The organism is Pseudoalteromonas sp. C8, assembly GCF_011378685.1.
GTDB lineage: Bacteria > Pseudomonadota > Gammaproteobacteria > Enterobacterales > Alteromonadaceae > Pseudoalteromonas > Pseudoalteromonas arctica.
In genome coordinates, this window is the sequence record NZ_WTKT01000009.1 from 115343 (window position 1) to 173013 (window position 57671).

A 57671-nucleotide genomic window follows, 5' to 3' on the forward strand; every position below is an offset into this window, starting at 1 on the left:
GGAATATTTTTTACGTCAAAAAGTAGGAAAGGACTTAACAATTAAAAGGTTAGTGACAGGTATATTTATAGTATTTAAAGAGTATTTTGTTTATACCAATCTACATAAAAGTAATTTTAAGTGGATTGGTATTGTATGAGATAAAATATGCTTGTTTTTACTTGTTTTTAAAAGGCATTGAAAGTAATCCCCAAAGCGAGGCATTTTGCTTTTGGCTTGGGTATTCTTTTAAGCCAATATTTATATCTGCGTCGGCTTTTTTTGCTTTATCTTTGTAGCTACCAAATAATTTATCCCACCAAATTACACTAAAACCATAGTTTGAGTTAGTTTCGCTAACCACTTGGCTATGGTGAATTCGATGCAATATTTGCGTCATTAATATTAAACGCAGTGGTTTTTCAATGGCATTAGGTAGGCGTATATTTGCATGATTAAATAATGCTAAACCATTAAGTGCTATTTCAAATATAAGTACCGCAATGGCAGGTACGCCAAGAGCAGTTACTGCAATGAGTTTTATAAGTATGCTCAGCACAATTTCGATAGGGTGAAAGCGCAAGCCAGTACTTGTATCTACATGTGCATCGGCGTGGTGTACACGGTGCAAACGCCATAAAATAGGCACTTGATGAAATAATCTATGCTGCCAATAAATTAATATATCGAGTAAAAGTATGCTCAATATAATAATTAAACTGCTTGGTAGGGCTATTTGATTAAATAAGCCAATGCCGTGCTCTTGAGTGTAAAGTGCAACAGCGGTTAACCCAATAGGGACCACTAAGCGCGCAATAACTGATGAAGCAAACACTAACCCAAAATTAGCAAACCAACGTGTACTGCTTTTAATAGGTGCTTGGCGAGCAGGCTTTTGCCATTCAAGCAGCATCATTATAATTAAAATGCTAAAAAAGCAGCCGAGTCGCCACCATACTTCATTAGTCATTTATTACCTCTGAATTTGCACTGCTAAGCGAGTCTTCAGCTGCTTTGTTAGCATCGGCTTCTTGTTGCTTAAGCGTGTGATAACCGCCATGTATACGGGTAAAAATAGTTATGCCACACGCAATAGCAAAAATGCTCGCCATAACTGCAAAGTGCTGCGGCCAAATACAAAATGCAATAAATAGCGCTATTGTTTCAGTGCCTTCGGTTAAGCCGTTTAAGTAGTAAAAACTTTTGTATTTAAATTGCGGTTTTTCGAGTTTAAATTTTTCGGCGGCAATCGCAAAAGCTAAAAAGCTTGAGCCCGTACCAATAAAAGTGGCAAGTAATAACGATCCCGCTATCGCGTTTTGCTCAGGGTTTGCCAAAATAAAGCCAAGCGGAATAGCCGCGTAAAATAAAAAGTCGAGTGTGATATCTAAAAAGCCACCCGCGCTTGAACTTTGGTTTGCATAGCGTGCTAATGCGCCATCAAGTCCATCTAAAATTCGATTTAAAGCAATGGCAACTAATGCGCCGTACCACATTTCAAACGCCAGTAATGGCACGGCTAATAAGCCAACTAAAAAGCCTACAACAGTGAGCTGATCGGCGGTTATGCCGCGTTTATGCATAAGCATAACCACAGGTGTTAAAAGTGGCTTAATTACAGGGGTGATAAATTTGTCTAGCATGTTTGTTACCTTATGCGTATTAAAGCCACGAATTAAAGTGCGCTATTTAAAGTAATGAGTTTGCCATTTGCAGCGTCGGCGTCGCTATGGTCATGAGTTACCATAATTGCAGGTAGCTTATGATCGCGTATTTGGCTAAACACGAGTTCGCGTGTATCAACACGCAATTGGGTGTCGAGTTTGCTAAAGGGTTCGTCGAGTAAAATGGCTTTAGGTTCGCTCAGCAGCATACGTAATAATGCAACACGGGCTTGTTGCCCGCCCGATAAGTTATCGGGGTGACGATTGCCCATATCTTTAAGACCTACTTGCTCAAGTGCATGTTCTATTTTTTCAAGACGTTGTTTTTTATTACCTTTGGGCATTGCAAAGGCAATGTTACCAGCAACAGTTAAATGCGAAAACAATAAAGCGTCTTGATAAAGCACTCCAATATGGCGCAAGTGTGGAGGGGTGTTATCGATATTTTGACCATTAAGCCACACCTCACCATTGGCCTTAAAGCTACTTGGTAAAGTACCCGTAAGCCAATTTAATAAGCTTGATTTCCCACTGCCTGATGGGCCCATAATAGTCAGAATTTCACCGCCATTAACTTGCTCGTTTAAGCTAAGTAACAGCTCATTTTGGCGATAAAGCTGACAATTTTTAATTTGTAACGATGACTGCATTAAAAACCTTAACCCTGATAGTGTTAAACATGGGTGCTTTAAATATGTGCACTTTTAAACTTGCGTACTTTTAAACACGTGCACTTTTGAAATAATATTTAGGTAAACCCCATGCCAGTATAAATCCAATAAGTGGCAACGCCATTTGCATAATAGCGTACACGGCACTGGTGCGTCTGCTTGCGCCATTGGCAAGCGTAACAGCTTCGGTTGTTATTGTGGCTATGCGCCCGCCGCCAGCTAAAAGCGTGGGGAGGTATTGTCCAAAACTAATTGCTAAGCCCAGTGCGGCTGCAATTAAAATAGGGGCAAACAACTGAGGTAGTTTTACTTTAAAAAACACCTTGCATGGCGCTGCGCCTAGGCTTGCTGCAACATGAGCAAAACGAGGATCTAAGCGCCTATAACTGCTCGCAAGTGACAAAAACACGTAAGGCAACACAAACAGTAAATGCGTAAGTACCACATTAAAAAATGCGGCTTGGTTATTTACCAATTGTTGTATCCATACTAGCCCAAACAAAAAGGCAATACTGGGTACTAATAACGGTAAGTAAATAATTAAACTGGTAAAGCGAGAAATAGGTTTGTCATTCAACTGCTCTGATTCTAAACACAGTAAAGTAAGAATAATGGCAAATAGTGTGGTTACTAAACCGATTGCTAGCGTATTAAAAAGCGGGCTGCCCATTTGCATTAGCGCACTTTTAAAATGCAGTAGTGTAAATTGCTCAGGCATTGCATCTGGAAAACGCCAAAAACCTGCAACCGACCACATAACTAAACCAATAAGCGACAATAGTATAAAGCTAATTACTAATGCGGTGAGTACGACCGTTATTTTTTGCCAATAAAATCCGCCGTATTCGCGCACTCCATTAGTGAGGGAGTCGCTAAATAGCACTTTTACGGCCTTTTCTGCGCCAAGCCAAAGGGCTAATAACCCACCTGTAACAGCCAGTTGTAATAAAGCGCCCGCTGAGGCTTTAATGCGCAGGTTTAAATCAACATCGTTAAACCAATGCATTATTGCAACGGCTAACGTGGGTGGTGTATTTGGGCCTAAAATGAGTGGCATTTCTACACTTGCGCTTGCATAGGCAAGCACTGCTAAAAGGGGTAAGCGCAGCAGCGGATAAAGACTTGGCAGTATTACTTTAAAAAAGGCGGTCATTGGGCAATAACCCAAGTTAAGCGCAACCTTATGTTGCTGGCGTAATTTTTTGCCAAGCTCAGGTTGAGCAAGTACGCCCAGTGCCATTAATAATAAAAAGGGAAGCTCTTTTAGTGTTAAGCCTAAAATAATACTAATACCGAACGAATCATGCGGAAACATGCCGTTTGGCGCAAGTTCCCAGCCGCTTAACCAAGGCGACGCTAAGCGTGAAATCATACCTGAAGGGGCAATTAAAAACCCTACTGCAATAGCCGCGGCGGCATGAGGTATCACTAATATAGGGCTCAATAAACGCTGAATTCGGTTAAGCCACGGGCTATTAAAAAACGCAGCTAAAATCATTAAGGTAATGATAAATGCAAGCAGAGTACTTATTAAGCCCGTTGCAACGCTTAAGGTAACCATTTGAGTAAGGCCAGGTGTTTGCCAAAGGGCATTAAAACCTTGCAAGCTAAACGTTGTTTGCTCAAGTACGGGCGCATAACCAAAGGCAGGCAGCAATACGCTAATTAAGCCACCAAGTACGGGTAGTATAAGTAAAGTGAGTAAAAATCGCGGGCTAAATTTTACAATGCGCGTAAACATATCGGTGCTGCACTGCGTTGTTGCTTTGGTATTTACTGGTACACTTTTTGAAATAACGCTCATTGGCTTACTCCATAACGGGTTTGCCAACCTTGCATAATGGCGTTTACCCAGCTTGGATGAGGTTCGCTCAATGTGCGTTTAATACTGTTTAAAGGCAGTGCACTTGGATGCGGTTTAGCTGTTTTAAATAAGGCTTGTTGTTCAGGCGTTAACGTTGATTGAATAAGTACGCTTTTATCGCCCCATATATGCGCTTTTTGCTTTTCAGCTTGCGCTTCAGGGCTGAGTAAAAAATTAGCCACTAATTGCGCACTTTGCTGGTGGCTTGCATTGTAAGGGATTGCCACAAAATGGGTATTACTTAAACTGCCATCACTCATTGCATAGCTGCGAATGCTGTTTGGTAAATCATAGCGTTTTACAGCTGCGGGTACTTCAGGTGCTGAAAAAGTAAAGGCTAAACTCAGCTCTGTATCGTCCACAAGGCGGCGCATTTGAGCACCACTTTGCATAAAATGAGTGCCACCACGCCAAAGCGTTGGGTGTAGTTTATCTAAAAAGTCCCACAGTGGGTTTAACACTTGTGTTGTATTTTTAGTTGTAGCTGGTTGGTTTAGCTGCGCTTTAATATTTTCGCTGCTTTGCTGATGCAGTACAACTAAGGCGTATTTTAAAAAGCTCATACCTAAAAAGTCAGGCGGCTTTGGGTAACTAAAGCGACCAGGGTTTTGCGCGCTCCAGTTTAATAATTTGTTTAATGTCGTCGGCAATTTATTGTTTGCCTTACCATTTATTGCAATGCTGTCGTAATAAAATGTAAGTGACGCTTGCCCCCATGGAGCCTCCATACCATTGGTAGGTAAACCAAAGTCAAAGGTTACAGCAGGGTTGTTAGCCGGATCGGTTAATGCAAAGTAGGGGAGTTTATTAGCCCATTGCTTTAAAAGCAAAGAGTGCTCACTCATGGTGGCAAAGTTAGCCCCGTTGATCCACATTAAATCTACGCTGCCTTGGTTGTTATTGTTTGCTGATTTTTCGGCAAGTACACGGCTTACTGCTTCGCTGGTATCGCTTAATTTTACATGCACTAGGTTAATGTTGTACTTAGTTTTAACTTGCTGCGCTGCCCATTGAATATAAGCATTTATTTGCGCGTCGCCGCCCCATGCATAAAAGTATACATCTTGATTGCGACCAAGTGTTTGAACTTGTTGCCAGCGAGATCCCTGTTGTGTGTTAATTACTAAATTACTTTTACTATTTGAGTTAATAACGGGATTAGCAAATGCAGTGCTCGAAAAAACAGCTAAATTTGCAATTGCACAAACGCAAAACGCGACACAGCAAAAGCTGTATCGCGCCTGTGTTTGCCAAAACTTAATGGCGAACATTTAAATCCCAGTTGTAGTCTAAAAATTTAACTTTCATGTCATCATTTTTAAGTGCTTTTTGCTGAGCGGGTATCAGTTTAAGTGCATCGCTGTATTGCAAGAAAAACTGCTGTAGCGTGTTTGCACCTCTAAAGCCTTTTTCAAAGTCATCGCCGTACCACTTAAATATTGAAGACACGCTTAGCGTATTTTCTTGAGCCATATTACGTGTCATATCTGATAAAAAGCGCACCGTTTGCTCTTGCAATTGGCTTTCTAAATCAGTGGCTGTATACGCTTCTTCTCGAAGCGCTGGGCAACCAATACTTGCGCAATTTACCGCAAAGTGAATGCGTGGGTCGTTGTATTTACCACTGCCACGTATTAAACCATGCTCTATATCATCAAGGCTGCGAGTTTTGCCAAGTAATGGCACAAACTCTTTACTCCATGGTGAGCTAAAAAAGCTCCCTAAGTCTTTAATTGACTTAATATCAGGGTACTTAGTTAAAATAAGTTCAACAGTCCACGCATTATAAGCATTGATTAAAAAAGCGAGTTGCTTAGGCTTTTCCCATGCGTCAAATTCGCTTTGCGTTACAGCCGTTAACGAATCTAGATACGTTTTTAGCTGTGCATGCTCACGTTTTATGGCAGCGTAATCAACCTCAGTACTGTGATTATGGTTAATAGCGACAACATGCTTATTTAACAATGCATTCCAGCTATCGTGTATGTTTTGGGCTTGGGCCGAAAATGACGTTGTAAACGATGTTACAACTAAAGCCGAACCAAGTAGTAATGCTTTTAGAGGTGTTTTAAACATAATTAACCTCTACGCCAAGTATGGTATTTTTCAAGCAAGTTAAGCACTTTTTCAGGTGCATGAGCGCGTTTCCACTCGCCTGCTGCGTACTTATTACCTTCAGCCCAAGTAGGGTAGCTGTGTATAGTACCGAGTATTTTATTAAGGCCTAAGCCGTGTTTCATTGCCAGTACAAACTCAGCAATCAAATCGCCAGCGTGTTCAGATACCACGGTAACACCGAGTATTTTGTCTTTGCCTTTGGGTGTAATCACTTTAATAAAGCCTTTTGTAGCGCTGTCGGTAATTGCACGGTCTAGCTCTTCAAATTCAAAGCGAGTAATTTCGTAATCTATGCCTTTGTCTTTTGCGTCTTGCTCGTTTAAGCCAACACGTGCAACTTCTGGGTCAATAAACGTAGTCCACGGAATAACACGGTAATCTACTTTAAACTTTTTAAGGTTACCAAATAAGCCATTTACCGCTGCGTACCAACCTTGATGGGCTGCAACATGTGTAAACTGGTATGGACCTACAATATCGCCTGCTGCAAAAATATTTGGGTATAGCGTTTCCAAGTATTCGTTAGTTACAACAGTACGGTTTGTTTCTATGCCTAGCTCTTCAAGGCCATAACCTTTAAGGCGCGCACTTCTACCAACGGCACATAATAGCTCGTCATATTCAATATCTATTTCTTTGTCGTCATGCTTAACAACAATATATTTTTTACCATCGCGCGTTTCACAGCGAAGTGCTTGGTGCGATGTTAAAATATTAACGCCACTTTCGGTTAACGCTTCGTGAGCAAAAGTAGACACTTCAAGGTCTTCTTTGATCATGATGCGTTCGCTCATTTCAATTTGTGTAACACTTGAACCTAAACGTGCAAAGCTTTGTGCTAATTCGCTACCAATTGGACCGCCACCTAGTACTACAAGTTTTTTAGGTGCCTCATCCAGCTCTGCAAATTTATTCCACAATGTATCGCTTGTTACATAGCCTGTTTCTTCAATACCAGGTAGTGGCGGTACAAATGGGCGTGCGCCAGTGGCAATCACAATAGTACGAGCGGTGAGTGTTTGCGTGCCACCGTCGTTAAGTTTAATTTCTACAGTCCACGGGTCTATTAATTTACCGTAACCTTTTACTACATCTACGCCTAGGTCGGTGTAGCGCTCAACACTGTCGTGTGGTGCTACATCGGCAATAACTTTATGTACACGTGCCATTACTTTTTTGAACGAAAACTGCGGTGTTGCGTTTTCTAGGCCGTAGTTTTCACCGTGGCGAATTTGCTCTGCAATTTTAGCGCTTTTAATAACTGCTTTACTTGGAACACAACCATAGTTTAAACAGTCGCCGCCCATTTCGCCCGCTTCAATAAGGGTTACTTTTGCTTTAACAGCAGCAGCAATATAACTTGTTACCAAACCACCTGCGCCTGCACCAATAACAATCATGTTACGGTCGAATTTTTTAGGCTTAGTGTAGTTTTTGTATACGCGACGTTTTTTAAACACGTTTAAGATTCCTTTAGCAATGAATGGGAAAATGCCCAATAAAGCGAATGATAAGATTAAGTTGAATGATAAAATTCCAGATAAGCTATCTATTTGAGCCAGTTGCGTACCTGCGTTAACAAATACAAATGTACCGGCTAGCATACCTGCTTGGCTGACCCAGTAATAAGTCCATGACTTTATTGAGGTAACACCCATTAGTAAATTGATTAAAAAGAACGGAAACACCGGCACTAAACGAAGAGTAAATAAGTAAAATCCACCTTCTTTTTCAACGCCTGCATCAATTGCGGCTAAGCGTTCAGGAAAACGTTGTTTAATAGTGTCGCGTAGTAAGTAACGCGATACTAAAAAGGCAAGTGTTGCGCCAATAGTTGAGGCAAAAGATGCAACTAATAAACCCTCTACCAAGCCAAATAATGCACCTGCGGCAAGTGTTAAAATAGCGGCGCCTGGTAAAGAGAGAGCAGTTACAACTACGTATAGTAAAAAGAACCCACCAATAACCAACAACGGTGACTGCTCTTTGTAATCGCTAAACTGATCCATTGACCCTTTTAAACCATCAAGCGTAAGTAGTTGGTGTAAGTCAAAATGAAAGAACAGGCCGACGGCGGCCGCTGCAATCAATAATAAAAATATTTTTTTAATCATGTTCTCTCTCTTAAAAACTATGCGTAAGGGTTAACTTGGCGTTAATTGGCAACTCAGGAAAAGCTAAAGTTGCACCAAAGTAACCGCCTTCAAATACTGGGCGCCAGTTTTTTTGATTCGTTACGTTGTTCACATCTAATCGTAACTTGGTACTAGGCGTAAAAGCATAGCTAGTATTTACGTTTAGTGTGTACTGATCACGAATTTTTACTGTCGCCAAAAAGTCTAATGGGTAACTCTTTGTATATAGACCTGAAAAACCCGTTTGCCATTTCGAATTAATTGAATAATTTCCGTTAAAGCTGAACGATTGCTCAGGGATACCCTGTACACGGGTGTTTGAAGGTGCAAAAGCGGTAAAGCTAGGTGCGCCAACACTGGTACCTTCAATAATATCTGGACGTGAGTTGTCAAATGCATCGGCTACTTGAGCTGAATCTTGGCTACTTGCAGAATTATCGTAGCGAGCATCAATATAGCTGTAGCCAGCACTTAGCCAATAAGGGTAAGCATCATAAAATACTTGGCTTTCAAAGCCGGTAGTACGAATGCCGGTATTACTACCATCGCGATTACGTAAACTACGACGTTGGCTGAATACTGCTCCATCGGCGTACCAATCACTGTCGGTTGGTGCGTATTTTAAACCAAATTCAACTAAAGTATTTTCGGTTGAAAAGTTTTGCGCGCTAATCGTGTTGTCGCCACCAAGAGACGTGCCACCAGCCATGCTATTTGATGTGGCTTCGTTGTAACTTGCTGCACCATAAGTGGTGTAATCACCGTTTAATCGGTAGTTAAAGCTTATTTGCCCAGAATGTAGCTTATCGTTAATGCTATCGCGAGCTGCAATTTCACCCTCTGGTGCTATTGGGTCGTGCGCGTCTACATCATAAAAATCAATGCGGTAGCCAACACTTGTATGAAACTTATCTGTCCAATCAGAATCTTGCTGAATAGCAAAACCTGTTTGCCATGAACGCGAATCAGTAGTGTCTGATAAGTTAAAGTCGCCACTGCCGTCATTATTAATATCATATTGACCACCAGGGGATACAAATACACCTGGGCTAATTTCAATTAAACGCGCTTGTTGTACATCAGTTAAAGGAATGCGGCGGTTTGAAAGTGGGCCAGTTAAATCAATAGGTAAATCGGCTTCTGTTGTAAATTGGCTGTAGCCTAATACGCGGTTATAACGCACATCAAATGCAAAAATTGTTTGCTGGTCGCTATTCCAAAGATAGGTAAGCTCGGTACGGTTTTGCGCGGTATCGGCACCATCTATAATTTCAACAAAGCTATTTTGTGCAATTTCTTCGCGTTGTAAGTGCTGAAAATACGTAATGTTTTTTATTGATGCATTGTTTGAAAGTTCACGCTTATAAATGCTGTGTAGTAAATAAGTAGTGGCTTCGTTTTGATTATCAGGATCGGTAAGTACTGTACTGCGATCTATTTTTACTTGCCCAGTTGGTGAGATTATTGAACCTGCTGCCGGTACTGTACTGCCATTTGCTTGCACGCCTTGGCCGGTAATATAAAGGCCATTATCTATTAGCGCTTGAGTAGGGCGGTTAATACCTGCGTTATCGGTAAATTCAACTTGGTATAACTCAAAGTTAATATCCCAGCTGCTCTTGTCATCGGGTAATACGCGTAATGATGCAAATAAGCTGTCGCTTTTAGTTCCCGAAAAATCGTAGTAACTGCCGTTATCAATATGTTCAGCGCTTACTCTAAAACCTACTTTGTCTTTTACAATGGGTGCACTGTAATCCACTAAAACACTGTACTGATCCCATCGACCTGCAGATACAGTTGCTTTGCCTTTACTTTCGTCAGTTGATGCTTTTTTAGAATGTAAGTTTACAAAACCACCGTTGCGTTGGCTTGAGCCAAATAATACCGGCGGCGCGCCTTTTACTACATCTATTTGTTCTATAGAGTTGAACGATAATGGCACACCAAAGCCATTATTACCTGCTTGACGACGTGTACCATCTTGAAAAAGCTCACCCAGCTGCCCGCGAATAGTAGGTAAACTTGGTGCGCCAAAACCACTGGCTGAATAGGTATTAGGGCTTACTGCGAGTACGTCTTGTAGGCTCGTAATATTAAGTTGTTCTATTAATTCGCTTGAAATAGGCGTTACAGAGCGGGCTATATCTTGTAGTGCTAAATTATCACCAAAAGGCCCATCAACTGTTGCATCCTTAACCGAAAGCCCTTGAGATTTAATAACTTGGCCTGCCACTTCAATACGCTCTATTGTGCCACCTTTTGTTATTTTTGATTCTTCGGCTGCAAAAGCATTAAGTGGTGTATTTAATATTGTGGCTAGGGAAAGTGCTAAATATGCGTGTTTCAAACGTTTTCTCTCTACGGTTAAAATGTTGTTGGCGATAAAGACCGAAGGCTATAAAAATAACTTTCAGTTAAATTGTGTTTCTTTTTGTTTTTTAGAACATAAGCCTAAGCAAGTATTTTAAAGTAGTACTTAAGTGCTTTAATTTAATGTTTTATGTAAATAACTGCTTTTTAACATATTTTTAAGCATAGTACACTTTTATAAAGCGTGTGCGGCACTGTTTAAGTTTTATCAAAAAAACTTAAAATAGGTCATCAACAAAAATAATTACTATTTTTTGAAATAAAAAATAACTTATACGGTCTAGGTTACTTCAACGTTTATTAATATTCATTTAAGGAAATTTTATGACAGGTTCAATGAGTTCTGATGTGCAAAACCGTTTGCAATGGTCACTTTTATCTTTGCGTTTAGGCGTATTTATTGTAATGGTTATGTGGACGTTCGATAAATTCGTAAACCCTGGTCATAGCGCACGTATTTTTGAACATTTTTACGGTATTAGTGGCTCATCTGACATAGTTGCTTATGTTATCGGTGCTCTACAACTTGTATTAGTATTGGCATTTTTAGCGGGTATTAAAAAGCGCATAACTTACGGAATCATTTTTGTAATGCATGGCTTATCAACGCTTTCTTCTTATAACCAGTATATAGATGGCTTTAACAACTTATTATTCTTCACTGCATGGCCAATGTGGGCTGCGTGTTTTGCACTTTACTTATTACGCGACCAAGACGTAAAATTTACTGTAAAGTAATAAAACAATAGTTATACCCTTAAGGTTGTAGCTAAAAATACATTGGGCTGAGTTGCTTACTATTTCAGCCCAATGTATAGCCTTTGAGCACTTCTTCTAACAATCCAACCTCTTTGTCATCTTCTAAAAATAATCCTTTTTATATTATTTCATCCTAAATATTGCGTTAGATCAAAGTTAATATATTTGTAAGAACAATATCGACAGCTTTAGTTTATGTTAGCTATACGGTTAGTAGGTTTTAATTACCTCAAGTTATTCAACTCAATGTTGTATAGAAGGCTCGTATGGAAAAGGTTAAAATTTCGTCGGCGCATCAGTCATCAAATCGTTCAGAGAACAAGTCTTCACACAATCAAAATTGCGATGAATGGAGCAAGCTTGATTTAGTACAATTACAAGCAAAGCTAAAAACATCATCCGACGGGTTAAGCCAAGCTGATGCCACACAAAGATTGGCACAATATGGACCTAACGAACTAGTTGAAGAAAAACCAAATTTATTACTCAAGTTTTTATCTTACTTTTGGGGGCCAATACCGTGGATGATCGAGGCCGCTATTATTTTATCGGCACTTGCTAAACACTGGGCCGATTTTTTTATTATTCTTGTATTATTGCTGTCTAACGTATTGGTTGGCTTTTGGGAAGAGCATCAAGCGGGTAATGCAATTGCTGCATTAAAAGCAAAATTAGCCAACAAAGCACGCGTTCGCCGCGATACTCAATGGCAAAACTTAAGTGCCAGCGAACTTGTACCGGGTGATGTTATTAGAATGCGGATGGGCGATATAGTGCCTGCAGATGCGCGTTTGCTAAATGGTGATCCAGTAGAAGTAGATCAATCATCACTTACGGGTGAGTCGTTACCGGTTGTAAAGTCGGCGGGTGAAACTGTTTATTCGGGCTCTATTATTCGCCAAGGTGAAATAGAAGCAATAGTTTACGCAACCGGCGCGAACCGCAAGTCATTTTCAGCGTGCGGTGCTTAAAATTGGTAATTATTTAATAATGCTTGCTGCGGCTTTAGTGCTGCTTATAGTTATTGTTGCTTTGTTTCGCGATGATCCAATGATCACCACATTGCAGTTTGCACTGGTATTAACCGTTGCGGCAATACCAGTCGCAATGCCAACAGTGCTATCAGTTACTATGGCTGTAGGCGCTCGTTTATTGGCTAAAAAGCAAGTGGTTGTAACGCGTTTAGCTGCAATTGAAGAGCTAGCAGGTGTTGATATTCTGTGCTCTGATAAAACAGGCACATTGACACAAAACCTATTAACGTTAGGTGACCCGTTTTATATCGAAAACTCAATAAATAAAGGCTCTGCTGATCAAGTTATATTGTACGCGGCATTAGCATCTCGCTCAGAAAATAACGATCCGATTGACTTAGCAGTATTACAAAGTGTAAAAGCTGAGCAGCATCTAGATTCTTATCATATAGAGCATTTTCATCCATTTGATCCTGTGAGCAAACGTACTGAAGCAATCGTTAAAAATGATGATGGCAAAACATTTAAAGTGACCAAAGGTGCACCGCAGGTTATTTTAGCTTTGTCGGCTAATATTGAGGCAGTTAAAACTCAAGTTGAGGCATCAATAGATGAATTTGCAGCACGTGGGTTTCGCTCTTTAGCGGTTGCTAAAACAGACGAGCAAGGTAAATGGCAATTTATAGGTGTATTGCCGCTTTTTGATCCACCGCGTGAAGAAGCAATACAAACCATTGCCGATGCAAAAGAAATGGGTATGAGTGTTAAAATGGTCACGGGCGACCAAGTGGCCATTGCGCGCGAAACTGCAAGTAAACTGGGTTTAGGGACAAACATTCTTGATGCTAGTGGATTTGGTGCAACTGAGCATCATCAAGCCACACAGTTAGATGACTCAATCGAGAGTGCTGACGGATTCGCACAAGTATTCCCTGAGCATAAATACCATATTATTGATGTGCTTCAGCATAGAGGGCACATTGTTGGCATGACAGGAGATGGCGTAAATGATGCGCCAGCACTTAAAAAAGCTGACTGTGGCATTGCTGTATCGGGTGCTACAGATGCAGCGCGTTCAGCAGCATCAATTGTGTTAATGACCGATGGCTTGTCGGTTATTATTGATGCAGTTAAAGAAAGCCGAAAAATATTTCAACGCATGAACAGTTACGCTATTTACAGGGTTGCTGAAACACTGCGCGTACTACTCTTTATGACAATGGCGATATTAATTTTTAACTTTTATCCGTTAACAGCAGTCATGATTGTAATGCTTGCTTTACTTAACGATGCCGCCATTTTGTCTATTGCATACGACAATGTGCATTATCAAAATAAGCCCGAAACATGGAATATGCGGCTCGTTTTAGGTATTGCATCTGTGCTGGGAATTGTAGGGCCAATTGCAGCCTTTGGTTTATTTTACTTAGGGGATAAAGTATTTGAACTCGACCGTCCTCATCTTCAAACATTAATGTACTTATTACTTTCTGTAGCAGGGCATTTGACTATATTTTTAGCGCGTACCCGAGGTCCATTTTGGTCTATTAAACCGTCTGCTATATTAATGGTCGCCGTATTTGGCACGCAAGTTATAGCAACACTTATTGCTGTTTATGGTGTGTTTATGACCCCACTAGGATGGGGATGGGCACTTGCTGTGTGGGCATATGCTTTGGTGTGGTTTTTTATTAACGATGGTTTAAAGCTAGTGGCGTATCGAATTTTTGATCCGACAGAAGCACCCTTACTAGAGAAGAGTTAGCATATAGGCTTAAAAAAATGGTTATAAGCCAAGTGGCTTATAACCAATAGTACACAAGGGAGTGTATATAAGGTGGTTCAATTATTTGTGAGTAAAGTTACTCACAAATAAAAAGTATTAGTGCATTGCATCATTATACTGCTTTGCCAAGCTTTGTTTTTGCCCTTCGGTTAGTGCTTTACCCGCTAATTGAAATACTTCGTGTTCTTCTTCACTTAAATGATGATGTACTAAATGATGCAGTTTTTTAGCTGCAACTAACCATGCAGACGAGCTCATTTCGGTATCTTCAAGTTGTTCAATTAATTCATCAATTTCGTGATGTTCAGCTACGCTGTGGCGCGCTTTTTCATGAGTTAAGTCATCAAACATAAGTGGATTGTAAAAGTAACGTTCTTCAAATTTTGCGTGTTGTTCTAATTCTGTTTTTAGCTCGTCCATTAGCGTGTGGCGCTGCTCTGTGTCGCCGTGCGTTTGAATGAGCGCATCTACTAATTCTCGTTGTTTGTCATGGTCATGACGTAGTGCTTCAAAAATATTCATAACTAATCCTTTTACAATTTATTTGCTTATATCACTAATGTGCAAACTAAATGCCAAATATTAAGTTGATGTATTTTATTGCTTTTATTTTGATTTTTTATTTTTAGGCTGCTACCACTGTAAATTTTACAGTGATATGAATGCAATAATTTCAGGCTTTCACGTAGTTCAATTATAAAAGGGAGTATAAATCCCTACAGAACCTTACAGATATTTACTGGTTGTTTATTTTATTGCAGTGATAAAGTAGCAACATTATTTAGGTACAACCTATATGTATTACTCCCACATATAATACATATAGGTATAAATGCAGGTAGCACGTTAACTGAATAGGATAGTTTAAGGATGAACATAAAAAGCCCCATCGCCGCATTATTGCTGTGCGCTTTACTAAGTGCGTGTAGTACAACTTCGCGTTCTGACCCTAACTTATGCATTGAAGAGGCTGAAATGGTTGATCGAAATGGCGCTCAAACAAGCTCAGAAGTTTATAATCAATGCATTAGCGCACAAATTAAAAAGGATGAAAAAAATGACACTTTTTTTGATGCTATCGGTACGTTCTTTTTTGAATTTTTTGTAATGGTGGTAGAAAGTAAATAGGCTAACTTGCAGCTGTAATTTAAATTAAATAAGTTGCGTAAAAATAGGATTAGTTATGAAGCAATTATTGATAGCAATTCCACTTTTTTTATTACTAAGCGCTTGTGCGGCACAGCCTTACGCAGGCTCGGCAAAATGTATGGAACAAGCAGATATTGCATACGAAACCGATACACGTAAAAATGAGACATTAGATAATGAATGCAAAGCTGCAAAAGTAAATACGCCTAATAAAGAGCTTGAGAATCATGGCTTGGTTGATAGAAGCCTTTTGCAGCTAATCGTTAGCGTTTTAAATAGCGTGTTTCAGTAATACAGCATTAATATGATTAAAGGTATGTATGAGGGAAGAACTAAGAGCAAAAATAATTACCGTATGCGATAAAAAAATAGCAGTTAAAGGCGAAAATGTAGGGCTTTCTTTTTATGCATTTTTTGCTAATAAAAACGACGACCCAGAGCTACTTATGGAAGCTGCTACTTGGTGGATACACACCCATAAATTAGATCATTTTGTAAAAGCACATAAAATTAAACAAATGGTTTTAGACGGACTTTAGTCAAGTAAATGAGCCAATACTTTTAGCTGTGCTTATTTAATCAACAACGACTTGGTTTCTTCCGTTTTCTTTTGCTTTATAAAGTAATTTATCTGCATGCTTAATAAGAACATCTAGTGTGCTTTTTAAAGAGCCACTTACAGAGGCCCCTGCACTAAAGGTGATTTTTGTATCACTAGGAAAGTCTTCTATATTACTGCAATGCTTGGCGAAGCTAATGGCGAGTCGGTTAAATATATCGCGAATTATTCGTTCATCAACCGTATTTAGTGCAAATAACCATTCTTCGCCGCCGTAACGACCAAACTGATGATCATTACATAGTGTTTCTTTTGCAGCTTTTGCAAAGGCAATAAGAACTAAATCTCCAACATCGTGACCAAAATGGTCGTTAACTTTTTTAAAGTAGTCTAAGTCAACAATTGCTATCGTCATTTTACCTTCACCAAGCTTTGCTTCTGCTGCGCGCATTATTCCTCTGCGATTAGGGCAATTTGTTAGATAATCTGTTAATGAAATATCGTGATATTTTTGACGTTGTCGAGCTTGCCGATAAAATAAAAATAATGAAGCAATCACTAAAATAAATGCAATAGCAGCGCTGAGTCGCCAAATTATTTTTTGTTGATATTCTTCTTTAGCTTGTAGCTCACTAATGTCTTTTGCGTACTCTAGTTGCTGTATTTTGTCTTCTTTTTCTTTTACTTCAAACTGTATCTGTAGTGTTTTTATATTATTTTCACTGGTTGCTTCGTAGTGCTTTTTTGTATAAAGGATCTTTTGTTCAATTGCTTCAAAAGCCTCGTCAGTGTGGTTAAGGCGTCGCTTTAGCTCATAGCGTTTACTTAAAAAATCGGCTTTATAAATACTGCGGCTGAATTTATCTAATTTTAAAAACACCTCATCGTTTGCTTCATTTGCTCTCTCGAGTAAATCTTGTTTTATATATATGTCAGCTAACAAAATGAGCGATGCGAGTTGCATGTCGTAAACACCTGCAGAACGAGCAAGCTCAATGTTTTCTTTAGTTAAAGTTAAAGCTTTATCGTAGTTTGCTTGTAAGTACTCAATATTTGCAATTGAGTACTGAGCAAAGGTTAAGCCTTTTTGCATATTAACTTTTTTAAAATAGAGCAATGCTTTATCTAGGTATATTAAGGCATCTTTAGGTTTTTCTACTTCAAGCAATACATTGCCTAAGCTCCAATATGCTTTTGCAGTAAAAAGCCCATCTTGTGTTTGCTCATATGCCGCAACCGCTTTTTTTGCATAATATACGGCTTTGTCTTTTTCGTTTAGATAATTATATGCATCGGCTATTTTTCTAAAAAAGTATCCTTGAGATGCTGAATCGTCATCTTTTAATGCTAATTCTAGCCCCTCTAGTGCAACATTTAGGGTCTTTTTCAATGAATCTGTATCGGTGTAATAGTAAGCAAGTGCTCGCAAAATAATGATTTTTTCTTTAGTTGAATGCTGTTGCAAGCTCTCTTCTAATTTTGTGGCTAGCGTTTGTGCTGGAGCTGGGTTTGGCTCCCTCGCTAGAGACTTGAGTTGTGATTCGAGAAATAATAAATATACACTTTTTTGATTTGGTAACTCTTTGTTCTTTAAGTAATAGGATAAGTGTGTGTTTAACGCTTCGTATTTTTCTTGTCTAAAAAGTAACTCCGCATACAAAGCGGCCGCTTCTAGATGAAGGTTTTCCCAATTTTGCTCTTTGCTTATTTTAAACGCTTGAGTGAGTTTGTCTTCATTTTGAAGATAGTCTAATTCATTCAGTTTTATGTTGTTGATCAGGACTTGAGTCGTGTCAAAGTCTAGCGCATGTAAAGTTGCACTTAATGAGTCGCCGTTAGCTGAGGCAAGCTTACTTAAAAGTAAAAATAAAAGGAGAACAATATACTTTGCCCATAAAGTATTACCTAAAACCTTTATTTGTGTATTGTTAGTCATGTTAATCCTTTGCTGACTTATTTTTATTAGGAAATACTTTTCTACATTGCTTAATAAACTTGGGATTGAACAGTTTTTTATACTCATTATTGAAAAAATAAGACCATAAACGATATCAATTTAATTAATAAAAACCAACACATTGTATAATATAGTCGTTGTAGCTATGTGTTTTTATTAAAAATCTGCGGCTACTTCAAACTCTAATCGCTTAAGCGTAATTGGGTGAGTAAATGCTAAGTATTCTGCATGTAAATGTAATCTATCGGCTTTTTGCCCGTAATGTGTGTCGCCTATAATTGGCATGTTTAAACCTAAACTGTGCGCACAATGGACTCTTAATTGATGAGTTCGCCCTGTTTTAGGGTATAACTGTAATCGGGTAATATTGTTGTTACGCTCTAAAACCTGCCAGGTAGTAAGTGATGGCTTACCATGTTTGTAACACACCATTTGGCGCGGTTTATCATCAAAGTCGAGCACTAAGGGTAAATCAATTACTCCGCTATCCTTAGCTACGTTACCATTAACTAATGCGACATAACGTTTATCTATGGTGCGTTCAATAAACTGCTTTTGCAGTGCTTTGTGCACGCGTTTATTAAGCGCAATCATCAATAACCCAGAAGTCGACATATCTAATCTGTGTACAATTAGCGGGCCTGATGCCTCTGGAAACTGCGTTTTGATTCGCATATAAACTGAGTCATCAATATTAACGCCAGGCACAGATAAAAACTCAGCGGGCTTATTTACCACAAGTAAGTCGTCATCTTTATAAACAATATTTAAATCTTTACCCTGAGCTGGGTTGATAAGTAGCGGGTTATCTTCAACATCTAAACCCTTTAGCATGTGCCCAAGTATTGGTTGGCATTTACTGTAACAAGAAGGGTAGTAGTTTTTATGCTGCCTGATTGCTGACTTAGGTGCTGCTCCCCACCAAAACTCAGCCATAGCAAGTGGTTTTAAGCCATGCTTATAGGCGTATTGTAATAATTTAGGCGCTGCACAATCGCCAGCACCCGAAGGAGGAGTGTGTTCAGGTAATGCTGCAAATATGGCATTTAAGTCTGTAGTTTCTCCATTTGCATTTAAAAATTGGTACTGCGCAAATAATTTTTTTTGTAAGTTTTTAGAAAGTGTTTTACGGCGCTTTTTTAAATGAGCAATTTCATCAGAAATATTGATGTGTGTTTGCTGCAGTGACTCGATTATATTTTGCCAATAGGATTTAAGTGCCAGCAGTTGCTTTTTTTCTACGATGCTTTGCCCTGCAAGCTTGTTTTTTAACTGCTCAAAATCACTTTCGCTAAGCTCTAATTCGCCTTCGGTACGTTGTATTTTTCGTTGCTGACGACCGGCTTGCATTACTCCCTGTTGAGCTAATAGTGCTTGCTGGTAGCTCTGTGTTGCATCATCAAGTTTGCTATTAACTTCATGCAGTTGTTCGCTATTTTCTAATTGCTCAATTTGAGCATTAATATCGTTAATTATTTTACTTTGAGCCAAATAGCTATCGTCTTGCAGTTGCATGCTAGAAACTGGCGGCACAAAGCTAATATTACCTTTATCACCTTCAATTTGCCCCGAATAAGCACTTAAAAAGCCTAATTGTTGCTTAGCATTTTGCACCACTAAAACCCCAAACATTTTACCTGCATTTTCTGCTTTTAAATGCGTTAACGTTTCAAGTTGTTGCTGTAATTGTTTTGTGGCTGCTACAGCTAAAGGTTGCGGCTCGTAATAAAAAGGGAAAGTAAACTTTTCAGGAAGCGCGAGAGAATCAATATTTTGAGAAAATAATGTAAAGCACGAAGCAGAATTTGACATAGAAGTAAGAGAAAAGCATTCAGTAAAATAATTGAGCGCATAATAACATATTCATAGTTAAGCCACTAAAAATCTCGCACTCGCATATTCATAAACACTTTAAAGCGGACATTCATGTTTTATGTATCAGAATGGGGGCGCAGCAAACCTAGGAGTATCGTTTGTTAGTAAAGTCTCAGTAGCAATATATCTATCATTATCAAAATATTTAAGCTAATCGATTCTCAATAATTGAGCGCATTTCGAAACGATGACTTACTTGATAGATCAGAGGCGAAAAATCAATTTACAGAATAACTGAATATTTAGGAGTTCTATATTATGAGTCAAAATATCGCAAGTTTTATTACTAAAACCCTTGAACAAGCTGGCGTAAAACGTATTTGGGGAGTAACTGGCGATTCACTTAACGGCATTAGTGAAAGTCTGCGAAAAATGGGAACAATTGAATGGCTAGGTACGCGACATGAAGAAGTTGCCGCATTTGCAGCCGGTGGCGAAGCGCATTTATCAGGCGAGCTTGCAGTGTGCGCGGGTTCTTGCGGCCCAGGTAATCTTCATTTAATTAACGGCTTATTTGATTGTCAGCGCAATAATGTACCGGTATTAGCTATTGCCGCACACATTCCTTCATCTGAAATTGGCAGTAGTTATTTTCAAGAAACCCATCCGCAAGAATTATTTAAAGAATGCAGTGTATATTGTGAAATGGTTTCGAGCCCTGAGCAAATGCCGTACCTGTTAGAAACCGCAATGCGACAAGCAATATTAAATAAAGGCGTGAGTGTACTTGTGCTACCTGGCGACATTGCATTAAAAGATATGCCTAAAGCTATCAAACCAAAATGGAACGTTCCAAAGCCAGCAACGTATACCCCCGCTTTATCTGATATTGAAGCAATGGCGACTCATCTTAATAAAAGTAAAAAAGTAACCTTATTGTGTGGTGCTGGTTGTAAGGATGCCCACGACGAAATTGTTGCGCTAGCCGAAAAATTACAAGCACCGATAGTGCATGCCATGCGCGGTAAAGAATTTATTGAGTACGATAACCCTTACGATGTTGGTATGACTGGGTTTATTGGCTTTGCGTCGGGCTATCATGCAATGCAAGAAGCCGATACGTTATTAATGATTGGGACTAGTTTTCCTTATCGTGCTTTTTACCCTGAAAATACCACCATATTGCAAATTGATAATCAGGCTGCGTCACTCGGGCGACACGTGCAAATTGATTGTGGCGTGTTAGGGGACACAAAAAATTCAGTGACCACACTGCTTGATTATATTAAAGGTGAACGGAGCAGTTCACACTTAGAAAAAAGTGTTAAAAACTACAAAGAGTCTCGACAAGATCTCGATGAACTAGCCAGTGGAAAAACCTCGCAAAATTTAATTCACCCGCAATACCTAACGCGTTTACTCAACGAGCAAGCGGCTGACGATGCTGTTTTTACTTGTGATGTAGGTACGCCAACAGTGTGGGCTGCGCGTTATTTATCAATGAATGGTAAGCGTCGCTTAATTGGCTCGTTTAATCATGGCTCTATGGCAAATGCGATGTCGCAGGCAATGGGGGTTCAATCTGTTGATAGAGACCGCCAAGTCATTGCAATGTGTGGTGATGGTGGCTTTTCGATGTTAATGGGTGATTTAATCTCACTTAAGCAGCTTAATTTACCAATAAAGATTGTTGTTTATAATAATCGCTCACTCAGTTTTGTGGCTATGGAAATGAAAGCCAGTGGATTTTTATCAAGCGATACTGATTTAGAAAACCCAAGTTTTGCTAAAATTGCAGAGGCCTGTGGATTAAAAGGGATTCATGTAAGCGACCCTGAAAAATTACCATCGGCAATGAACGAGATGATGAATCACTCAGGACCTGTTGTTTTAGAAGTCGATACAGCAAAACAAGAGCTTTCAATGCCGCCGCAAATCAAATTAGAGCAAGCAAAAGGCTTTAGTGTTTACATGATGAAAGCGCTGATAAATGGCAAAGGTAACGAGATTGTAGAGCTTGCCAAAACTAACTGGTCACGCTAGTTAAGTTACTTCCCTATTGAGTATTTTTGCTCAATAGGGAAGTGTAAATTAGAAGTAGGATATGATTAAAATGGAAGGTTTTTTAGTATAGTGTTGGAATCACTACGATGCTTTTGAGCTCACTCAAGTGCGATGTAAAGAGCTAAAACACTTAGCATTGGCATCAATTGCTACTTGGCAGTTGTTTTAGTTTAACGTTTCACTCGCTTTACTCAATCAAAGTAAAGCGAGCGCTCAGTATCACTTACAAACTCTTTTTAGGCGGTAGGGCGACGTTTGCAAATATTAGTCCTGCAACAAGCGACATAAATATTAAAAACGTTTGTTGGCCTATGTGTTCTGCGTATATAAAGTCTTGGCCTTCAATTAGTGAGTTTAAGCCAATATAGGTTTTGCTACCTGGTACTAATACAATTAAGCCTTGCATGGCCACAATAGAGGCTGGCGCATTAGCAACGCGGTTAAACAAGTTACTAAATATACCCACCGATAAAGCACCCACAAACGTCCCTAACGTGTAATCAAGATACATAGCCGAGCCAATACTGGTGCCATACGCTATAAAGCCTGATGCAATAGACCAAACCGCATGCTTAAGTTTGGTTCTAAAAATCACGATTAAGCTGCTACAAAGTAAAAATATAGCCAGCCATGCGGTCCATTTTGGTAATGGCTCAGGTTGTACAAAGTCGGCTTGCCCAAAGAGTGCAAAGCCAATACCTATACCAATGAAACCACCAAAATACAGTTTAAACAACAGCATAAACGAGTCCATTACCCTTGCTGTGCCCGACACTAAATGCCGCGCTGCAAGCTCTGCTAAACCAAGCGCAAGTGCTAAACCGGGTATAAATACAATAATGGCCGAAAGTACCACCAAGCGTATATTTATTTCAGGCGTTATATAAACGCTTACTGCACATGCAAGTACTGCTGATATTATGGCAACTAATGGCTCAAGCATGTGAGCTACGCGTTTTGAGCGACCAGACCAAAGCACAAACACATAAACGACTAAAGTAAGCAGCGATGACCAAATAACATCAGTCCAGCTAGTACCCATTAACATAGCAAACGCACCACCAGAAGTTGCAAAGGCAACGCCCGTTGTTAATTTATTATATGGGTTTGGCATCACAAAAATTGCGTCTAGCTGCGCATCAACTTCTTGTAAACTTAGCTTGTCGTCAAGCATTTGGTTTACAAGGTCGTCGGTGTCGGCAAGTGAGCCTAAATCGTGATCGCCAGGGTCTACACGTGCAACGTGGGTGTACTCATCTTCGTGGCCATCGGTCCAAATAACAAACGTTACAGAGGTTGGCGACATAACAAATGACGATTTAAGTCCTAAGTAAGTAGCCACTTCCATTAGGTGGGCTTCTAGGCGGTAGGCTGGGGTGCCATACTTGTGAAGCATTTTACCCAATTTAACGATAAATTTGCGTTTTTCTGTAAAGGTTGCAGTTTTCAAATCTTTTTGGACCAAATATTGCGATAACTAAGCTAAAAATATAGACAATACAGCTAAAACTGCCCACGTTTGATGGGCGCGATTTTAAACACTAATTGGTGTGTGTCTAGTCATTTTTAATCTAATTTTTTATTTTTTTCAGCTATCCATTGCGACATGTATTGAGTGCTGCGCATTGTATGATGTTTGAGCATTTTGCCTGTGAAGTTTTTTTCGCGATGAGCGCTTAAATCGCAACTTATTGAATCAATTTTTTTAATTAACGCTGCGCTTAATTGGGCTTTATCGTACAGCGTATTAAGGAGTGTATTACCATCTTGCTGCGCTTGTTTAAAGTCACTTTGATTGTTGTGCATTTCAATGGCAGCGTTGGCAAAGTCATCGGCTGTGTTGGCTATTTTACCAGGCCAAGGTAAATCGTTATGCATGCCCTCTGCGCCAATGTTAGTGGTAACGCTGGGTGTTTGCATAATCATGGCTTCAAGCAATTTACCTTTAATGCCTGCACCAAAGCGCAGTGGAGCTAGACATACACGCGCACTTTGCATTACATCAAACGCATTATCGGCCCAGCCTTTTATTAAAAAACCGGTTTTAGGGTTATTTAATGCCGTGGCTTTTGGTGGTGGGTAAGAGCCATAAATATGTAGTTCTGCTTTTGGGAGTTGCTTGCGAATAAGTGGCCATATTTTTTGTAAGTAAAGTACAGCATCCCAATTCGGCGCGTGTCTAAAGTTACCTATTGTCATAAAGTGCTGGCGCTGCTCAAACGTTTTTGTACTTGTAGGCAGTGAGCTTAAATCAACCATAAACGGTAAATGGTGTAATAAGCTTGGCTCTATTTTAAATACGCTATTTAGCAGGCTCATTTCATAACTTGAAATAATTAAGCTCAGGTCGCAGCGTAAAATAGCGGCAATTTCGCGTTTTGCTATGTCTGAGTGTAAATCGCTGGTTGTAAAGTCACGCTCACCTTTAAACGCTTCGTGGCGAGCGTTACGCAGGCACTGTAAATCTTCGGTATCGAGAATTTTAATTGCGTGTGGGCAATGTTTATCGACGCGCCAGCCAAATTGTTCTTCCATCATAAAACGGTCAAACATTACTATATCTGGATTATAGGCTTTAACGTATTCGTCAAAGCTGTCGCAGTTTAATGCAATGCTTTGGCTGGTTATGCCGAAGTCGTCAAGGTTTTCCATGTGATCGGTGCGCTGCGCGGGCGTTGCAAATTCAACGTCCCAGTTTTGCGCTCTAAATGCATTTAATAACGACATCATGTGCGTTCCCGCAGCAGACGAATTTGGCTCTGGCCATACGTAGCCAATTACCAGCACTTTTTTCATTGGCTAGAATCTCTAATTTGTAAGTTTACATTTACCAGTGTTTTTACTGGCGGGGCTGTATTTTGTAGTAGCTCTTGCAGTATTAAAAGACACCGCTTGGCTATATCGGTTGTACTTATAGCCACGGTGGTTAAGTGATCATTTACAACCGCGCTATTAGGAATGTGGTGGCAACTCACTACTTTAATACAGTGATGTGTTAATGAGTTGGTAGCGGCAATAACACCTTGAGCAATAATATCGTTTGCACACACCACTGCGTTTAATGTTGGGTTGTGTTTATATGCTTCCATAAATGCATTTTTAGCGCTAATGGCTGTGTTTACTGCGCAGTGAATGGGTGCTAATGGTGTAATGCTGTGCTGCGCGCAAGCGGTATTAAAGCCACTTTGTAGTGCTTGTGAATCACTTAAAGTAAGTTCACTGCCTATAAATGCAATGTTTGTCACGCCTTGTGAGAGCAAATGCATACTGGCTACGTGGCTGGCTTTTTTATAGTCGGGTAATACGCAAGGAGCTGCGCTAAAGGGCACTTCGCTCATTACGGTAATTACTTTGTGTTGCGCGCTGAGCGTATCAAGCCATTTGGGGCAAGTATTAGCAACGGGGCAAATAATAAATGCAGCAGCGTTGTATTCTTTTAAGTTTTTAACTGCGTTTGCTTGTAGTTCAAGATTATTATTACTGCTTACAATCATGGCTTGTAGGCCGTTGTCGTTTAACAAAAGTTGTAGGCTGGTAGCAAGGTGTGCCATAGCTGGGTTAGTTAAATCGTTTATTACTATGGCCACTAAGTTAGAACGCTTTGAGCGCATAGCAGCGGCATCACGATTATAAACGTAACCTAGCTCATCAATCGCTTTTAGTATTTTTTGTTTACTTTTATTGCCCACTTTATCGCTTTGGGTAAGTACCAAGGATACGGTTGATTTTGATACACCAGCACGCTCTGCAACATCAAAAATGGTGACTGATTTGGCTTTGTTATGCATTGTATTTTAAGTACCGCAGTGGTGAATAAATAGCGCTGTAGTTTAGCTTAATCAGCACTATTAAGTCATCTTTTAGAGGTGTTTAACTTACCTTAATACTTTATGAACAAAGCAAAACGTGTTTATATACGCTTATAAGAGTAAAAATAACAAAAGGATAAAAACATGAGCGCTTTTAGGCTGTTAGTTGCCTTTATTTGTTGTGCGGCATTAGTACCAACAAGTTACGCCGAGCAGGGCTATCAAACCCCATCACCTGAACTTGCAGCATTGGTTGACGCTAAGTTAGCACCCACTAGTTACTTATCGAGCGATGGCCAGTGGCTAGCGCTTTTTGAACGCAAACGTGTAGTAACCCTTGATGAACTTGCAAAAGAAGAGCTTAAGCTTGCTGGTATTAAGCTAAACCCCGCTAATTTTTCGCGCTCTCGTGTGAGTGCCAAATTTAGTGCCGTGGAGCTAAAGCATGTTCAAAGCGGGTCGGTTATCAGTATTAACAACTTACCTAATGGCATTATTCGCTCACCTAAATGGTCATCTAATAGTAAATATTTAGCCTTTGTTGTTGAGCAACCAACCCAAGCCAACTTATGGCTTTACAGCGTTGAAACCAAACAAGCAAAAGAGTTAACTAGTGCTGCGTTAAATTCGGTACTAACTGCCTCACCATATAAATGGCTGCCAGATAGCAGCGCCATTGTTGCAAATCTTGCTGTTAATTTTGGTAAACCAAGGCTTGAAAATAACAGCCAAAATGTAGTGCCTGTTATTCAACAAAGTACTGGCGAAAAAGCACCAGCACGTACTTACCAAAATTTATTAACAAGCCCGTTTGATGAAGCACAATTTAAGTTTTACGGTCAAGGGCAATTGGCTTACATAACGCTTGATGGTAATACTCAAGCAATAGGTAGCCCTTCTTTATTTAAATCATTTTCGGTATCACCTGATTCTACCAATATATTAGTCGCCGGTATTAATGAGCCGTTTTCGTATCAAGTGCCTTACAGCCGCTTTGCAAGCACGTGGCAAATATGGGGCATGCGCGGCTATGCATTAGCAGAGCTGGCAAAACAACCACTTGCCGATAACATTCCACAAGGTTACGACAGCGTACGCACAGGCCGCCGTAATTTTGAATGGCGAGCCGATCAGGGCGCTGAAGTTATTTGGGCCGAGGCGCAAGATGGCGGCGACATGAAAACTGACGTTGAGCATCATGATTATGTTTACAGCTTGCGTGCACCATTTAAACGCGAGCCTAAATTATTTGCCAAAGTAGAACGCCGTTATGCAGGAATGGAGTGGGGCAACGAAAACGTAGCAATGCTGACAGACTGGCGCTTTAGCGATCGCCAAGTACGTACTTACATAGTACAACCACGAAATGCCGACAGAAACCGCGTTTTGTTTTCAGAGCGTAGTTACAACGATGCGTATAAAGATCCAGGTAATGCAATTTACGAGCGCAACGATTTAGGCGCAAACGTGATTAAAATTGTAGGCGGGCGTTATATTTACCTGCGCGGTAATGGTGCTTCAGAGCAAGGTAATGTGCCGTTTTTAGATCAATACGATGTTAAAACAAATAGCAGCAAGCGTTTATGGCAATCAGAAGCGCCATACTACGAGCGTGTACGCGCACTGCTTGACGACGAAGGTGAGCGATTTATTACTATTCGTGAATCTAAAACTGAGCAACCTAACTTTTTTATACGCAATTTAGATAACGACACGCTAACGCAGTTAACGACATTTGAGCACCCGTACCCTGCATTTAAAGGGGTAACTAAAGAGCAATTACGTTATAAACGCGACGACGGTGTTGATCTTTCGGGTACGCTTTATTTACCACCAGGGTACGATAAAACACAAGGCCCGTTACCTGTGCTTATGTGGGCTTACCCACTTGAATACAAAGATAAAGCCGTAGCATCGCAAGTGCGCGAATCGCCTTATGCATTTACCTACATTGGCTATTGGGGTCCTATGCCTTACCTTGCCAAAGGGATTGCCGTGTTTGACGACCCTAAAATGCCAATAGTGGGTATTGATGGCAGTGAGCCAAACGATAACTTTAGAAAACAGCTAGTATCAAGCGCGCAAGCAGCTGTTGATGTATTGGTTAAAAAAGGCATTGCTGATAAAGATAAAATTGCCATAGCAGGGCACTCGTATGGTGCATTTATGGTTGCTAACTTATTGGCTCATAGCGATTTATTTAAAACAGGTATTGCTCGTAGTGGCGCGTATAACCGCACATTAACACCGTTTGGTTTTCAAGGAGAAGAGCGTGATTTTTGGCAAGCACAAAGTGTGTACGCTAATATGTCGCCGTTTTTTCATGCTGAAAAAATTAACGAACCAATGCTGATGATCCACGGTCAGGAAGATCCTAATTCTGGCACTTTCCCAATGCAAAGTGAGCGCATGTACGCAGCCCTAAAAGGTTTAGGTAAAGATGCTCGCTTAGTAATGCTCCCATATGAAGCACATGGTTACCGTGCGCGTAAAAGCTTATTGCATGTATTGTGGGAACAAGAACAGTGGTTAGATAAGTATTTGTTAAATGATACAGCAGAGCCAGTAGAGGTTATTACTGAACCCTTGGTAAGTGATGGGCAATAGTAATAAACATGAGTAAGCAACAGCGCGGCTACTTATAGCCGCGTTTTTGCTTTTAATATGAGAGTAAATTAATGATTGATGTAGCAGCACTTGCGGTTTTTATTCCTACCTTCTTTTTTGTGTCGATAACGCCAGGTATGTGTATGACCCTTGCCATGACACTCGGTATGAGCATTGGCGTGCGCCGCACATTATGGATGATGATAGGCGAGCTGTTAGGTGTAGCAAGTGTTGCTATAGCTGCGGTATTAGGCGTTGCAAGCGTAATGCTAAATTATCCGGATGCGTTCGCTATTTTAAAGTGGGTAGGCGGTGCGTACTTAATTTATATTGGCGTTAACATGTGGCGAGCCAAAGGAAAAATGTCGGTCGATACCTCAAAGCCAATTGACGTAAGTCGGAAGTCGCTATTTACCCAAGGTTTCGTAACCGCAATTGCTAACCCTAAAGGGTGGGCGTTTATGATCTCACTATTACCGCCCTTTATAAGTGTTGAGCATGCAGTAGCCCCTCAGCTTTTAGTATTGCTTGGCGTTATAATGACCACCGAGTTTTTAAGCATGTTGGCTTATGCAACAGGCGGTAAAAGCTTACGTTTATTTTTAGCCCGTGGCGATAATATAAAATGGATGAACCGTATTGCTGGTAGCTTAATGGTTGCTGTAGGTGTGTGGTTATCGTTGGACTAATTATTCAAGATTAATAATAAATGTGGTTGAGCAATATTTGTACAGTTTGCAAGGTTTTTTATATAAAACTAAATAAATAGAGCTATCATACAAAAATGAGACAAAAGTATTAACTTAAGCTGAACGCCTTGTCGTGGTTACATTTGTTTGTTTTTTTGTTGCTGGTAATATAAATTTATTAATTTTCCGTGTTGCATTTTTTTACAAATTCGGTAATTCTAATCTCATATTCAAGGAAGAATGAATCAAGTCAACTGCTTAGCTTTGTGCTTTCTTGCCTTTTTAATGTATAGGGAATTACCTCATGAAAAAAGCTATTCTATCCGCACTTATTTTCGTACCTCTTTTTACTGGTTGTGTTTCAACAACCGATACTAGTACTTCTGCTAATTTAGACCGCAATACTGCAGTTGCTGAGTTGACTACTCGAATGGATACACTTGGTTATTTTCACCCGGTGGCTGTACAGGTAGGTATTGACGAATTTTTAAATATGTCAGCTATTATCCTTGAGCGTCAACGAAAAGTTATGGGTGAATACCGCACTCAAACTGATAACTACCGTGATGTACAAGCCTTTTTATATGCCCATCAAAAGTCGACACCAGAGCAACTTCAAGCTGCAATCGAAGAGTTTGACGCAGGAGCAAAGAATAAAGATGAAGAAATTGGTTATAAAATAGCAGCTTATAACTTAGCGAACGAAGGTATTTATCAGCAAAATGTTGAACTTGCGACTGATTTAACGGTAGAGATTGCTAAATCTGCTTATATTTTAAGCCAGCACAGCACTGTCATAGCCAAAGTAACAGCTTTAAAAATGGGTGGAAATCTTGTCAATTCATGGCTTTCAAGCGATGAAGAGAATGCTGAGCAAGAAGAGGATCCTAAAGATATAGGCACAGCTCTTATTAAAGCAAAAGATCAACTTGCGTTAGCGCTTGAAGCAAACGAAATTATAGAACTTGAGCAAGCCACAATTACTGCAATAAATGAGTTACAACTTGAGCAAGAAGCGAAAGGTTAATGAAAACAAGCATTTTTGCTTTTTTTATAGCATGTGCTTTTAGCTGCTCAGCTCAAAACTGGCCAGATTGGGTAACTCAACCGCAAAAAAGTGATGAATATATTACTGCGGTTGGGATTGGTGAGAGTCGCTTAGCTGCAAAGCAAGCGGCTATAGCCGATATTACTACTCAACTAAGCGTTGATGTAAGTACGCAGCAATTACAAAAGCTCATACAGCAGGACAACCAAGCAAGCAATTATTTTGAACAAGCAACAACCTTAACTAGTTTACCGTTTACATTAACTGGACTAGAGGAGTTAAATACGCTTGAGCAAAATAACTTATTTGCTTTAAAAATGGGAGTTAAAAAATCGGCTTTAGTTAAAAACCTAAAATCTGATTTATTAAAACTTTCTCGTATCTCTGCGCCAAAAAATGACAACGAACAGCGTTTCATTTGGGCACTTAAAAATAGTGGAGGTCTTGATGTTGCGGCAAAAAAGCTAGCAGTATTAGAGCTCCTTTCTGGGCCTAAGCTATTAATTCAATCGACTTTAAATAATTTATTGAATGAGCAAGCAAAAGCATTAAATGCTGTTTCTTGTGATGTGATCGGTGCTAATAATATTAGCGAAATTAAATCAGCACTAAATAATGCACTCCCACATAGCGGCGATACACGTTTATGGATGCGTCCCCAAATACGTTGGCAGTACGCCAAATCTAATAATAATTATTCAGCCAAAGTTATTTTAACTCTAGCGCTTACGCGAAGTTCAAGTCCTTTCAAAGTATTACTACAACAGGATCTTTTTGCGCAGGAAAGTGCCACGACACAAGAAAATGCAAAACAAAAAGCGATTAACAATTTAATACAACAACTTAAAGCGCCTGCTAGTCAGTGGCTGTTCGATATTTAGGAATGGTAATGAAATTAATAAAAAACTTAACTCTATCAGCATTTACACTCGCCTTATTAGCAGGTTGTAACTCTTCACCTAAACAAGGAAGTGCTACACAATCAGGGTTGGTTAGTAACAACGCCTCGAATACCGTAATAGCCAAAAGTGCTTATATATTTAATGACGCGGATATAGCTATGCCTGCATATTTTGATACCCAAGGTTTAGAGCGTTGCACGTTTGATGCAAATACAGAAACAGATAGTTGTCCGCTTAAAAAACCAATTGTACGCATGTACTTTGATTTAGCTGGTGTAAATGGCAGTGGTATTGGTGTTGATGCTATGCGCGAGTTTGACAACCAAAACTTATTGCTAATGCTCGAAAATCAATTTGCAGGAATTAATCGCTTTAGAATAGTAACGCGTGATGATGATGCTATTTCAAAGGAACAACAATTAATTTTACAACAGCAAGGCGTAAAAACAGCGGCCAAACGTGCCGAAGTTAAAGCATTAATCCCCGATTTTGTGGTAAAAATTGATTCATTAAGAACACTAAAAACTGAAGGCGCGATTACAGATTGGGCCGATTACACATTAGAGCTAACAACCGGTGTGATAAATCCGCAAACACGTGAAAAGCTATCGCATCCTAATTTAGGAAAGATTCGCGTTAAATCTGAAGATGTACGTGATCGCTCGGAGTTAAAATTTACGACTGTAAGCGGACGCTACGTCGCAGGTTTTCACTTTGATCAAAGTGCTCATGTAAATGCAGTACTCAGCGATATGGGATCGCGTGGTATTGATATTTTGCTTACCCGTATGTTGAGTGAAATGCCTGCCACAGCGCAAGTTTTAGGTATTAAAGGGAACAAAATTAGTTTAGATAGAGGTCAAAATGCAGGCGTACTTCCTAACGAAACAATGATAGTTTTTAGCTATGAGGCAGGATTTGTTGAACCGATTGGCGTTGCGAATGTTAACCCTTCGCGTAGTAGTGCAAATGGTGAAATTATTCGTTGGAAAGACTCCGATGCAGCAGATGATGTTAAAAACAAAGCTGAAAATGGTATTTATCGACCGTCAAATGGTACAAAAATATTTGCTGTATCGGTCGGTACTCCCGCTGACTTTTTGGAGAGCCGTACATGATCAAAAAGCTTGGTTTATTAGCATTATGTTCCTTGAGTGCGCAAGCTCAAGTGGATGTATTGTCTGATGGTACGCTACAAACACAGGCATGTGCATATGGACGAGGTAGTACGGCTATTTCGGGTGCAAAAACCCAGGCTAGTGCTGAGCTTATAAGTTTTATTAAAGGTAATAAAAGCCTAACAACCCAAAGTGCGCAGCAACATTTAACAACAAGTTTAGATAATGATGCCGCCAGCTTATATGAGCAACAACGGACTATGATGATGGAAGGTTTGAGTGCTGGTGCCGTTCCTTTAAATTACTCAACGCCTACACTCAGTGGTAACGACACATGCATGACTGTAAGCCTTAACCCGCAAGAGTTAGGAGAGCCGCAAGAGCAAAGCTGGCAACAAACCACTCAAAATATTAGTGTGACAGTAATAGGCCAAGGCTGGAAAAAAGAAGGTAAAACAGCACTGACGATTGCAGAACAAGATGCTTTGCAACGTGCTGTATCGCAAGTTGTAGGTGTGTGGCTTACTCAGCAGCATACGCAATCATCAAGTACAAGTATGAATATTGTTGACGGTAACGAATCAACAAACATACAAGAGTTAATAGGGCAACAGCTTTCGAGTCATAGTGAAGGGCTTGTGAAAGAATGGCAAACCCTGCAAACCAGAGAACTGCAAAATGGTGGTGTGGAAGTCACCGTTATGGCTGTTGTAGAAAAAGCACCACTTATTCAAAAAGCATCTAAATTACTGAGCATGATTGGTTCACCTAGAGTGCAAGTTATTGCGCCTGAACCATTAAAAACAGAACTAAAAGTTTGGTTAAACGAGCAAGGAATTGAAGTTGGTAACGCGGCTAGTTTAGTTATTTATGCAAAATCTGAAGTGATTAAGCGCGCTAACAACAGACAACTTTATTTAAGTGCTGACGTTAGAGATTTAGCTGGAAACATTTATGGTCAGTGGAAAAACGATCCTTCATTTATGTCGTTGCCTAATGCTCCTTACGTAGAAAAAGATTTAATGGCAGTACATTTGGCGAGCGAGTCACAATCAAAAGCGCTTCATAAAGCCCTTAATAATGCATTTACTCAAGTAGTTGCAAGAGGGGGCTTGGTTCGTGAAGTCATGTTGCCAAGCAATAAGCTAACGCAACCAGAAAAATTGCATGATGTGTTAAGTACGTTAGGTGGCGTAAGCGATATATCTATACATAAACAGCAAAAATATACCGTAGCAAGCCTGAGATTTAAAGGTAGCACCGGGGAACTTGCTCATGCGCTTGATCAGGCGTTAATGACAATAACAGCAAAAAGCCTTTCAAAAATTACAGTCGAAGACGACTTTACACTCAGGTACAAATAAGGATAGATGATGAAATTAAAAATATTAACATTAGCAATGGTTTTAGCTATGCCTGCAATCGCAGAGGAAGAATTTAGCTTAACAGATATGATACCTGCTCGCCCAGGCGCGCAAGTAGTGGGTGCTGAACAAGCCGAAGTTTCTGGCGATGTAGTGGTTGCAAAAGATACAAGCGTTGCAGTTGCTGTTGCTCATCAGGCACTGATGGATGACAACGAAGACGGTATTAAAATGATTCAAGTTGGTAGTGGCACCGGTATTTTATCTATTGGTAGTGCTAGTTATAACACCTACGAAAATATGAATGCGACTTTGCTGTCTAAACGCGGTGCTTATAATCAAGCTTATTTAATTGCGAAAAAACAATTAATTGAAAATATGAAAGGTGTTGAACATCAATGTAGCAATGTAGTGTCTGCAAGAATGGATGTTATTGATACGGGCGTTGAAGGTACGGCAAACGAACAAACTAATATGATGGAGGCGTGTAAAGAGTCTGTATCGGGTTCGTTAGCGGGCTTTGTTACTTATGACGTTTACGACAACATTGATGATAAAGGCGTACGTGTAAGCTTAATTTCAACGCCTAAAACACGTTCACAAATTAAAGGTAATCGTGGTGCCGTAGCGGTAACTACTGAACCGAATGTAATTTTCCAACAAGTAATCAGTGATGTTAAAAGTGGTGTTTTACCACCGGTTGGCGCCAAAGTACTTACTAACGCTGATACTGGCGAAGTTATCGTTTTAGGTTATGGCTCTGCAATTGCACGTCAAAATAGAAACAGCAATGTTGCTCGTAAGCTTAAAGGCGTTGCTAAATCGCAATCGCAAACACGTGCGCGTTCTGCGTTGCTTGCCACTATTCAAGGTGAAAAAGTGTATTGGCAAGGTAGTTTTGACGAAAAGCAAATGGAAGGTACTAAACAGTTTGAGTACGATGACCCATACTTAAATGATCCGCAACAAGTAGAAATTCTTGAAGAAGATCGCAGTACGTTTTTAAATCAATTAAAAACATCTGACGATTATTCAACCGTTGCAAAAGGTAAATTACCACCTGGTGTAAGTGTTAAAAGTTTTGCAAGTGATGATGGATTTTGGCAGTACAGCGTAGCTGTTTATGCGCCAAGCTTAGAGGCAACGGCACGCAAAGCAGCTAAAGAGATGGAAGGTAATAATGGCCAAACTGTTAACGGTGTAAGTCACTACGGCCACAAAATAAAAGCACACGGTGGGTTAAACGAAAAAGCGGCTAACCCCCAAGGTGCATCAGGTAAAGTAGCGAGCGAAAAGGAACTTTAATGCTAGCACCTATTTTAGCGCTTTCGTTGGTGGCTTCGGCCACTTTCGACTCAGAGCAAACCATTGAACAACAAACTGCTTTTTTTAAAAGTCAGGCTAATGGTCAATACGCCCGAGTAATGGCGTTAAAATCGAGTGCAAAAAATGCGCTTGAGCAGGCATGTCGAAATGCATTGACCTTGCCTGATCGTCGTATTATTAAAAATACTTTAGCTAATAAGCTCAATATTACTTTGCCAGAGTCGGTAAGCTTTATTGACGCTGAAATTACGGACTATGAGCAAGAAAAACAGCAAGAATGGTTAACTTGTACTGGTGTTGTAACACCTGCCGCGCAAGATATTAACGAAGCTGGACTTGCCATTAGAGCGGCTTGGCAAGTTGGTAGCCAAAAAGATAAAGCAAACTTACGCCCTTTATTGCAAGTTGCATTGAATCACCCTACAACGATGTCTGATGCAGTAGCATTAGCAGCGGATCAATCGCCAGAGGAGCAACGTTTAAGCTATCTCGATAAATATTTAAAAGCGAGTGAGCTAAAACTCGACGAAGCGAGAGCCTCAGTTGCACAAACCTGGTTTGTTAATAAGCGCTATAAGCAAGTAATTTCGTTAACCCGGCGATGTGAAAGCATAGACTGTAAGCGTTTAAACTTAGCTGCTCAAACTGAATTTGATAATCTATCTGCTGATGATTTAAGTAGTTATTTTTAATTTTATAGGGATATAAAAATGCACTCAAAAGTTAAAATACTACTAAAAATTAGCGCTTTAGCTTGTTTAACTATGAGCTTAAATAGCTTAGCTCAAACAAGTGAAGAAGCCGAATTTGAGGCTTTTTTAAAAAAGCGTCAAAGTGAGTTTAGTCAGTACGAACAACAGCAAAAGCAAGAATTTGAAGCGTTTGTAAGTGCTTGGCATAATGCGCAAAATGCATATTTAGAACAAGTAACCCAAAAGTGGCAAGATCCAAATCTGCCAAGCTCAACAGTGTGGGTTAAATACAGTGATGATCTAAATAAACGCACGAGTGTAAATTTCGAAAGTGGTGAAGTCGTTGTTGAGTTATTAAACAGCCAAAACGACGAGCAAGCAGTTGAATATGCAAAGCAGCAATTAAATGAGCTTTCACAAGTAACGGTAAATAAAACACTTTCAAATGATCCCGTTTATATTGCGGCAAATAACACAATAAACAGCAAAAACTTTACCTCAACGGGTAAGCCTTTAAATAAAAAAGTTGAGCAAAGTAAGTCACCAACAACGACTCAAGCTAAAAAAATAGTCGAGCAAACGGTGCTCTCTACAGAGATTGTAAAAGAGGTGCTCACTGCAAAGGCACCTGTAATAACTAAACAAAAAGACAGAGTAACAATTAGCTATAAATTGCCCGATAATACACTTTCGAACCAAGCAAAACGTTATCTACCAGAAGTCCAACAGCAAGCCAAGCGTTATAACTTAGATCCCGCACTGTTATTGGCAATTATACATACCGAATCGAGTTTTAATCCGCTTGCACGCTCGCCAATTCCTGCTTTTGGTTTAATGCAAATAGTGCCTACTTCAGCGGGTAAAGATGTGAGCAATTTTTTGCAAGGTAAACCGCTATTACTTAGCCCTGAGTACTTATTTCAGGCTGATAATAACGTAGAAGCAGGCAGCACTTATGTGCATATTTTAAGTAATCGTTACTTTAAAAATGTACGTAATGTGCAATCAAGAATTTACATGAGTATTGCCGCTTATAATACTGGCCCAGGTAACGTAGCCAAAACGCTGAGTGGCTCTAAATCACTGAACCAAGCAAGTATTGCAGCTAATGCAATGTCAGCTGAGAAGGTTTACACCCTAATGGTTAACAATTTACCTGCGCAAGAAACCCGTAACTATTTACAAAAAGTGGTAAAACGCACCGCTTATTATCAAAAGCAATTGAAAGGAATTTAAAATGAAAAAGTTATTACCTCTAATAGCCGCTTTAGCATTAGGTGCGTGTTCAAGCACTGAAAAAACACAGTCGGAGCCGTTAGCAAAAAATGATTCAGTACCAAGTTGGGTGTTATTACCTGTGTCTGATAAAGGTTTAGCATCGTCGTCATGCGTACCTTGGTCAGGCAGTATGTCAACCGACAGAGCACAAGCAATTGCAGCTGCTCGCGCCGATTTATCTCAGCAAATACAGGTTAAAGCAAGCGTTATGGACAAGCTATACCAACGTAAAGCACAAAGTAATGATGAGCTAAACGTTGGTGGAACTTTTGAGCAAGTAAGTAAGCAAGTTGCACAGCAAAGCCTTGTGGGTGCTGTGCCACAAGAAGTTGCATTTGCTAAATTAGACGGGGTAAAGCAACTTTGTACATTCGTTGTAATGAGCAATACACAAGAAACATTTAATAACCTAGTAGCTCAATCTGGTAAGAGTCTAGATCCTAGTTCACGCGAAGCGCTTTACGAAGAGTTTAAAGCCCAAAAAGCGATGAAAGATCTTGAAAAAGAGCTAGATAGTTTAAATAAGTAATAAAAAATTCTATATTACTAGTTTAGTTTCTAACTCCGCTAAACTAGTATTCTTAAACGGAGTTATAAAGGACTAAAATGAAAGATATATTCTTTTTTGATTCAATGTTAACCCCAAAAATAATTACATTCGTTTACTGGTTAATTTTAATAGGTACTTTGATCTCAGGTGTAACAACAATGTTTGCTAAGTATGGTGGTGGTTTCATTAGTGGTTTGGCCATAATTGTTGGTGGGGCAATTGGTGCGCGCATCTGGTGTGAGCTATTAATTGTATTATTTAAAATTCATGAGAATCTTCAAAAAATAGCTAATAAATCAGAATAAATTTAAATACTCATAAAGTAGTGGTTGCATCGAGTGCTACCACTACTTTTAATCTTAGGCGGTCCAACCAATTTAAAGTAGTTGATATTATCAATTAATTTGTTATAGTTGATTTTATCATCTATTTAACGCTTAAGGCATGCCCAAAAATGAGTACACCCGTATCAGCAAATCCAGTAATGGTTGAGCCTATAAAAACACCTGTAATTTATAAAATACTGGTTATGGTAAGTATTATCACTCTAATCGGCGGTACTCTAACTGGCATTATGACTTATGTGAATGTGGGTGTTACAGAGCATTTTTATGCCGACTGGTTTACCTCATTTATAAGTGCAGTATTGGTTATGGCGCCTGTTGGTTTTGTAATGCTGACCTTAATGCATAAGCTAGTTAATAAGTTATTGCCTACTAGTAGCGAGCTAAAACGTAATTTAGTTATTAGTGTTTTTATGGCGCTGATCATGGAGTCGGTGATGGCGTTTGTTACCGCTACTAATAATATTGGCTATGCAGATATGCGTGTATTTGTAACTGGATGGGCTGAAGGGTTATTAGCCGCATTACCAATAGGTTTAACTATAATGCTGATAATGTCGGTTACGGTAAAACCTAAAATAGAACGCTTTTTAAAAAGCTAACACTTTGATCGCTAACGTATTAAAGCAAATAATTTAATACGTTTATAGTGGGCAGATGCATGAAGTAATTAGTTACTTAATTGAGTTTTCTACCGGGCAGCCTTGTTTACGGCATACACCTTCGTTACATAATTTGCATATTTTACGTGCTTCTACCTGCTCGCTTGTTAGGCTGCCAAGTGCTATTTCTATCAAACTAAAAAAGCGTTGTTTTTGTTCATCATTAAAGTTGTTTAGTATTTTAGAGGTGGCTGTTTCTCTGCTGCCTAGTACTAGTTCAACCCTTTTACTCCCTTTATCCGTTACGCATAAAACAACAGAGCGGGCATCTTTTACTGACTTTCGCCTTTCTACAAGTTCTTCTTTTTCAAGTGTATTTATTAATCTAACTGCACCAGAATGCGTTAAGCCTAAAACCTTGCTTAGTACATCAATGGTTTCATTCGGATGATTGTAAATAGTGACCAGTGCCGCTTCGTGGCTTAGGCTTCGCCCGCCTAATTCAGCAATCTGTTTTTCAATGTCATTAGAAACAGAAGTAGCAAACGTGCCGATTAAATTTGATATATATTTTTCATTTTTCATAAACTTAATTATATGTGATTCGATCATATAAATATAGTGACAAATTAAGCGCTCTCATTTATTGTGTGACTCAGTCATGTATATTAACTCGAAATTAGTTAATCTACTTCGAATATTACACAAATTAGATGAGCGAGGATTTACCGCCAGCTCATCAGTTAAATAAAGCGATATAATTAAATGAAGTATGATTCAGAAACATTACGTTATGCAAAAAAGTTTAAAACTGTATTAGATAAAAAAATGGCTTATATAGATGAAGGCGAAGGTGATCCTATTGTATTTTTACATGGTAACCCTACATCTAGCTTCCTTTGGCGAAACGTTATGCCCTATTTGCAAGGAAAAGGGCGTTTAATTGCTATTGATATGATTGGATTAGGAGATTCGCAAAAGTTAGATAACACCCATGAGGGCAGTTACTCACTTGCTGAAAACAGCAAATACACATTTGCACTTTTAGAAGCGTTGGGTGTAAATAATAACGTTACCTTGGTGCTACACGATTGGGGCTCTGGTGTTGGCTTTAACTGGGCTAATACACATCGTGATGCAGTAAAAGCCATTGCCTTTATGGAAGCAATTGTTACTGACTTTCCAACATGGGACGATTTTCCTAAAGATTTACACGGATCCATTGGCACTATGCGCTCTGCTGAGGGTGAAAAAATGGTGCTTGATGATAACTTTTTTATTGAAACAATATTACCAGCGACCATTGCACGCAAATTAACGCAGGCAGAGCATGATGAGTATCGTAGACCCTTTATTAATTCAGGAGAAGATCGCCGTGCAATTTTAGCAGGGCCTCGCCAACTGCCCATTGCTGGAGAGCCTGCCGATACCGTTGCTTTAGTAAAAAGCTATGCGAGCTTTTTAGCTAACTCTCACGATATTCCAAAGCTATTTATTAATGCAGATCCAGGTGCTTTTTTAGTTGGTTACGCAAGAGATTTTGTGCGCACATGGCCAAACCTAACTGAGGTAACCGTAAGCGGTATTCACTATATTCAAGAGGATTCACCGCACGAAATAGGTAAGGCTATTTCTGATTGGTTACCAAGATAAAAACGGGATGTATTAGTAAACCTGAACTTTGGATAATTAATCTATCTCAAGCCGTTATTTTCAGCGTTAACTACCATATATAGATGACGCTTTTATACAACTAAAAGCGTCACCCATTAACTATTTAAGTAAAAATGGTGCGGTTTTACTCGCCTTTACGCTTGCCACTTTTTCGGGTGAACCTTGCGCTACAATTAAGCCGCCTTCTTCACCAGCACCAGGGCCTACATCAATTACCCAGTCACTATTGCGAGCTACTTGCATATCGTGTTCAACCATAATAACGGTATTGCCAGCATCTACTAATTTATTTAACTGCGCCATTAACATTGATACATCCGATGGATGCAGGCCTGTAGTTGGCTCATCAAGAATATAAAGGGTGTTACCGCGCTGCGCACGTTGCAGCTCAGTTGCTAATTTAATACGCTGCGCTTCACCGCCCGAAAGCTCAGTGGCAGGTTGCCCTAAACGTAAATACCCAAGACCTACTTGCATAAGTGCATCGAGTGCTCGCAGTATTGCAGGTTCGTTTTCAAAAAAGGTATGCGCCGATTCAACCGTTAAATTGAGAATATCGCTGATGTTTTTATCACGATATGTAACCTCAAGTGTTTGCTCGTTATAACGTTTGCCATGACACACTTGGCAAGGTGAATAAACACTAGGTAAAAACAGCAGTTCAATACTCACAAAGCCAACGCCCTCACAGTTTTTACAGCGACCTTTAGCAACATTAAACGAAAAGCGACCGGCATCGTAACGGCGCTCTTTCGCTTTTTGAGTTGAAGCAAATAGTTTACGCACGTGATCAAACAAACCCGTATAGGTAGCTAAGTTTGATCGAGGGGTACGGCCAATCGCTTTTTGATTTACGGTAATTAGGCGGCTTATATTATTTATACCTTCAATGATTTTTCCGCTGGTGTGTGTTTGCAGCTCCTGTTCGAGTAAGTCGGCTTCGTCGGTTGGCGCTTCCGTTATTATTTTTTGCCCAAGTGCTTCGTAAACAAGTTCTACTAACGCTTGGCTTACTAGACTTGATTTACCAGAGCCCGAAACCCCAGTAACGGTTGTCATAACACCCAGTGGAAATTCTGCATTGAGTTTTTTAAGGTTGTTACGCTCAATATCAGCCAATTTTAACCATGCTTTTGGCTGCCTTTGCTTCTTTTTTTGCGCGCTGTTTTGAGTAGACTCTTGACTGGTGTTTTTAGCAAAAAGGTGACGACCGGTGTGCGAGTTTTTTATTTTTTTTAACCCTTCAACAGGGCCGCTGTAAATAATCTCGCCACCATGCACACCTGCATCAGGGCCTACATCAACAATCCAATCGGCGTGTTTAACAACGCTAACATCGTGTTCAACAACAAATACAGAATTGCCAGCCGCTATTAGCTCATCAAGCGCTTTTAGTAATGCTTGTGTGTCGGCAGGGTGTAAACCCGCTGAAGGTTCATCTAATACATAAACCACCCCAAATAATTTAGAGCGAATTTGTGTGGCAAGTCGCAATCGTTGTAGCTCTCCAGGTGAGAGCGTTGGCGTTGTGCGCTCAAGCGACAAGTATCCCAAACCAAGCATGGTTAGTGCTTCAATACGGGTAAGAATATCGCTGGCAATGCGCTGCGTAACAATGGCTTGCTCTGGATTTTTTGTATTTTTATTTACTTTGGTATTAGCGGCGTTACTTAGCTTTTTAGCAAGCTCGTTTAATGTAAGTTGAGATAGCTCGCCAATATCGAGCCCTGCAAATTTAACACTTAACGATGCTTGTTTTAATTTTTTACCTTGGCAGGTAGGGCACTGCGATATTTGCATAAACTGCGATACGCGCTTTTTTGTACGCGGGCTTTGCGTGGTAGCAAAAGACTGTAAAACAAAGCGTTTAGCGCTTGAAAAAGTTCCCATGTAGCTTGGATCTTCGTTATTTTTTATCGCATTTTGTGTTTGCTCATAGGTGTAATCTGGGTATACCGGCACAGTAGGTGTTTCGTCGGTAAATAAAATCCAATCGCGTGCTTTTTTAGAAAGTTTGTTCCAAGGTGTGTCTATGTCATAACCAAGGGAAGTAAGAATACGGCTTAAATTTTTACCTTGCCATGCTGGTGGCCACGCGGCTATAGCGCGCTGGCGAATAGTTTTTGTATCATCTGGCACAAGTAGCTTTTCGGTTACTTCAAACACTCGGCCTATTCCTGAGCATTCTGGGCACGCACCTTGTGGCGTATTTGGCGAAAACGCATCGGCATATAAAATACTCTGCCCAGCTGGGTAATCGCCAGCACGAGAGTAAAGCATACGTAGCGCGTTAGAAATAGTTGTTATGCTGCCAACTGATGAGCGAACCGACGGTGCGCCGCGTTGCTGCTGCAAAGCAACGGCAGGCGGTAGCCCTTCAATAGAATCAACATCGGGTTCATCAACTTGATCTATTAACCTACGGGCGTAAGGCGATACTGAATCAAGATAACGGTGCTGCGACTCAGCAAACAGCGTTCCAAACGCAAGCGACGATTTTCCAGAGCCCGATATTCCTGTAAAAACAACCAATGCGTTACGAGGTAAATCAACGTCTACATTTTTCAAGTTGTGAACGCGCGCCCCTCTTACTTGAATGCTATTACTGGGATCAGATAAATCCATTGTTGAGTTTTTATGTGTGTTTGCCATACGTTTATACTCCTGTTTAATCGCGCTTTTTACTTTAAGTTAGCTTTGAATTATTTACTCTTATCACTCGTTATTACCTTAAAGTAGCGCAAGCACACTGAATGAGCGCTTAGTCTGTAGTGGCGCAGCCAAAGCGCTGGATAAAATTGCGATGATTGTTTGTTTACATAATAGGTATGGAATGCGAATATAATTTAAACAGTTATTGTTATGTAATTTGTTACGTAATTTACTAGGTATTTTACTAGGTAATAAAAAGGAACTAACAGTGAATAAAGCCTTAGTGATCATTTTATTGGTGCTTTCGTGGGCAACCCAAGCCGACTCTATCAAAGCGCTAAATGTTGACCGTGCAGTACCAAATAGCATGCACTTATCGTTTGCAAACGATAGCAACATAACCCCTAAAAAAGGGGATTTTAAAATCGTTAATTATGTATTAATGAGTAATGAAGAGGGCGAACGCTGGGCTGTTATAACGCTAACTAACTTATCGTCGGGCAATCGCGAATTAGGCGAGGAGCACTTACTTGCACTTTTTGCTGACGGCAGCCGATTCATGCCAATGGAATTTAAACTTGGTTTTAAAGGTAACGAAACACAATCGGTAACAGTCTCGTTTACTGATTATAAATTCCCTATTTTAAGTGTGTATTCGAGTAACGATTTGTAACTAATAACGATGCAATAATATTAAATTAGGGATATTTCTAAAATTAAGGATTTTATGAAGTTTGAAGATGCGCAACAAAATATGAACCTCGCATACTTCGGTGGTGGAACCGGTGTATTAGTGTCTGGCTTGGTTTGGTGTATAGCTGGCTTTGTCGCATTACTGCATTCAAATCAATCAAGTATGCTTACTTTGTTTTTTGGTGGCATGTTTATACATCCTTTAGCCATGTTACTTTCAAAAGCGCTTAAACGCTCTGGCAATCATGACCCTAAAAACCCATTAGGTAAATTGGCCTTAGAAAGCACTATTATTTTATTTGTTGGTTTGTTTTTAGCGTTTTACGTAGCAAAACTTCAAGCTGAATGGTTTTATTCAATAATGCTGATGATAATTGGTGTTCGCTATTTAGTTTTCAACACTTTATATGGCATGAAAGTGTACTGGATTTTAGGTGCTTCGCTTATGTTTTCTGGCATGCTGTGTATTGTATTAAATGCCAATTTTGTAACCGGCGCCTTTATTGGCGGGATAACCGAAATAGTATTTGCGCTAGTAATATTTGCCCAATCGAAAGGTATGGTTTTAAAAACAGAATAACAAGCTCCAATAATAGCAAAATAGTGTGCTGTTGGAGTTACTCTTCAGCTTGATAATGTAGCAAAGGTTTTTAAAGTATTGAGTATCTGCAAATTGCATGTATTCATTAGTCGGTTTAGAGCGAGAACCGGACACTGAAAAAGTTAAAGTTATTCTTGTTTTGATGAGTAGGTTCCTAATTTTGCCCGATAACATTATTAACCGCCATTTTGATGCAAAATAACAAGCTTTGAATTAGCACTATTTCAATAACATGTTTACAAAGGTAATTATTGATGAAATTATCAGAGTATGATTTACGCCGTTTGGGTGTGTTATAAACCACCAACATGTTGTTCAACAAGCTATTATATGCCCTAGAGGGATTCGGAAATACTTGAATAAGTTTAACTACAGGTTTGATTCGGCACCGAATTTCAAAGCTAAAATAATTCGCTATTTTCTATATACATTTCTAGTTTTTTTAGCCACTTTTTCATTCGTGTATTTAGTACACTATACGGGAGATGTATTAGGCGTTGACGTTAATAAACCCTTACAGGAAATTCCAACTCATGTTGTTATTTTAGGGTTGTCGGGAATGCTTTTTGCTATGGTGCTTATTTACTCCATTGTGCTTTGGGTTGCCAAATCAATATTTACAAAGTTTAGATTGTAGTACGAGTAAATAACAAGGGTAATCATGAATATGACGTCTAAAAATTGGCCAGCGCGCATTTTTCGCTAATTTTAGGCATGCTTAATACTCTCGATATTGCGGCGTTACCACTGTCCGAATTTGGCACTAAGCAGGGGGTTGATCTGACCCCGATAAAATAGACATTGAGTGGCTAGTTGATTTAACTCGTACCATCTAAATAATATGATAAAAGAAGTTTTTTTTAGTTTTTATATAAAAACAACCTCCGCTTCTAATAACACTCTTAATTAACTTACCCTTTTACTATTAATAGAAAATACTAAGATAAGAACGCTACCACGTTAAGGTATAAATGACCTCTGATAAAGCTGTTATATTCACTTGGCCATTATAAGCAAATATACCTTCATTAAAAAATTAAATAAGCTATTGAATATTGGTTTTCTTTATTAAATTGCAAGCAGCTACTATATGTAATATCATTGATTACAAGTGTAATCATTCTGTTTTTTATTTACAGATTTATTAAATGATTAAGGGAACATAGTTTATGGGAAAAAATATATTTTTTTGTCTTTGTGTAGGGTTGTATGGAATAAAAGCTGTTGCACAACAGCACAATTTTGCTGAATTAATGCAGTGCCATAACTCTTCAGAAGCTCCTGGCATGGTTGTTAGATTAGAACAGTCAGGTAAACATATTTATAGTGGTGCGGTTGGTTTGGCAAATATTGATACTGAGAGACCCCTCAATGTAGATGATATATTTCAAATAGGTTCTGTCACGAAAACATTTACTGCTGCAGCGATCTTGAAACTATCGGAAGAAAAAAAGCTATCATTACAAGATACATTAGCGCAATTTATTCCTGATATTAACCCTGAGTTTAGGTATTTAACGATTGATAGAATTTTAAGCCATACTTCTGGTCTGCCAGATTACTTAGGGGATCCTTCAGTCAGTAAAATTTATGATAAATATGCTTCTATTGATCAAGTTATACAAAGTATAAGTAAACAACCTCTTAACTCTGAGCCGGGTAAAAAATATAGTTATTCAAATTTGGGTTACGTCTTTCTAGGAAAAGTCATTGAAATTGCTTCTGACACTCCATATGACCAGTTCATGTCAAACACATTTTTTAAACCTCTGAAAATGGATAATACTTTTGTTATTACTAAAGGAACATCTGCTGGGAAAGTAAACGGCTACACTACTACTCGTAATGAGCCTAAAAAGTATATTGATCCGGAAGATTCAACTGAAAGGCAATGGAATGTTGATCGTAGTTGGATCTATTCTGCTGGGGCTATTGCTTCTACACTTGCTGATATGCACCTTTGGCAAAATGCATTGAAGTCAGGGCATGTAATTTCAAAAGAAAACTATGAACTAATGACCTCCAAGGCATTATTAAATAATAATGCGCATGTGAATTATGGATATGGCTTAGATATATACAAAATAAGTGGATTAGATAGCTTTAGCCACCAAGGTCAGGTTCCCGGTTTTTTTTCATGGCATGTCTACTTCCCAAATGAAGATTTAACCGCTACAGCTTTAACCAACATCGACACAAAACACCCCGGCCCCGCTTTATTAGACATGATAGCACTACAACTAAATTTATCCCCTAAGCAAGTAAATAGTCAAAAAGCAAAGGCTCTAGCAGCATCTTTAGTTGGAAGTTATCGTTCTTCCGATTCGAAAATTTTAAACATTTCGTTCGAAAAAGGTACACTTTATTCTCAATATGAAGGTGAGAATAAACTAAAAATTATACCCCGGGAAAACAACTCGTACTCTTATGAGTGTACTGAAAATTACTTTCAGCTTAGAGAAAATAATGGGAAACATGAAATCGTCCCAGTGTATTTATATCAAGGTGAGCAAGATGCACTTGTTAAATTAGAATTATGAAAAATAGGCTAAGGTTATCAACAGCTGCTCTTGGCACTGAGCCGAACTTCGACAAAGAGCGAATTAGGGACATTGAGCTAATCTTCATTGTTGAATAATATTATGCTGTACCATTATAATGACTCTTTATTTTATAGGGATTTGAAATAACAAATGATGAGAACTTTTTTATTGTGTTGCAGTTTAATCATTGCGACGTCTGCTTATGGAAATATGCCATCCTATTTCAACGAAGACATTGATAGCGAGTACAGAGAGCTGCTTAAACATGCGGACAAGATGCTTCCTCAAACGGATAAACAGCTAGCATACCTTCCTTCATTCTTTCCATTTAGTCTGTTGGATGTTCGCCCAACGAAAATCGTCAATAATAATGACAAGCAAGCCTTTACAAATTTTAATTTTGGGGTATTAGGAAGTAGGTTCCTGAATATTAATAAGAAGCAACTTTCTAATTTGCCAAGCATCTCAATATGCAAGGAGCAAAAATGTAAAAAAGAACGAATTGAGCTGATAAAGCAGTTTTTAGTGGATTCAAAGAGTGAAGTTGAAATGTTGAGACAAAATACAAATCTTTATATTGTCCAGCAAACGGCACCATATGTTTTTCGCATAAATAACACGTTTTATAGTCCAACGCAGCTTATTACCTACTACCCATCCAAACAAGCAGGATTCATCCCGTCAGGTGACTATAAGCTATCCAAGCCTGAAGAAGCTCCCAAAATGTTGGCATTATCTGAAGTTACCAAGGCTCTGAGAGAGGTGATGGCTAAGTATAATGTTGCTGCAATCACGAGAGTAAACGAAGAGAGTCTCAACATAATCTTTGGAGGTATAAGCGATAACCATTGGGGAATCGTAATTAACCATGAATCAACTATTCCAGCTTCTGGTGATTATAGCCATATAGGTTTGGAATTCGATATTGTTCAAAAATTTTCTGATAGCAGTTTTTATTATCAGACTAACTAATGGCTGTTATTGGCACTTTTGTGAAGTCCAACTGTGAGCGAAAAACTGACTGTCAGCCCCAATTATTCCAAATATTGATTATCTTACAAAAGAAACAACAACGATAACCAGATTAATAAACCCCGCAATCACAGCCAAATCAAGAAGCATAAATTGATGAGGTATTGTTACTTTTAGTGCCTAATTGTTATTTATTGATCGTAATCAATAGATAACCCTTTAATACTCACTACACTTAACTTGCTGAGATGGAGCCGAGTCCATTCTTATGGAGTTGGTAATATCATTGAAAAATATGACTTTAGATTGTGAAGGAGAATAATATGCGCACAGGTAATATTTTATGGCCTACGGATTTTTCTGATACTGCATCACATGCTTTGCAATATGCCATTGAAATGGCGAATTTATATCAAGTAGGCATTCGTATTTTACACATTGTTGATCAGCCTTCAGATAATGAGAATTATATGATCCTTGCGATAACTCCCCAAGAGTTAGCTAAAAATATGGAAGACGCTGCGGCGAGTAAAATGCACGAGCTATTAGGTCAGTTGAATACTGATTTAAAGATTGAAACGGTTATTCGACATGGTGATGCCATTAATGAGATTTTAGATGAGACTAATAGCGGTGATATAGGCATGGTGGTAATTGCCAGTCATGGAAGAACCGGACTTTCTCATTTTTTGAATGTTAACGTTGCAGAAACGATCGCCAATAAAGCGGGTTGCCCAGTGTTAATAGTCAAATAAAATTGGCGCGTATCTCTTGTCCCGCTGCGGTCTTAGACGAGACAAAGTGGCCATCACGTTGGGTAAAAATGTGAGTTGTGTAAACATCAATACACGGTTTAATTGCCCGAAAGTGAACGTTTCATACTGGGGCAGTACCTGTATGTATAACCTGGTCTTTTCCTCTTGAATTGACTGAATAATGAAGGTCCGCTTATGGCCACTCTCCGACCACTCGACAACATAAAATGTTGATAATAATTGGCAAGATATTTTAATGTGTCGGATGGCGCTTCGCTTATCCGACCTACACTTACACAAAGCCGCTTATTTGGCGTCTCTCACCGGTAAAATAAAGCGTTTATTCAATACTAATACCTTGCTTTAAAAGGTACTCCACTGCTTTATCTGTATGTGGCTTAAATGCCTTCCAACGCCCAATTGCTTTATTGTTAAGTGGTTGGCGTACTTGCATTTTACTTGCAGTAGAAACTGGTGCGGTGTTTAAGTGAAAATCTATACATTGTGCTTGCCAATCTAAGTTACAAAAGCTGATTAACTTTTTTATTTGCTGCTCGGGCTGTGCGACTAATTGTTCGTATTTTACTAATTTTATATTGCTGTGCAGGGTACTAAAGTGCTGCATTAGTTTGTAAAAACGGCTGTAAAATTTAGCGGTGTCGAGTAAATCGAACGAGTACGCGTAGTAGGGGTTATTAATGGTGAATAACTGGCGATAGTTGCCAATACAGGTGTCCATAGGGTCGCGCAGCATACAAATAATTTTAGCGTTTGGCAGTGCTTTGGTTATTAAGTCGATATAAAAAAAGTTAAACGGGAGCTTATCAATAAAGTGCTTATGGCTGCCTGTTATTACGCGTGTTGCGTTTAAATAGGTTGACCCAAGCTGATTAAAATCAAGCTCGTAGGCTTTACTGAGTGTTTGAGTGTCGAGTACATGCGGTGTTTGCGTTTGGCTTAGCTTTTTAACACTTAGGCCAAAGTCTTGTAATTCACCGGCTGACAGCACGTCGCTGTGGCTCGATAAAATACGCTCAACTAATGTGGTGCCAGAGCGGGGCATGCCTAATACAAAAATAGGTTCGGCCGTTGGGTTACCTTGTGTTAGCGCTTGTGTGTGCTGCTCACTTAAGAGTTTAATATGTTCAAATAACTCAGTTGAGCTTTTATGATCAAACGGCTGCACAGCTCGTTTTGCTACTTTACCTTGCTCTAACGCGTTAAAAGCCTCTGAAAACTCACCAAGGTCTTGATATTCTTTTGCTAAAGCATGGCCAATATGCAGTTTTGCATCGGGGTGTGTTACTTGCTCAAATACATTTTTTAAGCGCTCAATATGATTGTTTTGCTTACTTACTTTAGTTAAATCACTTAATGCAAAATGACTTTGATGGTGCAGCGGGTTAAGCGCTATGGCATTTTCAAAAGCGTGTTGGGCTTTATCAAATAGTCCTAAAAATTTAGCGCTTACGCCGTAGTTATAATAAAACGGTGGTTGAGCTTTGTTAGCTGCTGTAGCCAGTTTAATAGCGCACTCAAAGTAGTTAAGTGCGTGTTCGTGAATGCCTGCTTGAGTAAGTGCAACGCCGAGTGTGTCGGCATCAAGTGCTTTAGTTATTTGCTTTAATGGCACCGATAGTGCGGTATTTTTTGCTTTTTGTAATTCGCCAGTAAGTGCGTAACATTTAGCAAGTTGCGCGGTATATTCAATACTTTTGCCAAGGGTGAGGGCTTTTTCGATGAGCTTTATTGCTTTGTGTATTTGCCCAACAGTTAAATTAACCATTGCCAGCAAAAAATACCCATCAGCAAAATCAGGTTTGAGTGTAACTAACTCCACTAGGGCTTTGTGTGCTTGCTCTATTTTACCTTGGTTTAGGGAGTGTATTGCGCTTTGATGAAGTTGCTTTAAATTTGGCTGCATGGTTTTGGTAATTATTATTTTGTAAAAGAAAATAAAAAGGCTCAAATAAATTTGAGCCTTAAAACAGTATTTAAAAAGTGAGACTGTTTAAAAGTCGCTTAAATTATATTTCAAATTTGTAGTTAAATTTAACACCTACCGTAAGCGGGCGATTAATGTAATGGCCGTAGTTACGTTGTATGTCGGCACCATTTGCTGATGTTATATCGGCATCTGAACGACGAACGGATGTAACCGCGTATTTGTTGAATAGGTTATCAACATATAGGGTAGTTGACCATGCATCAGCTGTTAATTTAGCTGATATATTACTTAAGCTGTAACCTGGTAGTGTTTCGCCGTTGTCACGAAGCCCTACTCTTGAAAGCACGTCGCTTTGCGCAGTTAAACCGTAGTTAATATCAAGCGTTTTGTCGTTAAACACGTCTGTTTGATAGTTTACACCCATCGAAAATTGATTTTCAGGTGAGCCTGGTAAACGGTCGCCGTCTTCTGCGCCATCGGTACCATCGGCGTTAAACAAAAATGGTGCGTTTGATGTTAGTTCTGCTTTTGTATAAGCGTAGGTTGCGTACAGTGAAAATGAGTCAGATAAGATCGCGCGAGTTGATACTTCAACCCCTTTTGCATTAGCGCTGCCGGCGTTTGAAAGGTACGGCAATTGTCCTACTTCGGTAGCACCTGAAATTTGTGCATCATCCCAATCTACGTTAAATAACGCAGCGTTAAAGTGTAGTTGGCTTCTAAACCATGTACTTTTGAATCCTAGCTCGTAGTTGGTTGTTGTATCTGCGTCATACAGCATTTCATCAGGGTTACCACAACCGGCTTGATTAGCTGGTAATGGATCAGGGCACGGAGCTAAACCATTTGAACCACCGATTCTAAAGCCTTCACTTACCGTTACATAACCCATAACTGAATCAGTAAATTGGTATTTAGCATTAAACTTAAATAAGTTGCCGTTATCGCTTGCTTCATTTTTTTCAAAATTTAGTGATATATCATTTGGTCCTGCACCATCAAATAGTGTATTAAATAATGGAAAGTCCACTGCAGATTCTGATTCTACATCGTATTTATATAAGCGTAGCCCAAGAGTAACATCAAGCTTATCAGTTACTTTATAGCCAACTTCACCAAATAATGCTGATTCAGTTATTTCTGTACGGTCTATAGAAAAGTATTCAAGTTCATCAGGACGAGATTGATCTGCACCAAAGTTTTCAACTGCAAAGTCGCCAAAGCCTGGGGTAAACTCTTTACTTGAACCTTCGGTTTCAATTTTGTTGTAAAAGCCACCCACAATCCAGTTAAAGTCGCTGTCGCCTTGCGACACTAAGCGAATTTCTTGAGTGAAGGTATCTTCTTCGTCAATTTCACGGGTAAACGTTGAAAACGAAGGAAACTCTTCATAACCGTAATCAAGACGAATAAGTAAGTCTGTTTGGTCGCGTTGACCGTCGGCATCAAAGCTTGAAATACCGGTTGCCGATACTAGCTCTGCAAAACCTAGGTCGGCTTTTAGCTCAAGGCTTAGTAATTGATCTTTTTTCTCGCGAGGCTCTTCAAAGCGATAAGCTGATTCGTATTTACCTATTACGTCGCTTAAACCGTTGTTTGGATTAAGGCTGTTGTAATGAACAATCGAGCGGCCTTCGCTGTCTTGGTTTTGGTAAAAGTAGTTAAGCGTACCTTCAAACGATTCATTTGGTTTAAAGCGAACAGAAATACGACCAGTAGTGGTGGTTTCGCCGTTGGCGTCTTTTACATTTTTAAGGTTGTTATTAACTGCTGAGCTATCGCTCCAATCTGGATCTGGCAGTGATACGCCTGGCTCGCGTACTACGTAGCCGTAATCGATAAAACCAGGGTCTTCATATACATTTAAGCTGGCGCGAACTGCTAATTTATCTTCGATAATAGGAAGGTTAAATATAAAACCGCCTTCGCCACCTAAAGAGTCACTTTCTTTTGTTTGAAATAGGTCGCCGTAAACTTCAAGCGATGTAAAATCAAGCTCAGGCTGTTTAAGCATGTAGCGAATTGCACCGCCCAATGTGCCTGCACCATAAAGGGTGCCTTGTGGCCCAATTAATACTTCAACACGCTCAATATCTACTAGGCGCATATCTACCGAAACTGGAATTTCGTTTATATAAGTAGATACTGTGCCGCCATCTGATGATGGACCAGACGAGTTTGTATTTAAACCACGAACAATAATAGGCGAGCCTGAGCGGCCACCTTGATCGGTAATTGTTAAACCAGGTACCCAGCGTGCTACATCCGCAAGCTCATTGATATTTTGATCTTTCATAATATCTGCATCAAGGGCTGTAATATTTAGCGGTGCATTTTGCACAGAGCCGCTGCGCCTTGTTGCTGTAACTTCGATTACTTCGAGTGATTTGTTTTTAGCTGCAACTTCTTCTTGAGCAAGTGCGGCATTAGGCAATAAAAATACGCTAGAAACAGCGCTCGAAATAGCCAAGGTTAACAAGCTTGGTTTAAACATAAAAAGTGATCCCCAGTTCAAATGTTTTACATTAGTAAATTAAGTTAAGCAGTTTATCAGGGAGTGAAGTAGCTTGGAATATTTAAATTGAATTTTAATTCACTTTTGTAGAATAAATATGGTTGGTGTGTAGGGTTTTTATTTAGTTAATAGGCAATACAAGCAATAGCTTAGTGCTATTAGGTACAGTTAGGTTGAAAATCACACCCTTGTTTAAAGGTAAATAGTCATTCATTTTTTAAAGATGGCTTTATGACGTGCTCGTTAAACAAATTATTACATTAAAATTGATAGTTTATAATGTCATTAGTTATGCTTTTATCAGCACTATTAAAGTATGTTTTTATCCCCATTAAGAGTGGTAGTCGTATTTATAAGTAACTGTGTAAGTTATTGAGTGAGCGTGTTTGATTGCCGCTTCGTATTCTCTTTTTTATTTTGTCCGCACTTTTTTGTGCGTGTTTTTAAGGATTAACAATGAGCCAACTATTTTCGCCTTTATCACTTGGGCAAGTAACGTTAGATAACCGTATTATTATTGCACCAATGTGCCAGTACTCAGCAAACAATGGCGCTGCTAGCGATTGGCACACTATTCATTTGGGCCAATTGAGTTTAAGTGGTGCAGGATTGCTAATTTTAGAAGCAACAGCAGTAAACCCAGAAGGGCGTATTAGCTACGGCGATTTAGGGCTTTGGAATAACGAAACCCAACAAGCACTAGGCAAAAGCCTAAAAGCAGTAAGGCAATACAGCCCTATGCCTATTGGTATTCAGTTAGCGCATGCTGGGCGCAAAGCATCAACTGAAAAACCATGGGACGGTGGCGATGCCATTGCACCTGATGACGTTAATGGCTGGCAAACCGTGGCACCTTCGGCAGTTGCGTACGACGATAGCAGCCCAGTGCCAAAAGCAATGAGCCAAGACGACATAGACTCATTAATTAAAGATTTTGTCAGTGCAGCTAAACGCGCTGATGAACTCGGCCTTGATTTAATCGAGCTACATGGTGCGCACGGTTACCTGTTGCATCAATTTTTGTCGCCACTTTCAAATAAGCGAGATGACAACTACGGTGGCAATCTAGAAAACAGAATGCGCTTATTGCTTGATGTGTTTAAAGCGGTAAGAGCGGTATTCCCCAGTAATAAAGCGGTAGGTGTGCGTATTTCGGCAACCGATTGGGTTGAAGGTGGCTGGGATTTAGATCAATCGATAGTGCTTAGTAAAGCGCTTGATGAACTCGGTTGTGATTTTATTCATGTAAGTACGGCGGGCCTAAGCCCTGAGCAACAAATACCAGTAAAACCTAATTTTCAGGTACCGTTTGCAACAGCCATCAAAGAAGCGGTTAAAATGCCTGTTATAGCGGTGGGTTTAATTACACAGGCGCAACAAGCCGAGGATATTATTAGTGAGCAGCAAGCCGATGGTGTAGCGCTGGCGCGTGGCATTTTATATAACCCGCATTGGCCGTGGCATGCAGCTGCAGAGCTTGGCGCTACAGTAACTGCACCTAAACAGTATTTACGCTCAAGCCCACATGGGCAGCCATCACCAATTAAGTAAAACGAAGCTTTTTGTAAAAACCCAACCCGCGTTTGCTGGTTGGGTTTTATTATTTTTATAAAGTAGAGACACACATGACCCAACCAGGCGTTTCAGCGCAACCACTTAGCAATACACTCGTTACTATTATTGCTTTGTGTTGCGGTCTTATTGTTGCCAATATTTACTACGCTCAACCTATTATTGAGTTGCTTGCCCCAGAAGTTGGATTAAGTGCGCACAGTGCTAGCCTTATCGTATCGCTTACACAAATAGGCTACGCTTTGGGGTTGTTTTTTTTAGTGCCATTAGCTGACTTAATTGAAAATAAGCGTTTAATGCTGATTACTTTAGCTGTGTCGTTTTTGAGTTTAGTGGGTACGGCACTTGCTGATTCACCTAATGTAATGCTTATTTTATGTTTAATGATAGGTATGAGCTCGGTTTCTGTTCAGGTGCTTATTCCGCTTGCTGCGCATTTATCGTCTGACGAGAAGCGCGGACAGGTTCTTGGCAATATTATGGCGGGTCTCTTGCTAGGTATTTTGCTGGCAAGACCTATATCGAGTTTAATAGCCGATCACTTTGGTTGGCGTGCTGTATTTTACTTTGCAGCAGGGTGTATGGTGTTTATTGCAGGCGTAATTTATTTTGCTATTCCAAGCAGGCAACCTACCCATAAAACAACGTATTTTAAGTTATTAAAATCGCTTAAACAGTTAATGATAAGCCAACCAGTGCTGCGCCAACGTTCACTTTTTCAAGCATTAATGTTTGCATCGTTCAGTTTATTTTGGACGAGCGTACCGGTTGTGCTTGCCCGTGAGTATGGTTTATCGCAATCAGAAATAGCATTGTTTGCATTAGTGGGTGCGGCAGGTGCTGTAGCTGCCCCCATTGTTGGTCGCTTGGCAGATAAAGGCTATACGCATCAGTTATCGTTACTGGCCAAAGTAATTGCAGCAGTGTGCTTTTTACCAAGCTTATTTGAGCTACCTTACGGCATTATAGTATTGGCATTAACCGGTGTGTTTATTGATTTTGCTGTGCAGGCCAATATGGTATTGGGTCAACGTGCAGTGTACGCACTAGAGCCACAAAGCCGTGCGCGTTTAAACGCTATTTACATGACGAGTATATTTGTAGGTGGCGCAGTAGGCTCGCTTATTGCCAGCCCATTATATGAAGCGGGCGGGTGGACAGGTATTGCACTGGTTGCTACGGGCATGCCGCTTATTTCGTTGATTGGCTATTTGGTTACAACTAAAAAGCAAAGTAAGGCTGTGAGTTAAAAAGTTACCGGATACAACACAATAAAGTCACCATGTTACGTGGTGACTTTATTTAGGTTATTTGGTAGTTAATTAAGTAGTCTGTTTTTTTGCGTTTGAAAACGAGCTACCAACAGATGCAATAATTACAAGTAAAATAGCGAGCCACTGCCATAAAGTAAGCAATTCACCCAGTATAATAAACCCTGCGAGCGAAGCTATTGCAGGCTCTAAGCTCATCATTACGCTAAACCCTTGTGAAGGCATGTTACGCAGTGCAACCATTTCAAGTGTGTAAGGCAGTGCGCTTGATAAAATAGCAATACCAATACCCAGTGGGATAATTTCCCACGTAAACGCGGCGCTTTGCATAATGCCGCCGTATGGTACTAGCACTATAGCGGCAACGGTCATACCCAACGCAACAGTTGCTCCACCAGAGCTTTGTGTGCCCGTTTTTTTACCAAATAATATATAACCTGCCCAACATGCACCGGCACCAAGCGCAAGCGCTACACCCAATGGATCAAGGCTGTCTTGGCCGCTCATATCAGGAAGCAGAAGTAAAATACCGGCAATAGCACACGCAACCCAAAATAAGTCACGTTTGCGGCGTGATGAAAATAAGGCAACAGCAAGCGGGCCTGTAAATTCAAGCGCTACACCAATGCCTAGTGGAATGCGTTCAATGGCGTAATAAAACAAAATGTTCATGCCGCCTAAACTTAAACCATACACAATTATAGGAATACGATTACCAGAAGTAGGTAAGTGTTTCCAAGGTTTAAACACTAAGCAAAGTATAAAGGCAGAAAAACCAAGCCTAAGGGCAGTTGTACCTTCAGGGCCAACAATAGGAAAAAGCTGCTTTGCAAATGACGCGCCCGTTTGAATGGTCATCATAGCAAGCAGTACACACACTATAGCCAGTAAATAACTTTTTGAAGATGCTTGCATTTTAATCCTTGAGTTGAGTAACTCTATCAATTAGTTATGTAATGCAGGGAGTATAAAAGCTAAACCCGCCCGATATTAATGGCGGCATAGTATCTTTTTTTAAATTTATAGGTAAGTGTTTGCGACCAAAAATAGCGCAATTAAAAGTATATTAAATAGGGCGGGTAAATAAAGTAAGAGGTAAAGTTAGCAAACAGGCGTTTGCTAACTTTAATCAGTTGGTTAAGATGCCTTAGTGGGCACTTTTATTAACTAAGCCATCAAGCGAGTAGAGGCCTCGTTTTTCATCATTTTTGCGTTTAATTTCTTCAAGTGCGCGCGATTCTACGGCATCAAATAAAGCATTAATTAAGCGGTTAAAATGTTTGTGCATTGCACTGCGCGCTGCATTTGCATCATGCGACTTTAGGGCTGTATAAATAGCGGTGTGTTCGTCCATAACGCACTCGTTATTGTTTTTACACACACTGCCATAGTCAGCAACAATTTGTGGGTTTGTTAAACGTAAATCCCACAAGTTAGACACTGCAAATTCAAGTGCTTTATTGCGCGTTGCTCTAGCTATAATTTCATGAAACTCACGGTCGGCTTGCTCAACATAAAGGCCTTTCTCCATGGCAATTAATGTTTTATTTAGTTGCTCTAGTTCTTCTTCTGTAATGCTTTGAGCAGCTAAAGCGGCAATTTCGCCTTCAATTAATGCGCGAGCTTGAGTAAGTTCAAATGCACTGATCTCTTTTGATTTTATAGATGCATTTTTTTGTTCTACTACGTAAACACCAGAGCCGGTTTTAACTTCAACTCGGCCACGTACTTCTAATGCGATAATAGCTTCTCTAATGGTAGGGCGACTTACATCAAACATTTCTGCAAGTTCACGTTCAGGTGGTAAACGACTCCCAGCAGAAAATTCGCCTTGATTTATTAAAGACTCAATTTTATCAACTATGCGCCAAAATAAGCGACGATTACCCATACTTTACCTTCATTACCTTAAGGAATAATGGCCTCTGGGGCCTAAAAGTCAAAACCAACTGTTAATACCAGAGGTTACCTCAAAATTCACTATTATGTCAAAATTCTAACGCGATGTTATGGTTAAAAACCACTATACACCAATGGTTGTATTCTTGTATTACCAATTTAGTTTAAAATAATGCAATTGGCTAGCTTGATTGGTAATGTTTTTATGTGTTAGGTTAGTTTTAAGGTTATTGAATAATAAATATTGGTAATAAACCGAATTTGGGTTGTTAGTGTTAAGTTTGTTGTAGAAGTATTTGATTGCCCATGGATGGGGATCGCTATTTTTAAATGTGTTTTATAAAATGTGTCGTTGTACGAGAGCTATTTAAGCTTTCTTC

The 57671-nt window shown here is 39.6% G+C and carries 45 protein-coding genes and 2 pseudogenes; 27 read left to right on the forward strand and 20 right to left on the reverse strand.

Annotated features, from left to right (window positions below):
* Positions 1-157 precede the first annotated feature (157 nt).
* The 8 genes from GQR39_RS10730 to GQR39_RS10765 form a co-directional block, all read right to left on the reverse strand.
* A complete protein-coding gene (locus GQR39_RS10730) occupies positions 158-949 on the reverse strand; it encodes a sterol desaturase family protein (RefSeq protein WP_101164217.1) in 792 nt (263 codons plus the stop codon).
* The gene (locus GQR39_RS10735) at positions 942-1622 is read right to left on the reverse strand and encodes a CDP-alcohol phosphatidyltransferase family protein (RefSeq protein WP_165735596.1); all 681 of its coding nucleotides are present in this window, start codon (positions 1620-1622) and stop codon (positions 942-944) included. Before GQR39_RS10735 ends, GQR39_RS10730 begins: the two co-directional genes overlap by 8 nt.
* A 32-nt stretch (positions 1623-1654) precedes the next feature.
* Positions 1655-2293, reverse strand: coding sequence for an ATP-binding cassette domain-containing protein (locus GQR39_RS10740; RefSeq protein WP_002960109.1), 639 nt, complete (start codon positions 2291-2293; stop codon positions 1655-1657).
* A gap of 70 nt (positions 2294-2363) precedes the next feature.
* Positions 2364-4118, reverse strand: coding sequence for an ABC transporter permease subunit (locus tag GQR39_RS10745; protein ID WP_165735597.1), 1755 nt, complete (start codon positions 4116-4118; stop codon positions 2364-2366).
* Positions 4115-5449 carry an ABC transporter substrate-binding protein gene (locus GQR39_RS10750; protein ID WP_165735598.1) on the reverse strand — a complete coding sequence of 445 codons (1335 nt, stop codon included), beginning with the start codon at positions 5447-5449 and terminating at the stop codon, positions 4115-4117. The genes GQR39_RS10745 and GQR39_RS10750 overlap by 4 nt, the downstream gene beginning before the upstream one ends.
* Entirely contained in the window at positions 5436-6254 is an 819-nt protein-coding gene (locus GQR39_RS10755; RefSeq protein ID WP_165735599.1) for a DUF547 domain-containing protein, read from the reverse strand. The genes GQR39_RS10750 and GQR39_RS10755 overlap by 14 nt, the downstream gene beginning before the upstream one ends.
* Positions 6255-6256: 2 nt before the next feature.
* Positions 6257-8410, reverse strand: coding sequence for a bifunctional TVP38/TMEM64 family protein/FAD-dependent oxidoreductase (locus tag GQR39_RS10760; RefSeq protein WP_165735600.1), 2154 nt, complete (start codon positions 8408-8410; stop codon positions 6257-6259).
* 10 nt (positions 8411-8420) lie between these two features.
* Positions 8421-10781, reverse strand: a complete 2361-nt coding sequence (locus tag GQR39_RS10765; RefSeq protein WP_165735601.1) for a TonB-dependent receptor — start codon at positions 10779-10781, stop codon at positions 8421-8423.
* 347 nt (positions 10782-11128) lie between these two features.
* Between GQR39_RS10765 and GQR39_RS10770 the strand changes: the two genes are divergently transcribed.
* From GQR39_RS10770 to GQR39_RS10775, 3 genes and pseudogenes are all read left to right on the forward strand, one after another.
* Positions 11129-11542 carry a hypothetical protein gene (locus GQR39_RS10770; protein ID WP_007581772.1) on the forward strand — a complete coding sequence of 138 codons (414 nt, stop codon included), beginning with the start codon at positions 11129-11131 and terminating at the stop codon, positions 11540-11542.
* Between the two features lie 287 nt (positions 11543-11829).
* Positions 11830-12054 (forward strand): annotated as a pseudogene (locus GQR39_RS20420) (cation-transporting P-type ATPase); the annotation flags it as partial.
* 124 nt (positions 12055-12178) lie between these two features.
* Positions 12179-14299: pseudogene (locus tag GQR39_RS10775) on the forward strand (hypothetical protein); the annotation flags it as partial.
* 120 nt (positions 14300-14419) lie between these two features.
* On the opposite strand, the gene GQR39_RS10780 reads toward GQR39_RS10775, so the two are convergent.
* Positions 14420-14845, reverse strand: coding sequence for a hemerythrin domain-containing protein (locus GQR39_RS10780; protein WP_007581776.1), 426 nt, complete (start codon positions 14843-14845; stop codon positions 14420-14422).
* A gap of 348 nt (positions 14846-15193) precedes the next feature.
* Between GQR39_RS10780 and GQR39_RS10785 the strand changes: the two genes are divergently transcribed.
* From GQR39_RS10785 to GQR39_RS10795, 3 genes are read left to right on the forward strand one after another with little or no spacing between them, the layout of a single operon-like run.
* Positions 15194-15451 carry a hypothetical protein gene (locus tag GQR39_RS10785; protein ID WP_165735602.1) on the forward strand — a complete coding sequence of 86 codons (258 nt, stop codon included), beginning with the start codon at positions 15194-15196 and terminating at the stop codon, positions 15449-15451.
* A gap of 55 nt (positions 15452-15506) precedes the next feature.
* Positions 15507-15764, forward strand: a complete 258-nt coding sequence (locus GQR39_RS10790) for a hypothetical protein (RefSeq protein ID WP_165728968.1) — start codon at positions 15507-15509, stop codon at positions 15762-15764.
* Between the two features lie 28 nt (positions 15765-15792).
* Positions 15793-16011: a DUF6500 family protein gene (locus tag GQR39_RS10795; protein ID WP_024591904.1), complete on the forward strand. Its 219-nt coding sequence runs from the start codon at positions 15793-15795 to the stop codon at positions 16009-16011.
* A gap of 36 nt (positions 16012-16047) precedes the next feature.
* Here GQR39_RS10795 and GQR39_RS10800 read toward each other — a convergent pair whose 3' ends face one another.
* On the reverse strand, positions 16048-17967 hold the full coding sequence (locus GQR39_RS10800; protein ID WP_165735603.1) for a GGDEF domain-containing protein: 1920 nt from the start codon (positions 17965-17967) through the stop codon (positions 16048-16050).
* A gap of 177 nt (positions 17968-18144) precedes the next feature.
* A complete protein-coding gene (locus GQR39_RS10805; RefSeq protein WP_165735604.1) occupies positions 18145-19800 on the reverse strand; it encodes an RluA family pseudouridine synthase in 1656 nt (551 codons plus the stop codon).
* A 321-nt stretch (positions 19801-20121) separates the two neighbouring features.
* On the opposite strand from GQR39_RS10805, the gene poxB reads away from it, so the two are divergent.
* Complete coding sequence (poxB, locus tag GQR39_RS10810; RefSeq protein ID WP_165735605.1) at positions 20122-21846, forward strand: ubiquinone-dependent pyruvate dehydrogenase; 1725 nt, start codon at positions 20122-20124, stop codon at positions 21844-21846.
* A gap of 244 nt (positions 21847-22090) precedes the next feature.
* Here poxB and GQR39_RS10815 read toward each other — a convergent pair whose 3' ends face one another.
* The 3 genes from GQR39_RS10815 to GQR39_RS10825 form a co-directional block, all read right to left on the reverse strand.
* A complete protein-coding gene (locus tag GQR39_RS10815; RefSeq protein ID WP_076924234.1) occupies positions 22091-23317 on the reverse strand; it encodes a threonine/serine exporter family protein in 1227 nt (408 codons plus the stop codon).
* A 116-nt stretch (positions 23318-23433) separates the two neighbouring features.
* On the reverse strand, positions 23434-24663 hold the full coding sequence (locus GQR39_RS10820) for a glycosyltransferase (RefSeq protein ID WP_165735606.1): 1230 nt from the start codon (positions 24661-24663) through the stop codon (positions 23434-23436).
* Positions 24660-25655: a LacI family DNA-binding transcriptional regulator gene (locus GQR39_RS10825; protein WP_165735607.1), complete on the reverse strand. Its 996-nt coding sequence runs from the start codon at positions 25653-25655 to the stop codon at positions 24660-24662. The genes GQR39_RS10820 and GQR39_RS10825 overlap by 4 nt, the downstream gene beginning before the upstream one ends.
* A gap of 165 nt (positions 25656-25820) precedes the next feature.
* Between GQR39_RS10825 and GQR39_RS10830 the strand changes: the two genes are divergently transcribed.
* From GQR39_RS10830 to GQR39_RS10885, 12 genes are all read left to right on the forward strand, one after another.
* A complete protein-coding gene (locus tag GQR39_RS10830) occupies positions 25821-28283 on the forward strand; it encodes a prolyl oligopeptidase family serine peptidase (protein WP_165735608.1) in 2463 nt (820 codons plus the stop codon).
* 71 nt (positions 28284-28354) lie between these two features.
* Positions 28355-28972: a LysE family translocator gene (locus GQR39_RS10835; protein ID WP_165735609.1), complete on the forward strand. Its 618-nt coding sequence runs from the start codon at positions 28355-28357 to the stop codon at positions 28970-28972.
* 304 nt (positions 28973-29276) lie between these two features.
* Positions 29277-29999, forward strand: coding sequence for a hypothetical protein (locus GQR39_RS10840; protein WP_121955191.1), 723 nt, complete (start codon positions 29277-29279; stop codon positions 29997-29999).
* Positions 29999-30901: an LPP20 family lipoprotein gene (locus GQR39_RS10845; protein ID WP_165735610.1), complete on the forward strand. Its 903-nt coding sequence runs from the start codon at positions 29999-30001 to the stop codon at positions 30899-30901. Before GQR39_RS10840 ends, GQR39_RS10845 begins: the two co-directional genes overlap by 1 nt.
* A gap of 8 nt (positions 30902-30909) precedes the next feature.
* A complete protein-coding gene (locus tag GQR39_RS10850) occupies positions 30910-32040 on the forward strand; it encodes a hypothetical protein (protein WP_165735611.1) in 1131 nt (376 codons plus the stop codon).
* Positions 32037-33404 (forward strand): hypothetical protein, encoded by a 1368-nt coding sequence (locus GQR39_RS10855; protein ID WP_121955188.1) that lies wholly within the window; start codon positions 32037-32039, stop codon positions 33402-33404. The genes GQR39_RS10850 and GQR39_RS10855 overlap by 4 nt, the downstream gene beginning before the upstream one ends.
* Positions 33405-33413: 9 nt before the next feature.
* Positions 33414-34709, forward strand: a complete 1296-nt coding sequence (locus GQR39_RS10860; RefSeq protein WP_165735612.1) for a hypothetical protein — start codon at positions 33414-33416, stop codon at positions 34707-34709.
* Positions 34709-35422 carry a hypothetical protein gene (locus GQR39_RS10865; protein WP_165735613.1) on the forward strand — a complete coding sequence of 238 codons (714 nt, stop codon included), beginning with the start codon at positions 34709-34711 and terminating at the stop codon, positions 35420-35422. The genes GQR39_RS10860 and GQR39_RS10865 overlap by 1 nt, the downstream gene beginning before the upstream one ends.
* A gap of 18 nt (positions 35423-35440) precedes the next feature.
* Entirely contained in the window at positions 35441-36658 is a 1218-nt protein-coding gene (locus tag GQR39_RS10870; RefSeq protein WP_121955185.1) for a murein transglycosylase domain-containing protein, read from the forward strand.
* Between the two features lies 1 nt (position 36659).
* The gene (locus tag GQR39_RS10875; RefSeq protein ID WP_165735614.1) at positions 36660-37229 is read left to right on the forward strand and encodes a hypothetical protein; all 570 of its coding nucleotides are present in this window, start codon (positions 36660-36662) and stop codon (positions 37227-37229) included.
* Positions 37230-37306: 77 nt separating this feature from the next.
* The gene (locus GQR39_RS10880; RefSeq protein WP_002960155.1) at positions 37307-37555 is read left to right on the forward strand and encodes a DUF4282 domain-containing protein; all 249 of its coding nucleotides are present in this window, start codon (positions 37307-37309) and stop codon (positions 37553-37555) included.
* Between the two features lie 149 nt (positions 37556-37704).
* Complete coding sequence (locus tag GQR39_RS10885) at positions 37705-38196, forward strand: DUF2798 domain-containing protein (RefSeq protein WP_165735615.1); 492 nt, start codon at positions 37705-37707, stop codon at positions 38194-38196.
* A gap of 72 nt (positions 38197-38268) precedes the next feature.
* Here the strand turns inward: GQR39_RS10885 and GQR39_RS10890 are convergent, their stop codons facing one another.
* On the reverse strand, positions 38269-38781 hold the full coding sequence (locus tag GQR39_RS10890) for a MarR family transcriptional regulator (protein ID WP_165735616.1): 513 nt from the start codon (positions 38779-38781) through the stop codon (positions 38269-38271).
* Positions 38782-38961: 180 nt separating this feature from the next.
* On the opposite strand from GQR39_RS10890, the gene GQR39_RS10895 reads away from it, so the two are divergent.
* Positions 38962-39849: a haloalkane dehalogenase gene (locus GQR39_RS10895; RefSeq protein ID WP_165735617.1), complete on the forward strand. Its 888-nt coding sequence runs from the start codon at positions 38962-38964 to the stop codon at positions 39847-39849.
* A gap of 120 nt (positions 39850-39969) precedes the next feature.
* Here the strand turns inward: GQR39_RS10895 and uvrA are convergent, their stop codons facing one another.
* The gene (uvrA, locus tag GQR39_RS10900) at positions 39970-42522 is read right to left on the reverse strand and encodes an excinuclease ABC subunit UvrA (RefSeq protein WP_165735618.1); all 2553 of its coding nucleotides are present in this window, start codon (positions 42520-42522) and stop codon (positions 39970-39972) included.
* 268 nt (positions 42523-42790) lie between these two features.
* Here uvrA and GQR39_RS10905 point away from each other — a divergent pair, with 268 nt between their 5' ends.
* From GQR39_RS10905 to GQR39_RS10925, 5 genes are all read left to right on the forward strand, one after another.
* Positions 42791-43195 carry a hypothetical protein gene (locus tag GQR39_RS10905; protein ID WP_165735619.1) on the forward strand — a complete coding sequence of 135 codons (405 nt, stop codon included), beginning with the start codon at positions 42791-42793 and terminating at the stop codon, positions 43193-43195.
* A gap of 54 nt (positions 43196-43249) precedes the next feature.
* Positions 43250-43795, forward strand: a complete 546-nt coding sequence (locus tag GQR39_RS10910; protein ID WP_165735620.1) for a hypothetical protein — start codon at positions 43250-43252, stop codon at positions 43793-43795.
* 1190 nt (positions 43796-44985) lie between these two features.
* Positions 44986-46356, forward strand: a complete 1371-nt coding sequence (locus tag GQR39_RS10915) for a serine hydrolase domain-containing protein (RefSeq protein ID WP_165735621.1) — start codon at positions 44986-44988, stop codon at positions 46354-46356.
* A 153-nt stretch (positions 46357-46509) separates the two neighbouring features.
* Entirely contained in the window at positions 46510-47331 is an 822-nt protein-coding gene (locus tag GQR39_RS10920) for a hypothetical protein (protein WP_240918200.1), read from the forward strand.
* Positions 47332-47654: 323 nt separating this feature from the next.
* Positions 47655-48086, forward strand: coding sequence for a universal stress protein (locus GQR39_RS10925; protein ID WP_165735622.1), 432 nt, complete (start codon positions 47655-47657; stop codon positions 48084-48086).
* Between the two features lie 340 nt (positions 48087-48426).
* Here GQR39_RS10925 and GQR39_RS10930 read toward each other — a convergent pair whose 3' ends face one another.
* Positions 48427-50010, reverse strand: coding sequence for a sulfotransferase (locus GQR39_RS10930; protein ID WP_165735623.1), 1584 nt, complete (start codon positions 50008-50010; stop codon positions 48427-48429).
* A gap of 103 nt (positions 50011-50113) precedes the next feature.
* Positions 50114-52528, reverse strand: coding sequence for a TonB-dependent receptor (locus GQR39_RS10935; protein ID WP_165735624.1), 2415 nt, complete (start codon positions 52526-52528; stop codon positions 50114-50116).
* A 477-nt stretch (positions 52529-53005) separates the two neighbouring features.
* Between GQR39_RS10935 and GQR39_RS10940 the strand changes: the two genes are divergently transcribed.
* Both GQR39_RS10940 and GQR39_RS10945 read left to right on the forward strand, forming a co-directional pair.
* Positions 53006-54100 (forward strand): NADH:flavin oxidoreductase/NADH oxidase, encoded by a 1095-nt coding sequence (locus tag GQR39_RS10940; RefSeq protein ID WP_165735625.1) that lies wholly within the window; start codon positions 53006-53008, stop codon positions 54098-54100.
* 74 nt (positions 54101-54174) lie between these two features.
* On the forward strand, positions 54175-55371 hold the full coding sequence (locus GQR39_RS10945; protein ID WP_165735626.1) for an MFS transporter: 1197 nt from the start codon (positions 54175-54177) through the stop codon (positions 55369-55371).
* Positions 55372-55443: 72 nt separating this feature from the next.
* On the opposite strand, the gene GQR39_RS10950 is transcribed toward GQR39_RS10945, so the two are convergent.
* Entirely contained in the window at positions 55444-56307 is an 864-nt protein-coding gene (locus GQR39_RS10950) for a DMT family transporter (protein WP_007581815.1), read from the reverse strand.
* 232 nt (positions 56308-56539) lie between these two features.
* Positions 56540-57283, reverse strand: a complete 744-nt coding sequence (locus GQR39_RS10955) for a FadR/GntR family transcriptional regulator (protein WP_002960591.1) — start codon at positions 57281-57283, stop codon at positions 56540-56542.
* Positions 57284-57671 lie beyond the last annotated feature (388 nt).

Excerpts from the sequence above, each read along its gene's own strand:
- GQR39_RS10875 (WP_165735614.1), top strand. The coding sequence starts at position 36,660 with ATGAAAAAGTTATTACCTCTAATAGCCGCTTTAGCATTAGGTGCGTGT.
- GQR39_RS10780 (WP_007581776.1), bottom strand. The coding sequence starts at position 14,845 with ATGAATATTTTTGAAGCACTACGTCATGACCATGACAAACAACGAGAA.
- GQR39_RS10890 (WP_165735616.1), bottom strand. The coding sequence starts at position 38,781 with ATGAAAAATGAAAAATATATATCAAATTTAATCGGCACGTTTGCTACT.
- GQR39_RS10825 (WP_165735607.1), bottom strand. The coding sequence starts at position 25,655 with ATGCATAACAAAGCCAAATCAGTCACCATTTTTGATGTTGCAGAGCGT.
- GQR39_RS10845 (WP_165735610.1), top strand. The coding sequence starts at position 29,999 with ATGAAAACAAGCATTTTTGCTTTTTTTATAGCATGTGCTTTTAGCTGC.
- GQR39_RS10915 (WP_165735621.1), top strand. The coding sequence starts at position 44,986 with ATGGGAAAAAATATATTTTTTTGTCTTTGTGTAGGGTTGTATGGAATA.
- GQR39_RS10850 (WP_165735611.1), top strand. The coding sequence starts at position 30,910 with ATGAAATTAATAAAAAACTTAACTCTATCAGCATTTACACTCGCCTTA.
- GQR39_RS10885 (WP_165735615.1), top strand. The coding sequence starts at position 37,705 with ATGAGTACACCCGTATCAGCAAATCCAGTAATGGTTGAGCCTATAAAA.
- GQR39_RS10920 (WP_240918200.1), top strand. The coding sequence starts at position 46,510 with ATGATGAGAACTTTTTTATTGTGTTGCAGTTTAATCATTGCGACGTCT.
- GQR39_RS10730 (WP_101164217.1), bottom strand. The coding sequence starts at position 949 with ATGACTAATGAAGTATGGTGGCGACTCGGCTGCTTTTTTAGCATTTTA.
- GQR39_RS10785 (WP_165735602.1), top strand. The coding sequence starts at position 15,194 with ATGAACATAAAAAGCCCCATCGCCGCATTATTGCTGTGCGCTTTACTA.
- GQR39_RS10910 (WP_165735620.1), top strand. The coding sequence starts at position 43,250 with ATGAAGTTTGAAGATGCGCAACAAAATATGAACCTCGCATACTTCGGT.
- GQR39_RS10800 (WP_165735603.1), bottom strand. The coding sequence starts at position 17,967 with ATGACTAACAATACACAAATAAAGGTTTTAGGTAATACTTTATGGGCA.
- GQR39_RS10930 (WP_165735623.1), bottom strand. The coding sequence starts at position 50,010 with ATGCAGCCAAATTTAAAGCAACTTCATCAAAGCGCAATACACTCCCTA.
- GQR39_RS10750 (WP_165735598.1), bottom strand. The coding sequence starts at position 5,449 with ATGTTCGCCATTAAGTTTTGGCAAACACAGGCGCGATACAGCTTTTGC.
- GQR39_RS10835 (WP_165735609.1), top strand. The coding sequence starts at position 28,355 with ATGATTGATGTAGCAGCACTTGCGGTTTTTATTCCTACCTTCTTTTTT.
- GQR39_RS10760 (WP_165735600.1), bottom strand. The coding sequence starts at position 8,410 with ATGATTAAAAAAATATTTTTATTATTGATTGCAGCGGCCGCCGTCGGC.
- GQR39_RS10830 (WP_165735608.1), top strand. The coding sequence starts at position 25,821 with ATGAGCGCTTTTAGGCTGTTAGTTGCCTTTATTTGTTGTGCGGCATTA.
- GQR39_RS10880 (WP_002960155.1), top strand. The coding sequence starts at position 37,307 with ATGAAAGATATATTCTTTTTTGATTCAATGTTAACCCCAAAAATAATT.
- GQR39_RS10790 (WP_165728968.1), top strand. The coding sequence starts at position 15,507 with ATGAAGCAATTATTGATAGCAATTCCACTTTTTTTATTACTAAGCGCT.
- GQR39_RS10935 (WP_165735624.1), bottom strand. The coding sequence starts at position 52,528 with ATGTTTAAACCAAGCTTGTTAACCTTGGCTATTTCGAGCGCTGTTTCT.
- GQR39_RS10940 (WP_165735625.1), top strand. The coding sequence starts at position 53,006 with ATGAGCCAACTATTTTCGCCTTTATCACTTGGGCAAGTAACGTTAGAT.
- GQR39_RS10870 (WP_121955185.1), top strand. The coding sequence starts at position 35,441 with ATGCACTCAAAAGTTAAAATACTACTAAAAATTAGCGCTTTAGCTTGT.
- GQR39_RS10745 (WP_165735597.1), bottom strand. The coding sequence starts at position 4,118 with ATGAGCGTTATTTCAAAAAGTGTACCAGTAAATACCAAAGCAACAACG.
- poxB (WP_165735605.1), top strand. The coding sequence starts at position 20,122 with ATGAGTCAAAATATCGCAAGTTTTATTACTAAAACCCTTGAACAAGCT.
- GQR39_RS10840 (WP_121955191.1), top strand. The coding sequence starts at position 29,277 with ATGAAAAAAGCTATTCTATCCGCACTTATTTTCGTACCTCTTTTTACT.
- GQR39_RS10735 (WP_165735596.1), bottom strand. The coding sequence starts at position 1,622 with ATGCTAGACAAATTTATCACCCCTGTAATTAAGCCACTTTTAACACCT.
- GQR39_RS10895 (WP_165735617.1), top strand. The coding sequence starts at position 38,962 with ATGAAGTATGATTCAGAAACATTACGTTATGCAAAAAAGTTTAAAACT.
- GQR39_RS10755 (WP_165735599.1), bottom strand. The coding sequence starts at position 6,254 with ATGTTTAAAACACCTCTAAAAGCATTACTACTTGGTTCGGCTTTAGTT.
- GQR39_RS10945 (WP_165735626.1), top strand. The coding sequence starts at position 54,175 with ATGACCCAACCAGGCGTTTCAGCGCAACCACTTAGCAATACACTCGTT.
- GQR39_RS10770 (WP_007581772.1), top strand. The coding sequence starts at position 11,129 with ATGACAGGTTCAATGAGTTCTGATGTGCAAAACCGTTTGCAATGGTCA.
- GQR39_RS10740 (WP_002960109.1), bottom strand. The coding sequence starts at position 2,293 with ATGCAGTCATCGTTACAAATTAAAAATTGTCAGCTTTATCGCCAAAAT.
- GQR39_RS10865 (WP_165735613.1), top strand. The coding sequence starts at position 34,709 with ATGCTAGCACCTATTTTAGCGCTTTCGTTGGTGGCTTCGGCCACTTTC.
- GQR39_RS10805 (WP_165735604.1), bottom strand. The coding sequence starts at position 19,800 with ATGTCAAATTCTGCTTCGTGCTTTACATTATTTTCTCAAAATATTGAT.
- GQR39_RS10955 (WP_002960591.1), bottom strand. The coding sequence starts at position 57,283 with ATGGGTAATCGTCGCTTATTTTGGCGCATAGTTGATAAAATTGAGTCT.
- GQR39_RS10795 (WP_024591904.1), top strand. The coding sequence starts at position 15,793 with ATGAGGGAAGAACTAAGAGCAAAAATAATTACCGTATGCGATAAAAAA.
- uvrA (WP_165735618.1), bottom strand. The coding sequence starts at position 42,522 with ATGGCAAACACACATAAAAACTCAACAATGGATTTATCTGATCCCAGT.
- GQR39_RS10950 (WP_007581815.1), bottom strand. The coding sequence starts at position 56,307 with ATGCAAGCATCTTCAAAAAGTTATTTACTGGCTATAGTGTGTGTACTG.
- GQR39_RS10925 (WP_165735622.1), top strand. The coding sequence starts at position 47,655 with ATGCGCACAGGTAATATTTTATGGCCTACGGATTTTTCTGATACTGCA.
- GQR39_RS10820 (WP_165735606.1), bottom strand. The coding sequence starts at position 24,663 with ATGAAAAAAGTGCTGGTAATTGGCTACGTATGGCCAGAGCCAAATTCG.
- GQR39_RS10855 (WP_121955188.1), top strand. The coding sequence starts at position 32,037 with ATGATCAAAAAGCTTGGTTTATTAGCATTATGTTCCTTGAGTGCGCAA.
- GQR39_RS10860 (WP_165735612.1), top strand. The coding sequence starts at position 33,414 with ATGAAATTAAAAATATTAACATTAGCAATGGTTTTAGCTATGCCTGCA.